This window comes from Haladaptatus caseinilyticus (assembly GCF_026248685.1).
GTDB lineage: Archaea > Halobacteriota > Halobacteria > Halobacteriales > Haladaptataceae > Haladaptatus > Haladaptatus caseinilyticus.
Genome location: NZ_CP111041.1, coordinates 286,233 through 343,903, shown reverse-complemented (window position 1 = coordinate 343,903; position 57,671 = coordinate 286,233). Strand labels below are relative to the sequence as shown.

At 53.9% G+C, this 57,671-nt stretch carries 53 protein-coding genes (1 of these 53 only partly in view); 30 read left to right on the top strand and 23 right to left on the bottom strand.

All coding sequences use genetic code 11. The annotated features are described in order from the left end of the window. Window positions 1-1,186, top strand: partial view of a sodium:solute symporter family protein gene (locus OOF89_RS21670; RefSeq protein WP_266081947.1) — the 3' portion only. It extends 602 nt beyond the left edge of the window; 1,186 of the gene's 1,788 nt are visible here — the last part of the coding sequence; its start codon lies beyond the left edge, outside the window; it ends in the stop codon at window positions 1,184-1,186. A 121-nt stretch (window positions 1,187-1,307) separates the two neighbouring features. Here the strand turns inward: OOF89_RS21670 and OOF89_RS21665 are convergent, their stop codons facing one another. The 6 genes from OOF89_RS21665 to OOF89_RS21650 form a co-directional block, all read right to left on the bottom strand. Continuing rightward, a complete protein-coding gene (locus OOF89_RS21665; protein WP_266081946.1) occupies window positions 1,308-1,469 on the bottom strand; it encodes a DUF1059 domain-containing protein in 162 nt (53 codons plus the stop codon). Window positions 1,470-1,770: 301 nt separating this feature from the next. Beyond that, complete coding sequence (locus tag OOF89_RS24845) at window positions 1,771-2,100, bottom strand: DUF7344 domain-containing protein (protein ID WP_456071298.1); 330 nt, start codon at window positions 2,098-2,100, stop codon at window positions 1,771-1,773. Window positions 2,101-2,211: 111 nt separating this feature from the next. Continuing rightward, window positions 2,212-2,427 (bottom strand): helix-turn-helix domain-containing protein, encoded by a 216-nt coding sequence (locus tag OOF89_RS24695; RefSeq protein WP_407661663.1) that lies wholly within the window; start codon window positions 2,425-2,427, stop codon window positions 2,212-2,214. 567 nt (window positions 2,428-2,994) lie between these two features. Further along, window positions 2,995-3,273 carry a HalOD1 output domain-containing protein gene (locus OOF89_RS21660; protein WP_266081945.1) on the bottom strand — a complete coding sequence of 93 codons (279 nt, stop codon included), beginning with the start codon at window positions 3,271-3,273 and terminating at the stop codon, window positions 2,995-2,997. A gap of 928 nt (window positions 3,274-4,201) precedes the next feature. Continuing rightward, complete coding sequence (locus tag OOF89_RS21655; RefSeq protein ID WP_266082813.1) at window positions 4,202-4,876, bottom strand: class I SAM-dependent methyltransferase; 675 nt, start codon at window positions 4,874-4,876, stop codon at window positions 4,202-4,204. Beyond that, entirely contained in the window at window positions 4,876-5,823 is a 948-nt protein-coding gene (locus OOF89_RS21650; protein WP_266081943.1) for an NAD(P)/FAD-dependent oxidoreductase, read from the bottom strand. The genes OOF89_RS21655 and OOF89_RS21650 overlap by 1 nt, the downstream gene beginning before the upstream one ends. 220 nt (window positions 5,824-6,043) lie before the next feature. Here OOF89_RS21650 and OOF89_RS21645 point away from each other — a divergent pair, with 220 nt between their 5' ends. Together OOF89_RS21645 and OOF89_RS21640 are read left to right on the top strand one after the other, a co-directional pair. Next, window positions 6,044-6,433: a helix-turn-helix domain-containing protein gene (locus OOF89_RS21645; RefSeq protein ID WP_266081941.1), complete on the top strand. Its 390-nt coding sequence runs from the start codon at window positions 6,044-6,046 to the stop codon at window positions 6,431-6,433. Between the two features lie 345 nt (window positions 6,434-6,778). Beyond that, window positions 6,779-9,592, top strand: a complete 2,814-nt coding sequence (locus OOF89_RS21640; RefSeq protein ID WP_266081939.1) for a M14 family zinc carboxypeptidase — start codon at window positions 6,779-6,781, stop codon at window positions 9,590-9,592. A 136-nt stretch (window positions 9,593-9,728) separates the two neighbouring features. Here OOF89_RS21640 and OOF89_RS21635 read toward each other — a convergent pair whose 3' ends face one another. Then, on the bottom strand, window positions 9,729-12,509 hold the full coding sequence (locus OOF89_RS21635) for a PEP/pyruvate-binding domain-containing protein (protein WP_266081937.1): 2,781 nt from the start codon (window positions 12,507-12,509) through the stop codon (window positions 9,729-9,731). 121 nt (window positions 12,510-12,630) lie between these two features. Then, window positions 12,631-12,876 (bottom strand): MoaD/ThiS family protein, encoded by a 246-nt coding sequence (locus tag OOF89_RS21630; RefSeq protein ID WP_266081935.1) that lies wholly within the window; start codon window positions 12,874-12,876, stop codon window positions 12,631-12,633. A gap of 84 nt (window positions 12,877-12,960) precedes the next feature. Here OOF89_RS21630 and OOF89_RS21625 point away from each other — a divergent pair, with 84 nt between their 5' ends. Then, on the top strand, window positions 12,961-13,239 hold the full coding sequence (locus OOF89_RS21625; protein ID WP_266081933.1) for a ubiquitin-like small modifier protein 1: 279 nt from the start codon (window positions 12,961-12,963) through the stop codon (window positions 13,237-13,239). Here the strand turns inward: OOF89_RS21625 and OOF89_RS21620 are convergent, their stop codons facing one another. The 7 genes from OOF89_RS21620 to OOF89_RS21595 all read right to left on the bottom strand — a co-directional run bounded on the left by OOF89_RS21620 (window position 13,240) and on the right by OOF89_RS21595 (window position 18,655). After that, the gene (locus OOF89_RS21620) at window positions 13,240-14,907 is read right to left on the bottom strand and encodes an aldehyde ferredoxin oxidoreductase C-terminal domain-containing protein (RefSeq protein WP_266081931.1); all 1,668 of its coding nucleotides are present in this window, start codon (window positions 14,905-14,907) and stop codon (window positions 13,240-13,242) included. A 387-nt stretch (window positions 14,908-15,294) separates the two neighbouring features. Next, window positions 15,295-15,501 (bottom strand): DUF7563 family protein, encoded by a 207-nt coding sequence (locus tag OOF89_RS24840; protein WP_456071297.1) that lies wholly within the window; start codon window positions 15,499-15,501, stop codon window positions 15,295-15,297. Window positions 15,502-15,517: 16 nt separating this feature from the next. After that, window positions 15,518-15,718, bottom strand: coding sequence for a DUF7835 family putative zinc beta-ribbon protein (locus OOF89_RS21615; RefSeq protein ID WP_266081930.1), 201 nt, complete (start codon window positions 15,716-15,718; stop codon window positions 15,518-15,520). 735 nt (window positions 15,719-16,453) lie between these two features. Continuing rightward, on the bottom strand, window positions 16,454-16,903 hold the full coding sequence (arsN2, locus tag OOF89_RS21610) for an arsenic resistance N-acetyltransferase ArsN2 (RefSeq protein WP_266081929.1): 450 nt from the start codon (window positions 16,901-16,903) through the stop codon (window positions 16,454-16,456). 24 nt (window positions 16,904-16,927) lie between these two features. Continuing rightward, window positions 16,928-17,755 carry an arsenite methyltransferase gene (locus OOF89_RS21605; RefSeq protein WP_266081927.1) on the bottom strand — a complete coding sequence of 276 codons (828 nt, stop codon included), beginning with the start codon at window positions 17,753-17,755 and terminating at the stop codon, window positions 16,928-16,930. Then, window positions 17,748-18,122 (bottom strand): ArsR/SmtB family transcription factor, encoded by a 375-nt coding sequence (locus tag OOF89_RS21600; protein WP_266081925.1) that lies wholly within the window; start codon window positions 18,120-18,122, stop codon window positions 17,748-17,750. The genes OOF89_RS21605 and OOF89_RS21600 overlap by 8 nt, the downstream gene beginning before the upstream one ends. 140 nt (window positions 18,123-18,262) lie before the next feature. Next, entirely contained in the window at window positions 18,263-18,655 is a 393-nt protein-coding gene (locus tag OOF89_RS21595) for an ArsR/SmtB family transcription factor (protein ID WP_266081923.1), read from the bottom strand. A 295-nt stretch (window positions 18,656-18,950) separates the two neighbouring features. Between OOF89_RS21595 and OOF89_RS21590 the strand changes: the two genes are divergently transcribed. The 3 genes from OOF89_RS21590 to OOF89_RS21585 all read left to right on the top strand — a co-directional run bounded on the left by OOF89_RS21590 (window position 18,951) and on the right by OOF89_RS21585 (window position 20,694). Continuing rightward, window positions 18,951-19,391: a low molecular weight phosphatase family protein gene (locus tag OOF89_RS21590; RefSeq protein WP_266081921.1), complete on the top strand. Its 441-nt coding sequence runs from the start codon at window positions 18,951-18,953 to the stop codon at window positions 19,389-19,391. 67 nt (window positions 19,392-19,458) lie between these two features. Then, on the top strand, window positions 19,459-19,680 hold the full coding sequence (locus OOF89_RS24690; protein WP_407661662.1) for a winged helix-turn-helix transcriptional regulator: 222 nt from the start codon (window positions 19,459-19,461) through the stop codon (window positions 19,678-19,680). 216 nt (window positions 19,681-19,896) lie between these two features. Continuing rightward, the gene (locus OOF89_RS21585) at window positions 19,897-20,694 is read left to right on the top strand and encodes a hypothetical protein (RefSeq protein ID WP_266081919.1); all 798 of its coding nucleotides are present in this window, start codon (window positions 19,897-19,899) and stop codon (window positions 20,692-20,694) included. Between the two features lie 47 nt (window positions 20,695-20,741). Here OOF89_RS21585 and OOF89_RS21580 read toward each other — a convergent pair whose 3' ends face one another. Then, window positions 20,742-21,959: an MFS transporter gene (locus OOF89_RS21580; protein ID WP_266081917.1), complete on the bottom strand. Its 1,218-nt coding sequence runs from the start codon at window positions 21,957-21,959 to the stop codon at window positions 20,742-20,744. A 146-nt stretch (window positions 21,960-22,105) separates the two neighbouring features. Beyond that, window positions 22,106-23,011 (bottom strand): DUF7351 domain-containing protein, encoded by a 906-nt coding sequence (locus tag OOF89_RS21575; protein ID WP_266081915.1) that lies wholly within the window; start codon window positions 23,009-23,011, stop codon window positions 22,106-22,108. A gap of 464 nt (window positions 23,012-23,475) precedes the next feature. Between OOF89_RS21575 and OOF89_RS21570 the strand changes: the two genes are divergently transcribed. The 4 genes from OOF89_RS21570 (at window position 23,476) to OOF89_RS21555 (ending at window position 29,910) form a co-directional block, all read left to right on the top strand. Further along, window positions 23,476-24,948: a flippase gene (locus tag OOF89_RS21570; protein WP_266081913.1), complete on the top strand. Its 1,473-nt coding sequence runs from the start codon at window positions 23,476-23,478 to the stop codon at window positions 24,946-24,948. Between the two features lie 623 nt (window positions 24,949-25,571). After that, window positions 25,572-26,420, top strand: coding sequence for a hypothetical protein (locus tag OOF89_RS21565; protein ID WP_266081911.1), 849 nt, complete (start codon window positions 25,572-25,574; stop codon window positions 26,418-26,420). After that, on the top strand, window positions 26,417-27,619 hold the full coding sequence (locus OOF89_RS21560; RefSeq protein ID WP_266081909.1) for a polysaccharide deacetylase family protein: 1,203 nt from the start codon (window positions 26,417-26,419) through the stop codon (window positions 27,617-27,619). The genes OOF89_RS21565 and OOF89_RS21560 overlap by 4 nt, the downstream gene beginning before the upstream one ends. Window positions 27,620-29,595: 1,976 nt before the next feature. After that, on the top strand, window positions 29,596-29,910 hold the full coding sequence (locus OOF89_RS21555) for a hypothetical protein (protein WP_266081907.1): 315 nt from the start codon (window positions 29,596-29,598) through the stop codon (window positions 29,908-29,910). Between the two features lie 596 nt (window positions 29,911-30,506). On the opposite strand, the gene OOF89_RS21550 is transcribed toward OOF89_RS21555, so the two are convergent. The 4 genes from OOF89_RS21550 to OOF89_RS21535 form a co-directional block, all read right to left on the bottom strand. Next, the gene (locus OOF89_RS21550; RefSeq protein ID WP_266081905.1) at window positions 30,507-31,025 is read right to left on the bottom strand and encodes a hypothetical protein; all 519 of its coding nucleotides are present in this window, start codon (window positions 31,023-31,025) and stop codon (window positions 30,507-30,509) included. Window positions 31,026-31,033: 8 nt separating this feature from the next. Next, complete coding sequence (locus OOF89_RS21545) at window positions 31,034-32,638, bottom strand: sodium/proline symporter (RefSeq protein WP_266081903.1); 1,605 nt, start codon at window positions 32,636-32,638, stop codon at window positions 31,034-31,036. A 1,507-nt stretch (window positions 32,639-34,145) separates the two neighbouring features. Continuing rightward, window positions 34,146-34,610, bottom strand: coding sequence for a cupredoxin domain-containing protein (locus tag OOF89_RS21540; protein ID WP_266081901.1), 465 nt, complete (start codon window positions 34,608-34,610; stop codon window positions 34,146-34,148). Between the two features lie 174 nt (window positions 34,611-34,784). Beyond that, entirely contained in the window at window positions 34,785-34,967 is a 183-nt protein-coding gene (locus tag OOF89_RS21535; protein WP_266081900.1) for a hypothetical protein, read from the bottom strand. 572 nt (window positions 34,968-35,539) lie between these two features. Between OOF89_RS21535 and OOF89_RS21530 the strand changes: the two genes are divergently transcribed. From OOF89_RS21530 to OOF89_RS21515, 4 genes are all read left to right on the top strand, one after another. Continuing rightward, the gene (locus tag OOF89_RS21530) at window positions 35,540-36,724 is read left to right on the top strand and encodes a LolA family protein (RefSeq protein ID WP_266081898.1); all 1,185 of its coding nucleotides are present in this window, start codon (window positions 35,540-35,542) and stop codon (window positions 36,722-36,724) included. 289 nt (window positions 36,725-37,013) lie between these two features. Beyond that, complete coding sequence (locus OOF89_RS21525) at window positions 37,014-37,382, top strand: ArsR/SmtB family transcription factor (RefSeq protein ID WP_266081896.1); 369 nt, start codon at window positions 37,014-37,016, stop codon at window positions 37,380-37,382. 1 nt (window position 37,383) lies between these two features. After that, entirely contained in the window at window positions 37,384-37,695 is a 312-nt protein-coding gene (locus OOF89_RS21520; protein ID WP_266081894.1) for a DUF7521 family protein, read from the top strand. A gap of 383 nt (window positions 37,696-38,078) precedes the next feature. Beyond that, the gene (locus OOF89_RS21515) at window positions 38,079-39,158 is read left to right on the top strand and encodes a flavin-containing monooxygenase (protein WP_328517211.1); all 1,080 of its coding nucleotides are present in this window, start codon (window positions 38,079-38,081) and stop codon (window positions 39,156-39,158) included. 288 nt (window positions 39,159-39,446) lie between these two features. Here the strand turns inward: OOF89_RS21515 and OOF89_RS21510 are convergent, their stop codons facing one another. Further along, complete coding sequence (locus tag OOF89_RS21510) at window positions 39,447-39,863, bottom strand: VOC family protein (RefSeq protein WP_266081892.1); 417 nt, start codon at window positions 39,861-39,863, stop codon at window positions 39,447-39,449. A gap of 220 nt (window positions 39,864-40,083) precedes the next feature. Between OOF89_RS21510 and OOF89_RS21505 the strand changes: the two genes are divergently transcribed. The 8 genes from OOF89_RS21505 (at window position 40,084) to OOF89_RS21470 (ending at window position 46,965) form a co-directional block, all read left to right on the top strand. Beyond that, window positions 40,084-40,890 (top strand): DUF1801 domain-containing protein, encoded by an 807-nt coding sequence (locus tag OOF89_RS21505; RefSeq protein ID WP_266081890.1) that lies wholly within the window; start codon window positions 40,084-40,086, stop codon window positions 40,888-40,890. Window positions 40,891-41,468: 578 nt separating this feature from the next. Continuing rightward, window positions 41,469-42,092 carry an HAD family hydrolase gene (locus tag OOF89_RS21500; RefSeq protein ID WP_266081888.1) on the top strand — a complete coding sequence of 208 codons (624 nt, stop codon included), beginning with the start codon at window positions 41,469-41,471 and terminating at the stop codon, window positions 42,090-42,092. Next, window positions 42,089-42,991, top strand: coding sequence for an adenosylcobinamide-phosphate synthase CbiB (gene cbiB / locus OOF89_RS21495; protein WP_266081887.1), 903 nt, complete (start codon window positions 42,089-42,091; stop codon window positions 42,989-42,991). The genes OOF89_RS21500 and cbiB overlap by 4 nt, the downstream gene beginning before the upstream one ends. Further along, on the top strand, window positions 42,982-43,722 hold the full coding sequence (gene cobS / locus OOF89_RS21490; RefSeq protein WP_266081885.1) for an adenosylcobinamide-GDP ribazoletransferase: 741 nt from the start codon (window positions 42,982-42,984) through the stop codon (window positions 43,720-43,722). Before cbiB ends, cobS begins: the two co-directional genes overlap by 10 nt. Next, window positions 43,707-44,267 (top strand): NTP transferase domain-containing protein, encoded by a 561-nt coding sequence (locus tag OOF89_RS21485; protein WP_328517206.1) that lies wholly within the window; start codon window positions 43,707-43,709, stop codon window positions 44,265-44,267. The genes cobS and OOF89_RS21485 overlap by 16 nt, the downstream gene beginning before the upstream one ends. Next, complete coding sequence (gene cobT, locus OOF89_RS21480; protein ID WP_266081883.1) at window positions 44,264-45,265, top strand: nicotinate mononucleotide-dependent phosphoribosyltransferase CobT; 1,002 nt, start codon at window positions 44,264-44,266, stop codon at window positions 45,263-45,265. The genes OOF89_RS21485 and cobT overlap by 4 nt, the downstream gene beginning before the upstream one ends. Further along, on the top strand, window positions 45,255-46,265 hold the full coding sequence (locus OOF89_RS21475; protein WP_266081881.1) for a threonine-phosphate decarboxylase: 1,011 nt from the start codon (window positions 45,255-45,257) through the stop codon (window positions 46,263-46,265). Before cobT ends, OOF89_RS21475 begins: the two co-directional genes overlap by 11 nt. Next, complete coding sequence (locus OOF89_RS21470) at window positions 46,258-46,965, top strand: adenosylcobinamide amidohydrolase (RefSeq protein ID WP_266081878.1); 708 nt, start codon at window positions 46,258-46,260, stop codon at window positions 46,963-46,965. Before OOF89_RS21475 ends, OOF89_RS21470 begins: the two co-directional genes overlap by 8 nt. 27 nt (window positions 46,966-46,992) lie before the next feature. Here the strand turns inward: OOF89_RS21470 and OOF89_RS21465 are convergent, their stop codons facing one another. After that, entirely contained in the window at window positions 46,993-48,051 is a 1,059-nt protein-coding gene (locus OOF89_RS21465) for a PGF-CTERM-anchored ABC transporter substrate-binding protein (protein ID WP_266081876.1), read from the bottom strand. 166 nt (window positions 48,052-48,217) lie between these two features. Here OOF89_RS21465 and OOF89_RS21460 point away from each other — a divergent pair, with 166 nt between their 5' ends. From OOF89_RS21460 to OOF89_RS21430, 7 genes are all read left to right on the top strand, one after another. After that, a complete protein-coding gene (locus tag OOF89_RS21460; protein WP_266081874.1) occupies window positions 48,218-49,516 on the top strand; it encodes a cobyrinic acid a,c-diamide synthase in 1,299 nt (432 codons plus the stop codon). Window positions 49,517-49,518: 2 nt separating this feature from the next. After that, a complete protein-coding gene (locus tag OOF89_RS21455) occupies window positions 49,519-50,226 on the top strand; it encodes a cob(I)yrinic acid a,c-diamide adenosyltransferase (RefSeq protein ID WP_266081872.1) in 708 nt (235 codons plus the stop codon). Continuing rightward, window positions 50,226-51,722 (top strand): cobyric acid synthase, encoded by a 1,497-nt coding sequence (locus OOF89_RS21450; RefSeq protein ID WP_266081870.1) that lies wholly within the window; start codon window positions 50,226-50,228, stop codon window positions 51,720-51,722. The genes OOF89_RS21455 and OOF89_RS21450 overlap by 1 nt, the downstream gene beginning before the upstream one ends. Window positions 51,723-52,208: 486 nt before the next feature. Beyond that, window positions 52,209-53,090 carry a halocarboxylic acid dehydrogenase DehI family protein gene (locus OOF89_RS21445; RefSeq protein ID WP_266081868.1) on the top strand — a complete coding sequence of 294 codons (882 nt, stop codon included), beginning with the start codon at window positions 52,209-52,211 and terminating at the stop codon, window positions 53,088-53,090. A 568-nt stretch (window positions 53,091-53,658) separates the two neighbouring features. Continuing rightward, on the top strand, window positions 53,659-54,435 hold the full coding sequence (locus OOF89_RS21440; RefSeq protein WP_266081867.1) for a winged helix-turn-helix transcriptional regulator: 777 nt from the start codon (window positions 53,659-53,661) through the stop codon (window positions 54,433-54,435). Between the two features lie 95 nt (window positions 54,436-54,530). After that, a complete protein-coding gene (locus tag OOF89_RS21435) occupies window positions 54,531-54,923 on the top strand; it encodes a universal stress protein (RefSeq protein WP_328517205.1) in 393 nt (130 codons plus the stop codon). Then, a complete protein-coding gene (locus OOF89_RS21430) occupies window positions 54,920-57,166 on the top strand; it encodes an amino acid permease (protein ID WP_266081865.1) in 2,247 nt (748 codons plus the stop codon). The genes OOF89_RS21435 and OOF89_RS21430 overlap by 4 nt, the downstream gene beginning before the upstream one ends. The last annotated feature ends 505 nt before the right edge of the window (window positions 57,167-57,671 follow it).

Here is a 57,671-nt window from a genome sequence, read left to right as displayed (position 1 = left end):
CTTCGCGCTCTCGATGATGCTCATCGTAATCGGGCTGCTGGGCGGTTTTACTGCGCAGATGAACACCGTATGGCAAGCGGCACCTGATAAACTAACGTTACCGTCTACGTCGACGATGACGAGCTGGTACAGTACGATCGTGCTGATATTGTTAGGACTCCCGACGTATATTCACATTCAGCAATTCTATCTCGGCGTACGTGATGCGGAAGATCTCCGTCGAACGTTTCGACTGCAGGCACCGATTTTCCTCTTCGCAGCGCTGACCCTGTGGTTGATCGGCATGTTCGGGAGCGGGGCACTTCCAAATCTCACAGAATCGCAATCCGAACAACTCGTTCCGTATCTATTGGGATCGTTCGTCCAATCTCACGGTGGAACACTTCTTCCATCGTTGATTTCACTAGGTGTAATCATGGCCACGCTCTCGACGGCAGGAGCCGCTGTGATGGTGCTTTCGATGGTGCTCTCTAAAGACCTCTATCGCCGGTATGTGAACCCGGAGGCATCGGACAGCCGTGTCATTAATGCGAGCAGGGTCGTTTTGGCGCTATTTTTGTTGTTGGCACTCGGCGTCGCCTTCTCACCATCGCTTACGATATGGGGCTGGACGGAGCTCAAGTTCGAGTTTCTCCTCCAAGCGACGCCGGTGTTCATTTTCGGGCTCTACTCCCATCGAATCAAGAACAATCCTGCAATTGCAGGGATGATCATTGGGTGTGTTGTCGCAGTCGGTCTATATCTGACGGGGAATCCGGATCTATTCGGGATCCACGCAGGAATCGTCGGTTTTCTCATCAATTCGGTGGTGATGATCGGAGGAAGCTACCTCTCCGGAGCGGATGAAGAGACGAAACGAGCAAAGGAGATCCTCCATTTCAACTCACGGGAACCGTCCGAAGAGACAACTTCCGGTACGGTGAAGTATATCCTTCCCGCACAGACGAAATCCTTCTGGATCGGGCTGGGAATCGTGATCGCGATTCTCGTTCCGTGGTATGCGCCCGAAAGTTGGAATGCGAGAGCTGCGTTCGGCCTTCCAATATGGACGTGGGGAACGATCGTCGCGCTCTGTATAGAAACTGCATTCGTCCTCTTTGCGACCTACATTTGGCGGAAAGAGTCGCCGGCGAGTCAACCATCGGCCGTTACAGACGACAAACCATCCGAGGAAGAAATCGTGTGAGGTTCCTCCGATCCTTCACTGGGTCGAATTTAATCCATACCGATGGAATGTTCGACCGACAGTAATGGACAAAATGGATGCTCATAAAAACACAAGAAATGGTGATCGACGGATGATCGATCTATGCTTGCTCGATATTATCTCGAATCATGCTTTCTTCGACATCCGTATCGGGATGTTCAGTATTTGCATGTTCTTGGACCTCCTCAAGCACCTCTTCTTCAGTTACTCCTTCCGCAGTAAAGTCACATCCCTCGACTACACAGCTAAATTGTCGTGGCATACGGCTTGCTAGTCCAGTCAGTACCATCAAACTACTGGCGGCCAGAAGCTGGTTCAGTATGCGATTCACATGAGAGCAACAGGCTCACTGGAACTCATTTCGCACACAAACTCCCACACAAACGCGGTTGTGGACGTCCCGAATTGACTCAGTTTGGAACGGACTCAGTACGGCTACTCGTAAGTACGGCAGTTGTATCGGCGGCTTTCGGCTACAAACCAGTGGGAGTGGGAGACGTTGTAACCGCCACCGCATTTGTGGTCGGAGAGGAGGGGGACACAGGCAACACGCCAATGAGAATTCACAGTGAGCCGTTACTCGGAGGGAGAATATCGAGAACACTTTCAAGATTCGTGTCATCATGGTAGCGAACGTCCTTATTTTGCCGGTCATATTCGATGACCCCATACTTAGCGAGCTTCGGAAGGTGGATGTGAAGAAGTAAGATTCGCACCTGCTCAGTTGTCGCTTCCTTCTCACTCTTCATATGAATGTATGTGACAAGCTCGTCAAAATCCGCGACGTCAGCATCCCTTGTTTGGAGGTAGGAGAGAAGGTGACGTCGATACGAGCTAGACAATATCTGACACGCCTTACTCGGTGAAAGCACGGGACGCTCATGCTTGGTCATATTGTTGGGCGTACCAGGACGAATTGAACAAGTACTGGGGCTGTTCGAACAAGGTATTTTTGTGTAACCGTGTCAGAACGCCTTACTCATGTTGTATCGACTCAGAAGCGTTCAGAAGCACATGCTCAAGTAGTGCTTTATCCCACTTCGAATTAGATCGGAGAGCGACTGCAGGCCAATGTCGAATACCTCCGCCAATTCAGACAGCGTGACTTGCCGAGGTGTCTGAAAGTACCCGTGTTGAAGGGCCGATAACAGTGCATCACGCTGTTTTTCGGTGGGCACACCTCCTAGGAGATAATCACCTGCCTCGGTCAGCGTCTGCATCTGACTGATCGTGTACTGAATATCGTTCTCGCGGCAATGGTTATGGAACGTGGTGAGCTCTTCCGGATTAGGAAAGAGGATCTCGAACCCGCACGTTTCAGTGTCGTAGCATTGGCGCTTCGAACGATCGTCTCGGCGACAGTAAATTCCTCAAAAAATCCGCCATTAGGTACATCCCAATTCAGGAGATACAATCGCCGATCGTCAACCTCTTCGATCACAACAACCTCTTGGACCTGCTCGTGAGCCCAAACACTGTGCTCGAAATCATCTCAATCTGCATTTCTGGCCCAGAATAAGGGAATGGCATTCGTTCCAATGGGGACGATTCGCTCGAATTCGATTTGTGTCTCCGTCTCTGCAGTGAGTAACCGACCGAGGGAAACTCCGCCGCTGGAAGTGAGAGATCAACAAGAGTTGCCATTGATTCGTCTGATGTTCGCTCTGAGCAGTTTAATCCCCGCTGGAAAGCCAACGGAGATGCGTTATGATCGAAGCAATGGACAAATCCCAGTAAACGCTACGAGCAACAGAATGAGAAGTATCACTGCTCACTCCTTCATGCACCTATCGCTTTTCGGGGTCAATCTCAACAGCACCGTCACTCGACACGGTCACCCAGTAACCTGCATATTGAAACGAGATGTTACCAACTGCTCGTGACGACCCATCGACTTGTGGTGCAAAGAGCGCATCAAGGGCGTCTGGATCGATCACCTCGTACAATGGTTCGAAGTCGTCGACTGAGCGGTCATCTACCTCCGTAATTGCATTGAGAATCTGGTTGGCTAGTGAACGAGGTGCACTATCACGTAGTGATCCATTTCCGGTGTCTGTCGCGTTCATTTTCATTGGTTCCTCCTACAAGAACAGCTGCCCTGATATGGCAGGGTGTTATTGTCGCTACTGCCCTTGACGAGTCGGCTGACTGGGGCCACGGTTAAGAAATTAATGGAACTTTTCTGTCTAATAGCATTCATCACTACCCCCACCGGAAGCGGACGCTAGACCTCAACCTGCAATTATTCCAGCGCCGAGTGGTGGCCAATCTCCAGAAGTGCCTCAAGCCGGTCGTTGTTCCGATATTAAATCGCTTCCTCCTTCGAATCATACTCGAGCAGGTTGTGATCAGCCAACTTCGGGAGGTAGTACAAATTCAGCCGAAGACGTTCGCGAGAGACAGCGAGCGAGTGCGTAAGCACATCAACGAGTGCCTGATGGAAAATCGGTGTTCCCTGCGTTGTCGTGAGAGGGGAGAGGTTAGAGCACTGCTGTTGATTAGCAAGGAATGTAAACAGTGTGTCGAACGAGGGCTCCGACGTTGGGAGTGTAGCATCGGTTGGTATCGAAATCACCGATGTGGAAGAGAAATGGATGGCAGTAGCTCCGTCGTGATCTAAGAGACTATCTAGGCGGCGTATACTGGATCCCTCAGGCCTCCACTTCATATAGACGGTTGGCATTTTTCTATTATCTGATTAATACTTACCTCGAATCACGACAAACGGCTGCTAGGCAATGAGCCCTGTTCGATACTACAGCGAATTTCCCGAAGTGCTTCGTCAATGAACCAGCATCTGAATCCCGGAACGGAACAAAGGTAATTCAGTCGTAATGGCTTTCGTGTTCGAGCCGAATCTCCACCTGCTCGAAATTCTCCGTCGCAAGCTTTCCTTCTCTCCATTGAGCGCGACCGATGTACCAGATACGCGCCCTGAATCTAACACGCTGGACCCCTCAACTGCTGGTAAACTCCGCGCAAAAGGACGTTTCTTTACTCGTGTGCGCCCCCGTCAGTCGTGGACTCCGTTGAGACGATATCTCGTTCCCCGTTTTCATCGAGCTGTTCAGCGACAAGGACTCCTACCTGGTCGTGGACACGCTCGACAGTCGTAACGACGGTTCCGAGATCAGTGAGTACGTTCACGAGCATCCCGACGCTAGCTGCATCGACCCCGTGGCCGAATAGCGGTTCATCAGGGTCGGGTGAGCCGAAGAACATCGCGTCCCCGAGAACGAACCGACGTGGGCCGAGATCGACGATGGCCTCAATAGCCTCGCGCTTTTTTTCATCGGAGAGGTGGTGTAGGGCGAAGTTCGAGACGACGATATCTACTTCTCCGTCGTAGTGCGGGTTGCGGAACTCACCGTAGCCGAACTCCACGTTCTCGAGACGGCTGTCGGAGGCCTTCGACCGCGCCTGTTCTATCATCGTGTCACTGATATCGCGACCGACGACGTGACAAGCCTCATCAGCCAACGCGAGTGCAATAAGGCCCGTCCCCGTTCCGAGATCGAGGACGACATCGTCGGGGCGAGGGTCTGCGAGTTCGATGACGAGTGAGGCACACGCATTGTAGATCGGCTTCTCTTGGCTGCCGTGCTTGTCGTCGTAATGATCGGCGATTTGTGAGAAGCGATCGGCGAGGTCCGCAAGAGGCTCGTCCATCATTCCCACCTCCCGTCGAAGTCTTCCTTGGACAGTTCCATGTTCACGGTCGCGCCGACCGTGTGTCCATCGGCGACGGCGGACGGGATCGAGGCAGGAGACCCGCTCGCGGCGTCGCCCGCAACGAAAAGTCCCTCAACTGATGTGAATCCGATACCATCTTGGGATTGCATCGTTTCGACGAGCCCCTCCTGGTTGACTTCGAGACCGAGTCGTTCCGCAAGCGCACTATGCTGGCGTATCGGTGGGCCGTAGAAGAGGGCGTGGCGAGTGACCTCATTCCCATCCGCGAGTACGATGTGTTCAAGACCACCATCCGAGCCAGTGAGTGCGACGATCGGTTCGTCTTCGATCTCGATTCCTCTGTCGATGAACATCGATCGCGCTTCTTCATCGAAGACGTCCCGGCCATCGGTGAATACGACGAGGTCGTCACTCAGATTGTAGATGAGCGTCGCGTACTCGATCATGTGTTGGTCCGTAACCACCACACCAAGCGGGTCACCTCGAACTTCGTAGCCGTGACAGTAGGGACAATGATGTACGCCCTTTCCCCAGAACTCCTCGAATCCATCGGTGTCGGGAAGGCCGTCCTTGACACCAGTCCCTAATACGACCTTCCGGCTCGTGACGGTCTCGCCGGAATCCAGAGTACTGGTGAATCCGTTGGTGTCTCTACTCACATCCGTTACTTTCGTGTCTCGGAACTCGCCTCCGTATCTCACAACTTCCTCACGACCGAGCTGATGGAGCTCCTCCGGTGGGATACCATCTCTCGTCAGATACCCATGGGATTCAGCTGCGGAGCTATTACGTGGTTCACCGTTGTCACAGATCAAGACACTGCGGAGCGAGCGCCCTAACTGGAGGGCGGCACTCAACCCCGCAGGTCCACCGCCGATGATGAGAACGTCGTATTCAAAATCACGGGTATCAGTTGTTTGCATAGAATCTGCAATGAGGGCGGCAGTCATAAGGTTGTCGTTGCCGGAGGCGAGAGTCGTTGAACAAACCGAATCGCAACCCTATGGCTCTTTAACGGCATGATACTACAGTGAATTTGGTGTCAGGTGAGCCTGGCCGATTGCTCGGGAGATATCTACTTCTGAAAACTATTGCACTTTTTGTGCAAACTTTATGTGAGGGGAGTACTAATTCTCGACAACAATGCCAGAAGCCGTAGAAAAACAACTCCAGAATGAGCGGGAGTGGGAAGGTCTTCTTGACAGTATGCTCGGGTTGAACAAGCTCGACAGAGGTGTCTTTAGACTGTTAGCGGAATCTTCTGAGCCGCTTACTGTGGATCACGTTGCGGAGTTTATCAATAAAGAGCGGACGACCGCGTACCGCTCGGTCAAACGGCTCGAGGAGGCAGGAGTTGCTGTGCAGGAACAAGAAAGCTGTCCAAAGGGAGGCTATCACCACGTGTATCGAGTCTCCGACCCGGACGAGATAGCGGACGAACTCCAACGAATGCTCAACCAGTGGTATGCTGAAACTGGACAGCTTATACAGGAGTTCCGTGATACGTATCTCGAAGATCATTCTTCAAAATAGTCAATCGTTTCCCAGTCATGGGATTTGGAAGCAGGGTAAATCGATGGAAGAACGTGGCCGCCGATTAGCTGACACATTTATCTCTGCTATTGAACTCCGTAAGCACCTCCGAAAGATCGAGTCGACAGTACTTCACTTCATAGGCACCGTCGGTGACCCTCACGACATAAGCAAGACCAATTATTTCCTCTATTCCCGCAAACCGCTTTTCCAACCGTTCATATTATTATAGAATGATTATAAACATTCGTTTCTCGGACAAGTTGCACGGATTTGTTCGGTATTAAGCGAATACAGATATATAATCAATCTTGTGTGGGATTTAATTCCACACAATTATTGACTATGAGCAACGACCGACAGCACAAACTACCTGAATCTCACGACGAAACGGATCGATACACTGTCGATGATGCAGTGGAACTCGAGAAGACCGCGTTCGACGACTGCTCGATCGGCCGTCGTACGTTTCTGAGCGTCGCGGCTGCGACCGGTGCCGCGCTCACCGTGCCGAGTGCGGTATCGGCTGAGGTCACCGACGGCGCGATGACTGACCTCGCAGAGTTTGCCATTAACGCCGCACCCGATGGCCACCAAGTAACGCTGGTCATCGAGTTCGAGGATACGGATTCCCTCAATGCGTTCTACGACGAGTATGGTGAGCCGAACTGGGACATCGAGGAAGACGAATTGCCCCCGAAAGTTGTGACTCGCGAGAAGCCAACACCTGCAGCCCACGCCTATCTCACCACCGCCGAGCTCACGGATGCTCTCGAACTCGGCGGCATCGAGTATGTCGACTTCTCACCGGGATCAAACCCATTTTGGAAGCTCGGCGATGCCTACAATGACCGTGTTTTCCCAAAGGTAGAGGATGCACGCGATTTCGTTTCCCACAGCGAACTGGACCAAGGACTCCATTATTTGGCTACGGAGTACTCGGATCGGCTCCGAGTGCACGCTATCGGCCACAGTCCGGGGTGGGAGAACCTGTACACGAACGAAGATTCCGACCCGAAAGACGTCTACGTTGCGGAAGTGACAAAAGATATTCAAGACGAGGCGTCATTTGCCGAGAAAGACAAGGTCGTCTTCTCACTTAGCATCCACGGCGACGAACCTGCAGGTCGCGTGGCCGGCACACGTATTATCGAGGAAGCTACGAAGGGCGTCGCTGACGACTTCGAGGACGTTCTCGACGACATCGTCATCGTATTCGTCTTTATCAACCCGGACGGCTGGGTCGCCCGGAAGCCACAGTACGAATTTGAGACGTGGTGGGGCGGCACGGAGCGGTTCCGATATGATCGGGGTAACGCAGCCGTCGGGGACACCAACCGGCAGTACCCGACAATGGGATGGGTGTATCCTGGATACTGGCCCGCCGAGCCCGAAAATACTCCCGAAGTCCGTCCTGACGACCCGCAAGGTCGGGGATACGAGGACATGGTTCCGGATGCGTTGGCGGTCGTCGAACACTTGCGGGGATACGACAACGTCGAGTACCTTTGTGACTATCACATGATGGATCTGTCGGATTCTATGGTATTGAACCTCGAGTCCAATGCGCCCTACGACCACAACGGGACCCACAACTTGGATGAGGTCAATATCCGAATTGGTGACGGAATGACGGATCACTGGGAGAGCCCTGAGTCAATCGCTAACGACACGTCTCGCGCCAGTGAAGCTATCCACGGCATCGAGGGATATGTCCCGGAACGATTGTTGGACTATGGGACGATCTACGATTCGCTGAGTTACCAGATCACCGGCGGGTTGCTTGGCTGGGCAGGACAGCCCGAGGAGTTCGGTGGCCTCGGTGCCGTGACGGTTGCACCCGAGCTGGTGCTCCGAGACGGCTATGATTTCAAGCCGTTCATCGAACGCCGCCTCGAAATGGCCTACCGTATCTCGATGCGCGAGTACGCCGAGATGACTGCCGCGGAGACCAACGCAACCGTAGCGACTGGTGGACAAAACACCGCCTACGTCGGCTCTGATGTCCTGACACGTCGATCGGCAGATCTCCCATATACTGACGAGACCCCCGGCAAGGGCAACGGCAACGGTAAGAGCAATCCCCGTGCTACCCGGGTTCAACGCCGTCATGAGACCGTTCACCCGGGTCCGGGCGGGAGTGCGAGTGCATCGTCGGATCGCAGTACGCACTCACTAGCGGTACAGTTCGATGCCCACGGCATCGACGAAGGTGTCGTCAAGCTGGTCAACCCCGGCGGTCAAACTGTCCGTGAAATCGATCTTGCCGGCCCGATTGCTGATGGTCTGAGTCACTTCTATGTCCCTGATCCGGATAACGGCGACTGGTCGATCGAGTATGATGGTGATGCCGACATCGACGTCGAGATGGTTCTCCTCGAGACGGAGGACGAATATCCAAACCCCGAAGAGGTTCTCGGCTACTCTCAGCGCGAATACGTCGTCAACCCGATGCAGTTCTTCGAGGATCTCGAGCCATTTCTCGAAGAGGGGACGATCAAAGGCCTGCGCGTCCACGACGTGCGGATTGGCCGCTTAATGCGAGGCAACTCCGGCAAGCGCCGGTACGACAACCTCGTCATCGCTCACGATGACGGCGTCGACGATCAACGGTATGTCTCGGCTATCGAGGACTTTGTCGAAGCCGGCGGTAACCTCGTACTCACCGACGCTGGGATGAACCTTCTCGGGCGTCTCGATGTCGGCCAAGCCGCGGCGATCGAGTCTGACGACATCGAACACGGGACGACGAACTTCCCAAACCTCACGAATCGAGATCTCGACCACCCGCTACTGACGGACGTCAGACCAATCCAGCAGGAAATCTGGAAAATATCTCAGCTCGGATATACGACGGGTGATGATTCGCCAGTCTGGACCGTCGACAGTGATGCCTTCACAGACGCCGGCGGCACTGTCGCTGGCATCCTCGGGGAAGACGGTGACGTCGGCGCCGGTATGTTGTCTGCCGGCGATGCAGAAATCAACGTGATTGGTTCTGTCTTGCCGCCGGCAAACCAGCGGGAACTCCATCCTTTTGGCATGGCCGATTACACTCTGTCGTTCATGGGACACTCCCTCATTTGCAACGCGCTTGGCTTCGAGCAGCGCCGGTATGTAAACGGCGAACTCGTCGGTACCTGGGGCGAGCTCCGATAAGACAGCCGGTGGGTACCATTCAACTTGTTTTATTCGAAGATAGCATGACGGCTGTCATGAGTAAGTGATGGAGTGTCAAGAGCTTTGGACGCAAGATTGAAACTAGTCGAGGGTCCTCGAATCGGAGGTGGGCTGTTCAATAGACTCCCCCATCGTCGATTGTCGGCTGTGCATCGAGTAGTTCGACAGTACCCTGTGTGCCATCAATACGAATATATTGACCAGTTTGAATCTTCTTCGTCGCTTCAAGCACGGAAACGACTGCTGGCAAGCCGTATTCACGAGCGACAAGCGCTCCATGGCTGACCGAGCCACCAACTTCAGAAACCAGCCCGGCGGCGTTCAAAAAGAGGGGCGTCCACCCGGGGTCGGTCGATGGGGCAACAAGTATCTCGCCGTGTTCAACCGTCGCAACCTTTGGATCACGAATAACGCGGGCGACTCCCTCAACGATGCCTGCCGAGACACCTGTCCCGACGAGTGTTCCATCGGAGACCGTCTTCTTTTCCGCCTGCCCACGAACGGATTCACCTTCACTTGTCAAAACGGGGGGAGCATCCAAGTTGACATTGTGCTCGTGTTCTCGTCGGCGAGTGACGATATCGACCTCGATTGGCTTGCCATCAAGTGCATCGAACAATTCGTCCCGGTAGAGATACCAGACATCGTCCGGGCGATCAAGATGGTTCGTAGCGACGAGCAGTTTCCCAGCGTCCAGTAGCGCCATTCGCCACGCGGTGAACGCCCGGGCAGCCTCCTGTTTGGGATATTCTCGGAGATAAACTGTATCACGGTAAGTGCGGATGAGCCAGCGAACGTAGCGGCGGCGAAATGGCCCGGACAAACCGTGATCTGCATGTGCCTCGAGACGCCCTGCGGCCGTCTCGGCGTTATCTACAAGGCGCCGGATACGTTTGCGATGGTCGCCTGCAGATTCATCCGCGAGGTTTGCCCGGATGACTGCAAGGAGCATGGACGGGTTCTCTCGCCAACGAGGCCTACTGAGGTCGATTTCCCCGGTTCCGCGGTGACCAAATTCATCGAGGAAGGCATCAAACGCGTCACAAAAGGTCTTGCTTCCCGTTACGTCCTCGAGTTCTGCGAGGGTGGCACCATCGCGGATAGCATTGGCGACTGGTGGATGGCCCCGTGCAATGTCAGCGAGATCTCCGAGACCGAGATTGATGCGAGTGACGACATCGCGTTCGAAACCTCGACCAATCGCGTTTACGTCGGCTGGCTGGTTAGGGAAGGTTCGTTTGAGCCAGCCACCAAGCGCGAATGCAAGAAACAATGGGCTGATTTGCGGATAGACTTCACGAAGGATCCGCCTGATGTCGATGGTCTCGAACACGGCCCGCGCACGAGCTTCGGGAGACCGAGCGGCTGTGGCCTGTCCAGTGAACAGTTCGCCAATACCAGCCAACGACTCCTCGTCGAGAGGGCCCCCACGGCCAGCTAGCGCACCGAGGATGTTCTGAACGATGCGCGGGATCGCGGGGGTGATCAGCCAAGCCAATCGTCCGGTGGTCACGATGTACCCCGGGAGGGCGCCGACGGTTATGCCACGGGATTCGAATTCTTCAGGCCGTTGTGATACAATATCGTCGAGACTGGCGGAGATTGGTTCGTTTATCGCGGCGATTCGCTCGATCAGCCAAGCGCGCAGGTTGGGACGGCGTAAGAAAGGGGTAACATCGATAAAGACCCGTCCCCCGGCCGTAACCGTCGGGTTACCGAGGGAGTCACCAAGACCCATGGCAGACAGTGCGTTTCCAGTGTAGGTTTGCCAAACGTCTTGGACGAGCGGCGGCATCGCTTCCGGCATTGCTTGCATGTGGCCCATGCTGATGTAGACATGAAGGTTGCCGTCGTCGGGTGCCGGCGATGGTCGTGGGAACAGGGACGTAATGGGGCGGGACTGCAACAGGACGAACTGGCCGTTTACAAGCGCCCATTCAACGTCCTGTGGTGTTCCAAGTAATGATTCTGCCCGCTCCCCTAGCCCGACAAGGGTGCGAAGTTGGTCATCGGTGAGCACACGCATTTCTCGGCGGGCAGATGGAAGTTCGACCCGAACAGTTCCACCCCTCTTGGTGGGGTGTGTCTCGTTGGGTCCATTGTTTTCCGTCTCATCGCCAACAGTGCTGTCTCCTTGTAACTCGACAGCAACCGCTTTCGTGCCAACGGCGTATTCTCGGACCTCGTCGGTGCGGGTGTCCACTAGAGCATGATCGGGCGTGACATCACCGGCGACGATACTCTCTCCAAGACCAAAACTCGCATCGACCGACGAGAGGTGACGATTTCCGGTCGTCGGATCTGCGGTGAAGAGGACGCCTGCGGCTGTCGCATCGACCATCGGTTGGACGACGACGGCCATCTCCGTGTCAGCATGGGTGATGTCATTGCGCGCCCGGTAGGCAACCGCACGGTCAGTAAAGAGACTGGCCATACACTCGCGAACGCGGTCGAGGACAGCATCTGCCTGTACGCCGAGGAACGTCTCATGCTGACCGGCGAACGACGCGCTTGGGAGGTCCTCGGACGTAGCACTCGACCGGACGGCAAAAGAATCAGTATTCTCGAACGTTGCCATCGCATCGGTAAGCGCTGTTTCGGTGGATACACTGAAGCTGCGATTCATAATAGCCGATCGAAGGTCAGACGCAATCGCGGTGAGTGTGTCGGTGGTGGCCGAATCGAGTTCGTCTAGCCGACCGATCGTCTCGCAAATCTGCGGTGAATCGATGAGCTCGCGGTATGCAACAGTCGTAACGATGAAGCCGGGAGGGACAGGAAAGCCCGCCCGTGACAGTGCGGCCAAGTTCGCCCCCTTGCCGCCAGCAACCCCGATATCGTCGGTGTCCAAGTCCTCGAACCATCGCACGACGCTCGCGTTCGAATACTCTGGCATTGTAATTACTATTGAATTGATAGGCATCGAGCGACCATAACGATCTAGACATACGATTACAGCCCACATCGACGGGTTATAATGGGAAAAGCGGAGACGTCCCTGATGGAAACGGAGAGTATTATTCGTCGATCGTATCTGCCAGGACAAGCTGGTCGCCATCTTCAAGCGGTGTTGCCTCGCTGCTTAGCTGTTGGGCATGAATACCATTCTTCATAACAACGAGGTCATTCGGGTCGATATCAGAGTCCTCCGTCAAGTCTGCTAGCACGTCTTCAATGGTTGCTCCGTCGTCAATACATATGGTGAGTTGTTTATCACCCAGTACGAATCGCGCTGTTCCGTATGTACGGACTTCGATCTGCATGACTGGGCTTTGAGTGGAGACCTCATGTTTGTTCGGAAAGCCCATTGGTGGTATACAAGTGCTCGCAAAACTAACCTTGGCCCGATGCATGTACGGTGTCACTTCTTCGGGCCGCTTCGGGAGGTAGTCGGTGAGAAGACCGTCGAATACAATGTTACCCCAGAAACGACCGTTGAAAGTCTTCTCACGACGATCGCTACGGACCATCCTGGTCTCGAAAAATTGCTATTCGAAGACGAGGAGATACGGGACTCGATGACGATCACTCGAAACGGCACGCATGTGACCTACCAAGATGGGCCCGACACGGAACTAGAAGCAAATGACGAAATTCGTGTCACCCCATCGATTCAGGGCGGGTAATCAGTCGTCTGCGGTCACAAAGCCATCAACGTTGCTCTCAGGGACGGTGCCATCGTCGTTCCAACCTCGTAGCTCGTAGTACTCCTGGATCGATTCCTGTAGATCCGGCAATTCGTAGGGAAGACGGTCTTCGTCTGCATCTATGCCGCGTTGATTGTTGAAGTGTCGTTCGAGTTCAATCACCCGCGACCCCACCGTGAGCAACTCCTCATAATCGGCCCGAAGAATGGTCTCCTTTTGTTCTTCAGTGAAGTAGTCACCTGAGAACGCACAAAAAATTCCACTGTCACGAATTGCGTGATGGTTCTCTTGTTCGATGAGGACTTCGGCCTTGCCGGCAGTTCCGTCAGGGTTGATCTCACCATCGTACTCGAGACCGAGCATCGTCGAGTACATATGGTCGGCCCCGCGATTCGCGACAGCGTACGAGAGACCCTGTCCGTGGATTGCACGACCATCGTGGGCTGCAAACTCCATGCCTTTTACGGTGAAGTTTTTCACATCAAGCTCATCGTGGGCCCGATTGACGCCTTCTGCGAGTAAATCTCCTTCATCATTCCGGTAGGCAATCTTTTCGACCAGTTCATGAACACGTTCGGCGTTGCCGAATTCATCGTGTGCCGCGAGGTACGCAGCGACACTATTGCCACACGAGATAGTATCCATCCCGTAGATGTCGCATAGCTTATTGGACTGCATCACGTCGACGATGGCGCCAATACCGCAGTTCGACCCGAACGAGAACACCGTTTCGAATTCTGGGCCCTCGGTTTCGATGTCGCGTTCCTCGTCCCTAGTTGGTAGTTTACAGGCGAAAGCACAAACCGAGCAGGCTTCCTTCGTGAACTTTTTTTCCTCAACAGCATTTCCACCGATCTCCTCGACGTGTTCAAAGGACTGCTCGGAGAAGTACCGCGTCGGCAATGAGAAGTTGTCGTTGATGAACTCCGTTCCTGCGGTCGTTCCCTGTCGCTTCATCATGTCATCGGTGGTTGCGGCCTCTTTGTGAAGCTCCGACTGGACGTCTTCATCGATCTCGACAGGGGGTGTTGAATCGCCTCGGAAAGATACTGTCTTTACGTTTTTCGAACCGAGAACGGCACCGAGACCGCCGCGGCCGAAGGCTCTGGTGTTGTAGGTTATCGGACAGGCGAACCGGACAAGATTCTCACCGGCAGGGCCAATAGTGACAAGATTTTCACTCTCAAGTTCGTGACGCTCGTTCATCGCGTCGGTGACTTCAGGAACGGTCGCTTGTGCGAGATCGGGTACTTCCTCGAACTCAACGCCCTCGTCAGTGATATGAATCGCGAGTAGCTTATCGCTCGCACCGGTTATCTCGACAACACTGTGGCCAGATCCGACAAAATTCCGCGAGAGATAGCCGCCCGCGTTGGTAGACAGTAATCCATCGGTCAGTGGTGACAGTCCAGTCATATTCATCCGACCGGTGAAACTCATCTGCGACTGCTGGAGCGGACCAGCCGAAATGTATGCACGATTTTTCGGTCCAAGCGGCTCAGCGTCAAACGGAATGCGATCGTGAGCGAGTATTGTTGCAACTCCTCGACCGCCCATGAACTGTGCGAGGACATCTTCGATATTGGTTGTCGATGTAGATCGATCGCTTACGTCGATGGTGAGGAGGGATCCTTTCGCATGAAGCATTACGAGTGATAACGAACTTCGATGATAAAAAGTCATGGTTCAGCACCGACTTCAGACAATCGCGATCTCCTCTGCTATCGGGTGGCCCTTCGTACGACCTGTGTGGGAAGAGATATAAAATTTCCTAGCAATTCGTTTGGATCGGTAGATACAGAAATGGGTTAGCAACCTCGGTGCGTATCGTGGTCCGTCGCCCTCTTTATACACCGAATTTGGCGATGCGATTCGCAATCGTGAATACCTCAGCCACGTGCTTAATGCCGACGAGCAATTATGGGACATTCCGTCTAACGATCACTACTGAGGGGGTCAGGCAACGTAGGGTGAGACACAAAAGCGAATGGATCGTCGTCACACCGCGCATGTTTACGAACCGTTTCACGGTCGTTACTTGAGAGACTTATCTGTGGTTTGGGTGCGGGCGTTCCCGTTCCGCACTGCTGTTGCCGACATACAATCGAGACAGCCGAACACCTCGTCGTCGTTGTTCCCGAAAACACGGGTGAATTCCGGCGTTACAAACGAACCACAGCTCCGACATCGACGCTCATTATGACCGGCGTTCCCTTGGATCGCTCGTTGTGGCTGATGCATGGTTGAAAAAACGTTTTCAGGCGTCGTTCATCCGCTGGCGGGTTTTAGCTCCACACCGCGTGCATTCTGTTATTCGGTACGGTTCCCGTGAGAACGCAGCGTTCTCCGTTTTGTTACTTTCTGTGACGAGTTCGACCGACACATTGTGGTGTGTCTTTGCCGCACAATTTTCACACTGTTCAACCATTTCGTCGGTGTTAAACTGTGGTACAGACATTGTAATCGTTCATTCTGGAGGATTTGGATGCTTCAGCGATCTCGGAATACTATCGAAGCGGTTTCCACCCTCTCTACTAGGTGTTAGTTACCGCCGATCAGTCGGTCTGTTCGTTGCATGTGCAAGGTTCTCATCTATGACCGCTACTATCCAACAGAATCCTCGACCAAGCTGTATCAGAACATGTATTATTGATTTTGTTTGATGGTAGTGTTTTGACATGCAACCACGACTGGTTTTGGGAACCACATCTGCACCCACCTACGTTAAACCGGAGTTAGGAGACATCGAATTCTACAGCTTCAGTTGATCCACAGGTGGGGCATAGCTGTTCGGTTGTCTCGAGTGACGCCCCGCAGTGGCGTCACTCGCGAATAACATTTTCATTTATTGAGAGCCACTGCCGTACTATACCTGGGAGTGCCATCTTATCTGTCCTCTCTGACTCAACGCAATAAAAAATACGGCCTATTCTCAATCTTATATTAAATCACACGGTGTGACAGAGTCGAAAGTAGTGCCTTAAGAGATACAGATATCCTGTATCAAACGACTCTCCTGGAGTTTTCGGTCTCCAAGGGATGCGGGGGCGCTCGATAGAAGCGTCCGTATTCGAAAACCGATGGCTTACGAGTACCAATTCTGCAATGTCGTTTGACGAGCACGACACCCGACACGACGAAATGAATGGTGACAGTGGACAAGTACTACCAGACGTGGAAAGCACGGAAGAATTCAGGGAAGCTGTTTCAGCATGCATGTTGCCGCTGTAGGGCAGAGGTCTTGAAATTCGGCCGTTTGCTGAATCGCTGACGGTGTGTCTTCCCGTTGAATTTCGCGAAAGCCAAGATCAGCGAAAAATTCGTCGGCAGTCGTTGTGAGGAGATAGAGTTCGGTTACACTAGAAGTAGCCGCCTGTTCGAACAACTGATGACACAATGAGTGACCATACCCCTCGCCTTGCTTTGACGATTCAATTGCTACGGAGCGAAGCAACGCGACCGACTCATAACATTCGAGACCACCAACACCGACTTGGGTGGAATCAACAGTATATACGAAAAGGGAGTCTTGCTGTGCTTCGATATCGTCTGTGGGTAGATCTTGCTCCTCGAGGAGTCGACGAATGTAGTCCAGTCGGTCTTCAGTCGCCGGGAGTAGTCGCCCACGTTCGTTTTGGCTCATAGTGGTCTTATCGAAATCGTTCGTTCACTGCAGGGGTTTTCGACCTTCAATCGCTGCTGACACGACGTAGTCACTCAAATCGCGACTGTCGTCCCACTCTCGGATGAACTCGTCGCTCTCCTCTTTCAGTTCGATCTGTACCTCTTCGAACCCAGCATCCGCGAGCATCGTTTGCAGCGACTCGATCGTCGCCGCACCCGCGATACAGCCCGTAAGGGATTCGATGTCGTTTCGAGCGACGGCGGGCAACGGTGCGGTCATCACGACGTCGGAAATCGCAAGACGCCCACCGGGACGAAGTGCGCGATAGGCTTCGCGGAAGACCTGCGGTTTGTCCGGTGAGAGGTTGATTACGCAGTTCGAAATGATGACGTCGACGCTCTCGTCCGCTACTGGCAGGTGTTCGATTTCACCGAGACGGAACTCCGCATTGGTCACATCGTTCTTGTCGACGTTCGATCGGGCACGTTCGATCATCTCCGGGGTCATATCGACACCAATCACGAGACCCTCCTCACCGACTTCTTCCGCGGCAAGGAAACAATCGAATCCGCCACCGGAGCCGAGATCGAGGACCGTCTCTCCTGCTTCGAGTGACGCGATAGCGTTAGGATTCCCACAGCCAAGCCCGAGATTGGCGCCGTCAGCGATCGAATCGATGTCGTCGGCCGTGTATCCGAGTTGTTCCGTTCGCCCCTCGAGTTCGGTATCATTACAGCACGAGAGTGAATCACCACAGCAACTAGATTCGTCGGTCGCGATGGTTCCGTATCGTTCTCGCACCGCTTGTCGTTGGGTTTCGGCATCGACGATCGTTGCATCGTCTCGTTCGGAGTTGGTGGTGTCACTCATGGGTATCGTGTCGAATCGCATCGAGTGCGTTCAGAAGCGTTACTGCTGGCTCTGTGGTTTCGTAATATCGCCACCGGCCCTCCTTCCGCCGAGTGACCAGTCCATCCGTGTGCAGGCGCGAAAGTGCATGGCTGACCGCGCTTTGGCTCACCCCGAGTGAGGGTGCGAGTTCGCAGACACAGATCCCATCATCGCTCGCGGCGATAAGTCGGAGGGCTTCGTACCGGGTGTCGTTCGCGGTTGCCGAGAGAAGCGTCACGTCGTCTCGGAGGTCGCTCTCCGAAAGGGGCTGCTCTGTCGCACAACAGTCTCCGTCTATCGGTTGCTGGCTGTTGGACACCGATTGTGTTGATTGTCTGCCTTTCATCTGAACACATTCTCATATGTACGGTTGTTCATATAATCGTTGCGGTGAGCACGCCCAATCGACTATTGAGGAGCAATCTCGAGTAGTTCTCACTCCGTACTACGATTTTGAGCGAAGAAGAGGAAATCCAACGATTGCTGTCAAGCTGTCTTCGTGCCGTCGAGTGCAACGAGAAGGGCGGTTGCACGCCCCGTTGTTCGATACATTCGCCACTTTCCGTCTTTGCGTCTCGTGACCAGCCCCGCTTCCGTCAAATCCGACAGTGCGTGGCTGATGGCACTCTCACTGACGTCGAGTAGCGGTGAGAACTCACAGACACAGAGCTCACCATCGGCCGCGTGCAGTAACCGAACGATCTTGTAGCGTGTCTGATTAGCAAGTGCAGAAAGAACTCGGACGTCGGATTCGAGTGTCGTCTCGTCAGTCTGTGCACCGAGAATTTCGAGTTCGTCGACGCGTTGTTCGACGTCTTCCTCGCAGCACTCGCCCAACTCATCGGTGAGATAGCGTCGAAGTCGGTCGTTGGTCGCCATTACCGTACATTTGAGCAAACGCTTCAATAAGAGTTCTGGAGTCCAGAGTCCGTGGAGAGTCTTTGAATCGAATTCTTGTGTGTTCGTTCCCCTTTTGGTTATTTGCTGTAACATCGGCTCCAGACTACATTGCAAATTTTCCAAGATTGACTCCTTCTCCGTTTGAACTTGCCCTCTCCATATATTGTGAGGTACTGTGGCATTATTATCAGGACTGTCTCCTCAGTTCATATTTGTCCCAAATATAGCCGTAGACTTCGAAACTTTAATAGAAGAGTTGTTCAATTGATCATCGATGAGCCAAACATCTACTCAGACTATCCCGGTTGCGTTTATGTGCGTACAGAATGCCGGCCGAAGCCAAATGTCGACGGCGTTTGCAGAGCGGGAGCGTAAGCAACGTGGACTTGAAAACGCCGTGGAAATCGTGACCGGTGGGACGCATCCTGCAGCTCACGTCCACAAGATTGTTGTCGAAGTCATGGACGAAGAAGGGTTTGACCTCTCGGGTCGGACGCCACAAGCCATCACGACTGATGAACTCGAATCCTGCGACTACGTCGCGACGATGGGATGTTCGACGCTCGAACTCGATACCTCCGCAGATGTCGATGTTCGAGATTGGGCGCTTGCCGACCCCGATGGACAAGACCTCGATCAAGTCCGCGAGATCCGCGACGACATCGAACAACGAGTGGTTGCACTCTTCGATGAGATTGAAGCCGACCTTGAATGAGTAGCGGACGAATCGAGCAGCAATATGTCGCTAGCAAGAACCAAGTGCCAAACTCGTTTATCTGATTTTGCAGCAAGAAGGACGGCTGACTCAGTTAGAACTGCATGAGAAGACGTTGCTCTCTCGAAGCACCGTCCACGCAGGTATCGACAAGCTTCTCTCGTGTGGAGTCATCGAAAAACAGGTGGAGCTTACAAGACGCCCGAGGATGAGCCACAGCGTTGGCTCAAACGGTCCGAAAATTCTGGAAACTAGATTACGAACTAGTTGGAAATATATTTCGGTCTGAAATGGTTGCAGATCGATGAATCAGCCGGAATCGTGCATTTTGGATCATTTATACTGGGTGTAGTTTCATCTTCCACCGCGAACAGAAGTTGAGATTGCTGTTCTCAATGTATAGCGGTCGGTTATATTCGTACTGGTGAAAACTTCGGTTCTAATGTACAATCTCAATTGATTAGTCTGAGGAAATACTAAGGTCGCTTATGCAGTGTATGTAACCATGAGTACGTCGACCCTCCCACGAACCCTCATTCTCGGCGACAATCCTCGGACGAGCGTCCGAGCGTTGGTTGCTGGACTCGTGATCACTGGATTGGCGGTAACCCTGCGATTCGTCTCTCCAACGATATTGCTTGGTCCAGAACTTTCACTTCTCGCTGCAGTTGTTGGGTTCTTCCTCGCGGTCGCTGTCGGCCGTTACAAGGGAGGCGTACTTGTTGGGATTTTCGCAGCTGCCATCCCAGTCTTTGCCCTTAACACTGCATCGACTGCCATCCTCGAACCTATCTCTCTTGACCTAGCAATTCGCGCCGTACGGAGTTCTGCATGGTATACTATTGGAGTGGCAGTGCTGGTTGTCGGGCCACTTGGTTACGCTCTCGGCAGGAGTTCACCGTCCGGTGGCGAATCAGTGCGTTCACACTTTTGTGTCGATCGAAATCAATACGGTCCACTGCTCGTCTGGAGTTTCATCGCGCTAGGGGTTGCTGTACTTTGGACGGTACTCCCGGTGTCCGCAATGCTCTCGTCGGTCGCTTTCTCACCGGTACCTGCCGCTACTGGACTTGTGGTGGCCGCAATACTCGGCTATCGTGCCCGAGGAGCTCCTGCGGCGGCCATCGCTGGTGGTATCGGCGTTAGTGTAGGTATCCGATTGTTTACGCAAGGATTCAGCACGCTTGAGATGGGAATGGAAGCTAGTCCATCGCTTATCGCCATTGGCACGGTCATGTTCATCGGTTTCGTCGATGGGATCCCACTCGGCTTAGTTGGGTATCGTATCGGACGAACGATTTGAGTGGAAGTTGCGCCTGGCGTGCTCAACGCATGGGTTATCAGATTCATTCACTCATCAACAGTAGCCTTTATGACGGAATCTGTGTCATTCTCTTCAAGAGACCGGACTGGCGACGTAACGGCCCAAAGAAGTACCGCGACAGAGACAACAGCGATACCGGCTCGCGGTAGGAACGACAGTGGCCCCATCGCCTCAGATACGGGGCCGAAGACGGCCGCACCAATCCCACTGGTAAGGGTTAGTACCATGGATGCGCCTGACAGTACCGTTGCACGGCCGCCTCCGTCCAGCTGATCATTGAGATACTGGTTCATGATTGGGCTCATTACTCGAGAGAGCACTCGACGAAGATAGATGACTGGGAAAACCATCGCCGGAACGAACGCCAGCAGCCCGTAGACGGTGCCAACCAATGGAGCCAGCATCAGGAAGAACCACCGCGGGCCGAGGTGTTCTTGGATCCATCCCGTCATCGACGTTCCCGCTGTGGAAACGAGCTGGAATGACGCATACAGTGCCCCAAACCAAATCAACGGAACGCCCGCACGCTTCAATGCTGGCTGTTCAAGCCAACGAGTCATTGACAGCAGCAGGTTGAACAGAGAGATATAGACAATCAACCAGCGGACTGTTGGCCGTCCTATTTGAATCCGAAGCGTCTTGACTGCCTTTCGAACCGAAAAATTGGGCTCGAAGTCAGTACGGGTTGCTGGTAGTAGTCCTAAGAGGGGTACTCCAACTACACTAAGGACCGCATTTGCTAGGAACGGAAGTTTGGGGTTGAGCAAATACAATGGAGTTGCCGCTAGTGCGCCGAAGGCAGAGGTCAACAAAGAGGCTGTCTTGCTGCGGCCGCTGTCGCGCGCGAAATCCGCCGTTGATTTCTCCCCGTTCGATCCAGCGAGTAAGTCATAGAGCCACGCCTCTCCGGTTGCTGAGTGGAAGGCATATCCGGCACCCCAAATCGTGAATAGCCCTATGACCTGCCATGCTTTCCCGGCGAAAGCATATAGACCAAATACCACTGTTGCGATCGCGTTCCCGATAGCAAGACTTGTCCGGCGGCCATATCGATCACCGATGTAGCCCGCAGGAATCTCCATCGCGACCATTGTGAAGAGAAATGCTGCATTTGCGAGTCCAAACACCGTTTCGCTATGGCCCTGCTCAAGCAAGTAGATGTAGGCGTATGGCATCCAGAACCCGTTTGATGTCGTTGTTTGATAGACGTAATAGAGGAGGAGCGTTCGTCTTGTATCACGCATTGCATGGGTACTCGAGCATTCAGGACATCAGGTTTCTGAGAAAATAATTTTTGCAATAGAGATTATAAGAAGGAGTCACCAATAATTGGAGTCAAACCTACCGGTGAGTCCGTTGACTCGCTCTCCAAGATCGACTAGATCGCTGATTACGCTCGATTCTCGTTGGATTCAACAGTCAGGTCTACGACGGTCAGGTTGTCATCGAACTCGATGTGGCAGGTGTCACCACTAGCTCGGAAAGTAACGCGGATTCGGACCAGGCTGTCCGTGCAGAGCTGAGTGTATTCATCAGTCATTATCTGTTTAACCGCCCAATACGGACGCTCGGTGAGCGCATCGTTGCGATCGCGGAAGAACTGCTCGATAGCCTCGTGCTGGAACGCTAGCGAACCAACGCTCGTAACGATGCGCCGGTCACAGACAACGCAGTCAAAGACGGCTTGATATTTGGTATCAAAAGTGTCTCGAGTAGCGGTACTAACTCCGGGATCGACTGACCCGCCACACTCTGGGCAGAGTCCGTTGGAAGCTTGTTCAACCTGTGCTCGAGCCCAATATTCGAATGCGTTGACGAATTTACGAGGATCGCGCTTGCGGACAATAGATGGCGGAACGCCGACATTCAACACTCGATTTCCGCAGCCCTGACAGTCAATTCGAAATCGCTCACCGACGTACTCGCCTTTCAGATTGGCAATGCCACACGCATAACACTCACCTCGAACATCGAATTCCTCCAGTTCGGGCGACTCAGTGTAGGCGCCAGCATTGACTGCCCGGGCGACCCGCTTGCCTACCTCTGTGAGCAGATAGCCGTCGTCAGTCTTTCGGATGTAGTGGGGAACGAGGTTGTCTCGGTGGTAATTGAACCGTCCAGTGTCACCCACATCGACCGCTTCATACAGCTCTGAGAACGGAACTGGATTGCTTCGTCCAGCCTCGAAGAGCACACGAATGATGTCCAATCGTAATGGATCGCCAAGAAGTGAGAAGGCCGTGGCTGGGCCAAGTCGTTTGGCTTCGGTTCTGGATGGGACAGACGAATCGTCCATTGACTTTCTCGTTCGTGTTTTGAATGAAAAATATCTATCGTTGTAACTCACAAGACTGAATAGAAGTTGAGACTGACTCTCTCAATGTATCGCGAGACCCAACAATATTGTGTCGATTTTTGCGCATTTGGTTTTGCATATTCTATAATTTCTATTCTTCTGTTGTCGAAATATCGTTGCAACCTGATTCTAGCCAGAGCGTAGGAACCTCATAACAAACTGGAAAGTAATTACAATATTACTCGAGACGATGCAACGAACGAGCGCTCAGCTATCCTTCGATAGCTGGATTCCACATTTTGTTCACTTGGTTACTCCCCCATTCAATACTTGGGCGACACATCCCGGCAGAGGTAAAATTTCGAGCCTCTTCCAGCGGGTTCCGGTACTCACATCTCCGTGCCTTTGCGTCGCAGTCCGTACTGAGATCAGATGCAAGCATCGTCATATCGCCAATTCATAAAATGACGCTCAAAGATCATATCGACACCGGCTTGAAAATGACATTCGCGGCGCGTGTCGTGCGCATCGCCGCCAATGGATTGTTGATGGTTCTATTGACACAGTTCCTTCTGCGACCGGCAGAGTATGGGCTACTCTTTCTTGCACTCGCTATTCTTGGTGTATTTCAATTGTTCTGTGACTTGGGTCTCGCAAAATCAGCTGCCCGCTACGTTACCGAGTTCAAGGAAACGGATCCCACACAAATTCCGCATATTCTCCGAACTGCGCTCAAATATCGACTGCTTCTGTTCACTATCGTTGGTTTCATTTTTCTCTTGGTGCACACCCATATCGCATCGTTTTTCGACACCCCCGCCTTGACACCCTTCCTGCTGCTCGGTATTCTCTACATGGGTTTCCATTCATTTACGGCGTTCAGTAGCGTTCTCTTCCAAGGGTTCGACCGCGTTGTCTGGAGCGCCAGCACACAAACCGTCCAACACGTGTGTCGCGTTATTTTTGCTCTCATCCTTGTTCTTGGTTTTGGACTGGGTGGAATCGGCGTCCTAGTGGGATATATAATCGCTGCGGCCCTTGCTGCGGCTACTGCTTTCTTCATCCTGTATACGCGGTTTTACACCGCATTCGAGAAAGCCGAGTCTCCTGAACCGGGACTTCCCCGAAAAATCCTCGAATACAGCATCCCACTTACAGCGACTCGGAGTGCAAACGTTCTCACATACAAAGTTGACACGCTTCTTATCGGATTTTTCCTCAATCCGGTCGCTGTTGGCTACTACACTTTAGCAAAACAAATTTCGATGACAATGCTTGTTCCTGCGGGATCGCTCGGGTTCTCTATCTCGCCGACGTATGGAAAACAGAAGGCCAACGACCAACTCGAGCAGGCAGCTCGTCTGTATGAAACGACACTTCAACATACCCTCGTCCTGTATGTGCCTGCTGCAACCGGGATCATTCTTGTTGCTGAACCTGCCGTTCGCTTAATTTTCGGCCAGGAGTATCTCGGCGCCGTTCCTGTACTCCAAATCTTCAGTGCGTACATCGTCTTACGCGCCCTCAACAGCATTACGACGGACGCTCTCGACTATCTCGGACAAGCACGTTCACGGGCGATTGCTAAAATGGCCACGGCCATTGCCAACTGTGGGTTGAATGTGCTGCTCATTCCGGAGTTTGGAGTGGCAGGGGCCGCTATAGCCACCGTCGCTACATTCAGTATCTATACGCTGGCGAATCTCTATATTATGCATTGTGAGGTGTCACTTTCCATCGGCCGCCTCCTACAACCGATTAGCACTATCAGCGCGGTTACCGTTGGGATGAGTATCGCTGTCGTAATTGCCACTCAGTACATCTCCGGGATTCCCTCGCTTACAGGGGTTATTTTGCTTGGGATGGCTGTCTGGGGAGGATTGGTAACTGCGAGTGGTCTTCTCGATATCAGGACCGTAGTTTCAGCTATCTCTTGATTCATTCCCACTTATCGGGCGATGTTGGACTACCCTGATATTTATAAATACAATGTGTTCACATTGTATCCATAATTGAAACTTCGGATCGGCATCCGAGAGCTATTCTCAGTGTATCTGCGGACAACCGATACCGTGAAGCGCTAGGGACGCTGTAGAGTTCGTTACCGCCCAACTTAAGATACCGATTTCGAGCAGTCTCGATAGCTGAACTATGGTCGCAGTTCTCTACGATGGGATCGTCTCATTCGATGCGGATCTGAATATTTCCTTATCGGGGGATATTCAGGGAGTATGACGAAATACAATGGCACTTTGATATCGTGCGTGTTTTCGTACAATCGGTGCTCTAGTGACTCGAATTCGGTCTATCGCGCTGAACCTAATTCGGAAGGGAACAGAAACCCTCCACAGTTAGCGGCAGGTTGAATGAATTGACAGAGCGATCGTAGAAATAGATAAATCAGATATTTGACTCCTGAAAGAATAAATTGAGCAAAGAAGACTGCACCTATACAGTTAGTTGCGGCCTCAAGAAATGGCATCTGGTGTGTAGAGAAAACTTAATTCGTTAGTACAGGACACATAACAATTAAGCCATCAATGTATTTTGGAATATATTCATGCAATTAGCCGGCTTCAGCCTACTGGACTATAGGCACCTGTTAGAAACGGCCCTCGAACAGAATTACAACTTCTACACCGTGGCGGAGTACTTCACCGCGGACTCCATCGAATCCCCGTCGATCGTGCTCCGCCACGATGTGGATCGACGCGTCGGGAATGCGGTTGCAATGGCCGAACTCGAAACCGAACTCGGCATCGATGCAACGTACTACTTCCGGACGAGTACGTTCGAACCTTCCATCGCTAGTCGGATGGAAACAGAGGGTCACGAAGTCGGATATCATTACGAAGATTTGGCAAAAGCCCGTGGCAACGTGAACCGATCACACGCCCGGTTCGCGGCCAACCTCGAGTCGTTCCGCCAACACGTTAGTATCGAAACTATCTGTTCACATGGGAGTCCGCTTTCCCCCCATCTGAATACGGATATGTGGAAGGATGCCCGGACGCCAGCCGATTACGACCTTCTTGGGAAAGCGTACGATATCGAGGCCGCTGCCGATGGGTCCGATGATCGGGTGTACTTCTCCGATACTGGCCGAGACTGGAATGCATCCGTTCCTGGTATCGGTGCAATCCATGAAACTGATGACGTAATTCGTGCACTCGAATCCGGTGACTGTTCTGCTGTCTATCTGCTTGCACATCCCAGTCGGTGGTCGACATCTCACTTCCAACGCGTCGAGCGACCGAGCTGGGACCTCGCCGCGGAAACCGGTAAAGCACTGGTGGGCGGTGTTCACGCCATTCAACAGACAGGTGGCCACGTCGCCGAGCAAACGCGTATTGTCCAAGCGCTCCGTACGCTCGCGGGCACCGGCACTCCCCGGAGTGAGCGCGAATGAGCAAAAACACGCCAATGACGACACGTCGTGCAGTTCTCCGGAACGGCATGGCCGTCGCCAGTGCCACACTCGTTGCTGGGTCACCTGCTACGGCCGCCAAAACGAACGGCAAGCTCGTATTCACCTACGACGACGGTCCCATCAAGGACTTCACGCACACGTATCAGAAAGCCCACCGCAAAGAAGGCGTTCCTGGCTGTTCAGCCGTTCCGGCGGCCAGTGTCGGGCAGAACGAGAAGCTCAGTGCCGCTCAGCTCCGAACTCTCGAGGACGCAGGCTGGGAAATCATGTCTCACTCAGCTCGGCACCGTGCCTTGGGGGACATCGAGATTACGCGTGATATCGACCCAGCTGATCAGAAACTCTACGTGAAGACGAATGTTCATGGGAAGATTCCGGACGATACGCTCATCGTCAGCGATGGATCCGAATCAACGACCGTCACGGTTGCAGGGAACGGTTCCGATGATCACGGGGAATTCGTAAAACTCGATTCACCGGTCGGGCAGGCGTTTACCGCCAGCGATGGTGTCACTGAACGCTACACCGACGATATACTACGGTATGCACTTGGCGAGTCGAGACAGCAACTCGAACAACACGGTGTTACGGTCACAAATATCGTCATGCCGTATGGAGGGTACGGGAAACGAACTCAGGAACTCGCCGGAGAGTACTACACCGCGGTTGCGAACGGGGGGCTCGCAATCGGTGGACGAGCCCAAATCCATCAGGCGAACACGATCCAGCTACCCCACCTTTCGAGAGCGATGTTCCGCCAAGGAGAAATGACGGAGGCGGAGCTCGGAACGTTCCTTGACAAAGTAGCTACCGCTGATACACTCGGCATTCTGGGAGGGCACAGTTGGTGGCAAGAACGGCTCCCGCCAAGCCGAATCCGAATGGCGATCCAGATGGCAAAAGACCGAAACATCGATATCGTCACACTGCGCGATGCACTTACTGACCTTGGACTGACCAACTCTTCGAGAGCGTCAACCACTGATATATCGCAGACGAGCAGTAGTGGAGGTGGCATCAATAAGACACAACCAGACGATAGTTTCGCGTCTGGCGAAGACGATGGGTCGACCGCTCAAGCTACAACGACGGAAACGAATCAACCTGGGTTCGAAGGGATTGCAGCACTTGTCGGTATTGGGAGTGCAGCTGCGCTTAGACGACGCCTGAACGAATAAGCACCAGAGAGACCCTTCGGAGCTCCCAATCCTTCTGATGACCACATTCAGTAGTGCTATCTTCCCTCTGACATGAACACGACATCTACTCAACAAGGGGTCGGAGAGCCGAAAGCAGATCGGACACATGACGGAGTTAATCAACGCTCTGGGCCTTGATTCATTGTCGCCCGGTGAGTGGCTGATTGATTTCCCCGCCGACCTTGACGACATTTAGGACCCTCTGACGCTTTGGCCCTCCCTCTGTTTCTCATTCTCCGTTTTTCGAACCGTACAGGAACTCGTGGAGGTTAGTAGATGATACTACCTTGGATGTATCCCCGTTCAATCTAGCTGGCAATTCTTCACGGTGGGTTCTCGCGAAGTATCTGGTATGCTCCGTGAGACGGTTCTCTTCGATGCGCTCTAGAGCGTGGTTGCTATCGTGGTTGAAACACAAGACGAGAGTGATGCAGGGTCTTGCGACGCGAATGTCCAAAAATGAGTCCTCACTGGAATCACCACCGAATATGCAGGGCTGTAATATTTGAATAGATTGTTACTCACCACACGTTTTGTCTTCATCTGGTGCCAGGAACTCTAATTCAACAATTGCTCGAGACGGAGCAGTACCATCGCCTCTCTTCCATTGTTCGAACCCGCCAACCAGCGACGGACTTTTTAGCGCCTTTTGCGTCGGCCACTGTTTCACTGGTAGCTGAAAGACGAATTGATCACCGTCAACGCTTGAGGTGGGGTACCAACTAGTGTTCGTGGTTGGCGAAACCAGCTGCGTATCGGCGATCAGTGTCGCGATGAAATGCGTTGAATAGTCGGTTGTCCGAAGCAGATGCCGCGTTGTCTCCGGAAGCGCACTCCAGTTAATTCATTGTTGGACGTCCTGCTTTGCTGTGAACACTGCCGCATGGAGTGACACCGCATCAGTCGAGGAAGACGTATTGGTGAGTGGCTGCTCATCGAGAGACATATGCGAACCGCGGCTGAACGTCGGTCCTTCAGTTGCACCGAGTGAAAGATTCGCACAGCCGCTTAGTGAAGATATTCCGAGCGCTGCTGCTCCAGTGAGAACTGCACGGCGAGATCTATCCGTATATGTCACAATTTTAATTAGATATCAAGTGGCATAAGCTTTGTTCTCAATGGCCTGTTTGATGATTTCATACCTTAGAAACGAAAATACCGACTAGGGACTCTTCGCCAATTGCTGAGGGGTCGAAGGAGCCGATACAGCTGATTGATGGGCTCTTCATCGGTACGTAGGTCACGTTTACTGTCGTTTGAAATTATTAGCAGAAGTGGATCACTCCTGTTACCATCGAATCAACCTGTACGCGGTTCATGATGCGTATTGACCAGCTCTATAACGTTCGATTTCGGCATCCCCTCGATTACGTTTATATTTACAGAAAGTATAGGTCAGGCTATGTTCCGTGGTCTTCTGGCTCGGCTCACTGCCCACATTAAGCAACATAGTGCTGCCGATGACGAAGAGGGGGAAAATAGTCGATTCATCCCCTCTGTCCTTGATTTTTCTGTACGATACTCACATGGAGGAAGCAATCCCGGAGGAGACCGTGAGATAGCCCAAATCCAAGAAGAAGCTCAGAGGCTCTCAGAATACCATCGCAAGAAATGAAGCAGAATTCCTATTGCTACCGGTAAAGTCTCCTTGTCTCGTAGGGTGCGACTGCCAGTAACCACTAGGCCGTTGACGATGTGATCGAAATTGGTCAAATTTGCGCGCTTTACTACAAACATGCAAAACCAACGGCCGAAAACCAGCGAAACTGCCGAGATCAGTCGATTCAAAAACTCGATAGCACTATTCCCGGCTACTATATTTACCCATTGCGTGGGATTCTGTTGACTCCATTCTGAACAGGACGAGGGCAACCAGACAGACCTTGAACGAATGAGTGTCGGTCATTGCCACGTCTGGTCAAAAAAGCTAATTCTCCCCCGACCTAGCTGGCATCATGTCGCTTGAAATTACCTGCTATGTTGACACACCGGGACTACCGGTCGTCCCCACAGCAGTAGCCGTCCCTTCAACGACCGTCGAACTCGACCGGGTCCTCATCGTTGGCGACGACCCGCCAGCCCTCGTGCTCTGGATTGATCGGACGCCGGACGAACTGGCGACTCTGGACCCTGAATCAGTTACTCAACAAACTATACCGCTCGAGCGTGGCCGTTGGTTATTCGTCAGCGTCGTTCAACCGTTTGTGGACCTCCATCATCGAGAGCGTTTTTCCTACCTCCGACTGCTGATCCCCAGTAGCGAAGGATAACACAGTTATTGGTGGTGAGCGCGAGCTACGAATGGAATAGTGTACTCACGTTAGGAGAGCAAACTCCCAATTATCCAGGCGAGTGTAATGAGCACGAACCAGGCGAGTAATTGGAAGAACAGGAATGCTCGCAGTCGGAATTTGGATCGTCTTTGTTCCATGTCAACATACCTAACGCATAACTGGAACTTAGTTATAGAATCTCAGCCCGATCTGCATCGAAAGTAGGGCTGTCCTAATGGGCCATCGTAAGCTCGCAACTATGTGCTCACAGAGGAGTGGTTCATCCCTTTGCTTGCTATCGATTCTGTATCGTCCTGAAATGTATCGTGGATCGTCATCGATGGCAAGACGATTGTCTACGGATGCATCCTTTCGAATGGGTTGGTTGCTGCGCCTACTTTGAGTGGTTTCCGTTTAATAGCACGTTCCACGGATGTGACGCCAAATAGAGTCTGGTTGGACATCCCATAGCATTGTTTTAAAATTTCTTCTCCTGCCGAGCTTCTGGCGATTGTAGGTCAAGCCGCAGTAAACGTCACCAGTGATGATAGCCGAATTGAAATCCGCATCTTTACTCATCGCGTCGGGAGCCGTCAGTGGAGATAGATGCGATGGAAGTCGCCAGTCACACCATCGACGATGTACATAAGAGACGTTTTGTCCGATGTAGTACAGTCGACGAGATGGAAAGGACGATAGATCCGACGGTCCTCAACGGGGTGAAGGTCGGGTGGAGAGCCAACGCGTAACTCTTTCCGTACGAGTTCGAGGAGATAGTATCGTGCGATTCGTTGTGCGTCTTCGATCTCGTCTGTAACCGGCACGATCAGGTCTGCATCGACGACTTTGTCGGTCGTCTTCGGAGCCTCTTCGATGAACACCTCCTTGCCATTGCAGAGATCAACACCACAGTAAACGCGGTCGGTGAACTCATCGAGGAACGCCTCTGCGTGAAGATCGAATCCAAAGACGCGATATGGATAATAGACGAGCCTGTCAGCGGTTGTTTCAGCCATATCTGTATCCGACTTTAGCAGCGACTGCTCTGCCTCTTCTGCGGAGACGGCCGTGTCAAATACCGTAATTGACTGTTGGGTATGCATGCCAGCCATCGTTTTGGTTAGCTGTCTGTCGGTTGGACATCGATCGTCGAGGTGTCTGACGGTCGTGATGTGGACGAATCAGCAGCGAGGTGCTCACCGATAGCACGAGCTTCGGGAGCGAGCGATCGCGCTGACTGTTGGACTGTACCTGATGGTGCGGTGCCGGATCGGCGAACACGCTGCACGATAGCGACTGCGTCCCCTGTCGGTGGCTTTGTCAGCAGCGAGACAGTGACGAGCAGGAATGCCGAGACGATGAGTCCTGCGAAGAACGGATGGATAGCGGTAGTGGTTTGTAGATCTTGGGATGTCCAGACGATGTTCGTGGATGCACCACCGACCATCCCGGCAAGTGCACCCTTCCAATTCGCTCGATCCCAATACACACCAGCGACGTTCGGAATGAGAAATGCAGTTCCCAAGCCACCGAAGGCGAAAATGACGAGTTCGAAGATACCTGGTGGCTGAACGGCAGCGACGATGATTCCGATGATTCCGATTACGAGAACAAGGAGTCGCGACCAGATAAACATCTGATCGTCGGTAAGGTTGTCGTTGCCGAACCGTTGAATGACGTCTCGAGCGAGAATCGACCCCGCCATGATGAGAAGTGAATCGGCAGTGCTCATGACTGCAGCCATGAGTGCAGCCAGAATCACTGCGGCAGCGATTCCTGGGAGGAGTGAAAGTGCAAGGCGAGGAATTGCCATCTCAGGGTCATCGAGATTCGGGAGGAGGACAATGGCAACGAGTCCGAGAATGTACGGTTGGTAGACGAAGAAGGTATTGTAGAAGACGTTCCAGATTGTTGCATTCTTTGCGGTGTCTGGATTATCCATGCTGAGATGGCGGACGACTGCATGCGGAAGCCCCATGTATCCGATCGCATAGATGAGCACAGCACCAGCAACGACGCCCCACTCACCGACGTGTTCAAGGCCTTTCCCCCAGATCGAAAGGTAAGTCGGATCCGTTGTAGCGATCTCAGCGAAGAGAGCACTGATCCCGCCTACTTCGAGTATCGCCGCGACCAGGATGATGTTGATGCCGACGGCCATGACGATTGCCTGGAAGGCGTCCGTCCAGGCGACGGCAAGGTAACCACCAACGAAAGTGTACAAGATAATGATTCCCGCACCAATGAGAAGACCATAGATAAACGGCAGTCCGCTAATGGATTCGATTGCTTTGCCCGCTGCGATAAATTGGGCGAAGACGTATGCAGCGAGGAAAACGATCGAGATAGTCGCGCCAGCGATTCTGATACTGGGGTGGGGATAGCGGTCTTCGAGCCATTCGATTGGTGTGAGTGAGCCGAGTGCTTCGGTAATTCGCCGGAGGTTTCGGCCGAGGACGGCGAGGTTGACAAGGCCACCACCGAAGTCGCCAGCAGCGTACCAGAGCGCCCAAAGTCCTTGTTTGAATGCGAGTGCAGGGCCGCCCATGAACATGAAACCACTCATGGAAGTTGCTTGAAGTGTGAGTGCTGTGACGCCGCTTCCGATCGTGCGGCCGCCGAGTAAATAGTCGCTCAAGTCGTCTAGTTTTTTGCTAGCGAGATAACCGAAGATGAGGAGTCCAAGGAGGTAGACGACAAAGGGGACGATGAGTACCCAATTCATACGCTATCGGCCTCGTTTTGTCGTGCAGTTTGTTCGTCGTTTCGTTTCATGCGGTAGAGTGAAATAAGAGCAACACACCACCAGAAGGGTATCCAGCCAAAGAGAAGGATCGCTGGTTTGAGGCCAAGCCCGGGAATCATTTGATCTCACCTCGGCCTAGATTGTTTCCCCATTTCCTCCGTCTGTGAAGTACATTATTTAAATATGGCGTGTAATTGGTGTACATTTTCCCTATTATGTTAAGTAGTACCATGCCAAATAAGGCTTTGCATCCCTCAAAGTATCATATAAAGCAATACGAAATATAGAATAAAAATTCGATCCTCACTTTCGAGAGAGTGATTGGGGGATATTGGTGACCGCATTGCCCAGATTTACCGGCTTCGTGCAAAGAGTGTGTTCTAGCACAGAATCGTAGTTATGGGGATCTATAGGCTTGTTACGAAAAATCTAGCTGAGGTTATTGCCCAAAATATATGGTTTCGGTGATGGTGACTGATGTGCTACTCATCCTGCTTGGAGGCACTTTTAATTCGTAATCCGATCTCCAAGCAGTCACGAAAGACATTGCAATCGACGAACGGGGGTGGAATCGAACCACCGGGGCCACGAAGTGGCCGCCACCGACATCAAGTCGATGGTGCTTCTACCAACAAGCAACCCGTTCTTGGTAAACGGTGCGTGGTGTATGGTATAACCACGCATGGATGTTGGGCATCAGACACGGCGTTTGTTTTTGACGATGCTCGAGCGTCGCATGACATGGTGACCTGACTAGTGTAGTGCGACGCTCGCAGTTTTTCTAATGCGTGTTTCGGGTATTGTTATGTGGTGCTTGACGATGGAGAAAGGACCACTAGAACAGACCGATCTATGCAGTTGTCTCAACTGTCGGAGCCAATCCTGAACCATCGTGTAGCAGAGAATTACATGCTGAAAACCTTCAATAGCTCTGAACTCGCCTCTTGATCCATGGGAAAGTTAGTAGCGATTACGACAGATAACAAGGAGATAGAGTGTCACAATATAAAAGAAGGGGATAACGGTTTACAGCTGCGTAACGAGGAAAATGAGATTGTCGGATATATCCCCTACGATCGTCTCCGCTACGTAGAAAGGACGTAAGTGAGTCTCTGACCGATCCCCGAAGGACATTCTTGCCGAGGATCTCCCGACAAACTCGAATACTTACGAAAGGTCATCTGTAGTCGCCGAAACTGTACTCTCAGTGTGTGTTTGACGGCCTTTACCTGTTGGTAACGCGCAGGTCGTTTATCCCAGTCCTCACGAACCGCCTACCTATTCTGCGATCTGAATCGTTCGCAGTACCGTTTCGTGTCGAAGGTGTCCGTCTAACGAGCGACCGGTCGAGTTGAATGTACCTATTCGCGCTACTCGCATACGTCCCATGTGAGTGCAAGCGGAATCTCGTTGTTGCAGGGCCGTAGAAAGCGACTATAAAAGGGACGAAAACGGTAGTTTAGGGTTGGTGATCGACAATCGATATTTATTTTTGCTGGAGTTTTATGTCCCCACGCATCGATTGGGGGTGGTATTCGCAGTAGTATTGGGTCATCTTTTTCGAGGCGGTGAAGGTCGTACTCACCGTTTTTCCTTTCTCTTCGGCATCTTCGCTTTTGACGACCGGTTTGTCCTCTTTGTTGACGATGTAGAGTTCGTGTTCTTTGCCGTCCAGATTCTCCCACGTGAGCGTGTACTTCTGCCCGGGTTTGAGCGTCAGCGTCGGGTTTTTCTTGCCTTTGATGGACTTTGGGGCACGGCCTTTCCAACCACTTTGCTCCGCCCCTAAGCGGATCTCCTTTCCTTTTTTCTTATTCTTCGAACCGCCCTCTTGTTTGCCATCATCACTGCCGGGTAAACTGCCAGTACAGCCAGCAAGAGCTGTCGTTGTGAGGGCACTGCCCGTGAGCTTGAGTGCGGTGCGTCGGCTGGTGCGGGGTTGGTCGGTCATGGGTGGAACGAAAGCTACCAGCGGAAGCATTAGATAGGTTTTGGCCACTATATGAAATTGTGAAATAAAATTAACGAACTCGTGTTAGTACAGTCTGCATTTGCACCCAGATAAGCAGGGTGATTGATACATAGAGGTATCGTCGGTCACTGAACCAAGATACAACATCTGTGGCTAGGTGAAATCAAGTCGACAGCAGGTGCCAGTTTCGAGTTCGTTCTCCTCGATGTACCGGGCCAAACACGCATAATTACAGAACTGTCCGACAGTGGTTCGTTCTCCCCCTCGTTCCTCGTCGACAAAAACGGGCTCATGCGCATTCACATCACTCTCACAGTACGTACACGTATCGCCCATATGCTGTAAGAACGGACTACTGAAGGAAAAGCGTAGTCTCGTCGATGATCGCTAAACCGGGGAGTAATCATCAATCGGGTACGGAAAGCCACTGCGGCCGTCGCAGCCGCAGTCGTCCGGTTCTGCATCGTTTTCGGTCTCCGACGAGAAAGAATTGAGTATCCCGTCATCGGTCGTGTTTTGATGCCGGCTATATGCTTGTAGGATGTGTTGTAGTGGACGTGGTTCGGACACGTACTGGCCATCAGTTCGTGGAATTGGCGATACTAACAAAGGCGAACCCTGATTCAGTTCTTTAAAAGGGTCATCGTGTGAAATCCTTTTTCCGTTGTGGAAAGATATCGATCGCCCTCTTTTGAGAGTCTCGGCACGGTTCCTACGCACAGTACAGCAGTCGTTCGAAGAACCTCACGATCCGCTTTATCGGAAAGCGTCCGTCGTTGAATCCAATAGCTGTATCACAATGTTATTGATGATGACGTGGCCATGAGAAACCAGATGCTGAACATCCGGACGTATCTCTCTACCGGTTATCCATACATAATTAAACGTCTACTCACAATACTATAAATATGACACATCCAATATTCCGATTCAACCGACACATACTCGTCGTACTGTTGCTCCTTGGCGTCACGCTTCCAGCAATCTTCTGGGCAACGGGGGGTACGACGGAGGACCCGACCCCCTCGATTGACGCCAATGTGACTGAGCGCTACCGATCCATCAACGCGCTCACCGGAACGCAGACAGTAACGATGCGAACTAATGGTTCCATCGCATCTCGAAACGTCGCTACTGTCATGCTCGTCCCCGGTACTGACCGGAAACGGATCCGCTTTCGGAACACGTCGAATCGACAGTACGACCTGCAAGTTTCGAACGGGTCGACGCTCTGGCTCCACGATACTGACCAAAACGCTGTGACCGAAATCGAGTTGACGGGTCCACCGGCTGATTCCCAAATGGCTGTCAGAATCCAACAGCTCGTCGCGGCCGCAGGGTTGACTGACGACATGGGTCGGCCACAATCTATCGGCGTGTCGCCGTTACCTGTCTTACCTCGACACTCTGGCACTGCCCCTCAAATGGACGCGAACCGTAGTTTCACCGTTGAGTTCGTGGAAACCGATACTGTTGGCAAGCACGACGCGTACGTACTCGATATCACTCCCAAAACCAATCAGAGCGACGCTCACTACCGACAACGGCTGTGGGTTGACACCGAACGATTCTATCCACTGCGTAAGCAGACGGCATGGAACACCGACGGTACCCAGCAATCAGTAACAACGACCTACACGAACGTAACCATCAACCCACAAGTCTCGGCGGACGCGTTTCGCCCCGAGATAGGCACAGATACGTCAGTCAAGCGGCCGGACACGCCAGAAACGGAGTGGTATCGACGCCGAGCCAACCTGAAGGCACAGAGTTCGATCTCGGTGCCCGATCCGACTGTTCCATCCGCGTTTGAACTGGTGTACGCGACACGAACGACCGGCCGTATCAGCGGGGTCGGACTCCGTTACGCCGCTAACGGTCGCGAGCTCACGGTCGCGAAGTTTAACTACACCCTCAACATCGATCCCGACGAGCAAGACGTGACGCTCAACGGCCAACCGGCAACCTTCGACTACGGGCCGACCACCTCACTCTCGTGGAACTGCAATGGCTACGGCTACACCGTCCGGGGAACAGGTGTCAAAACGGATCGTATGATCGAAGTTGGCCAGTCGGTCGGCTGTCCAGCCTGATACCACGCGAATTTCTGGGTCAGAAACTCGCCCTACTTTTATATTATCCACCGGTTCGTCCATCGAAATGCGATGGGATCCAACGATCAAACAACGTGCTCCCACACTGGTAGTATGGTAATGTGGCCTCTGACAGCACGAGACCTCCCATCGCGGTTACCGCTGACGCACGTGCCCTCCCACAGTAGCACGATACCACCCTGCCATACTCGCGAAATCGATCGCCGCGACCTTTCACGTTTAAAATCCATGGGTCTTTTACACCGACAGGCAATCTTTCGACCGAAACGTGAGTGAGGATCCTGCGCTGGGTAAGCTTCTTGACGTCCTCAGTGACGAGTACGCCCGAGATATCCTCGCAGCAACAAGTATCAAACCAATGTCCGCACAACAGCTCGCCGACGAATGTGAGATGTCTCCACCGACGGTCTACCGCCGAGTGGACCGATTACAAGCATTTGGGCTCCTCGAAGAACAGACCAAGATTCGAACCGACAACAACCACTATAGCGTTTATACGGCTACGTTATCGGAGGTCTGTCTCGAGTTGGACACCGGATCTTTCGAGGCAGTTGTGACGCGTACAGACGAATCGTTCCCCGGTGAACGGGAGAGCGACACCGCCGACCGCTTCAAGAAAATGTGGGAGGATCTCTGAAATGGCACCTATGGCCGCCGTTGTTGACTGGATTATCATCGCGCTCGCCATCGGATCGACACTCGTCGGCGGATATGTAGGATATCAAGCCTACCGTGGGTATCGTCGCCACGATAGCCGAACGATGCAAGCGCTCTCCATCGGCCTGTTTTTTCTCACGGCTGTTGCGTTCAGTATCGCCTTTGTCGGCTCATTGCTACTTCGGGAGGGCTACCTCGCTCTGCAGTATCAACAATTGCTCACACTCATCACGCGGCTGTTTCAGTTCCTCGGCGTTTTACTGATCGCCTACTCGTTGCATTCGCGTGGGTAGTTCACCCGCACGTAGTCAAACCCAGACACCGACGGAGATAATACACCCACGGCGACCACGATGGCGAACATTGATGTCCAGAGGACAGTGAACGCCTTCAAGTACGTGTGGCGAAGTTCGCTATCTTCACGGGGTGAAATATTTCACAAGACATTTATATGTTGCTGGTGGGCGTATAGGAATTCGAGGAAACATGACCGTCGATGAACCACGTGTGGCTGTGTGGGCATGCAAACGAGAACGAGCCACCGTAGGGGCCACAGCACTAACTGCGGTTTCCTTTTCCGACGAAATCTACCAACACCGGTCGACAGCGATATCCAAGGAAGTGAAGCCATGACTGAGAGTTATAACACCGTCGTTATTGGTGGGGCCAAGCCGGACTGGTAACCGGATACTATCTGAAGAAGAAGGCGATCGACTTCGTTATCCTCGATGCAGGCACGCGAATTGGAGACGCTTGGCGAAACCGGTGGGACTCACTACGGCTGTTTACCCCCGCCCGCTACAGCGGCCTTCCCGGTATGTCCTTCCCGGGCCCACCGGATGCGTTCCCCACCAAAGACGAGATGGCCGACTATTTAGAAGCGTATGCGAAACGATTTGAGCTGCCGGTCGAGCTGGGCGTCAGAGTTGATCATCTCACGAAAGAAGAGGGCAGATTCGTTGTTGAGGCGGGCGAGCGACACTTCCTTGCCGATAATGTAGTGGTGGCTATGGCGACACACCAGGTTCCCCTGGTGCCAGACTTCGCTAAAGAGTTGAATTCAGACATCATCCAGTTGCATTCCAGTGAATATCGTAACCCCAGCCAGTTGCAAGATGGGGGAGTTCTGGTCGTGGGTGCGGGTAACTCAGGTGCCGAAATCGCCTTAGAGGCGGTGAATGATCACTCCACTTGGCTGTCCGGACGGGACGTTGGACACGTCCCGTTCCACATTGACTCATTCGTGGGACGGCACTTCGGTGTTCCATTTGTGCTGCGGTTCCTCTTCCACCGCGTCTTGACCATGGACACGCCCATCGGCCGGAAGGTACGACCGAAGTTTCTCTCCCAGGGCACCATTCTAGTGCGGACCAAACCCGAAGATTTGGTCGCGGCGGGTATCGAACGTGTCCCGAGAACGGTTGGGGTACGAGACGGCCTGCCTCTGATCGGAGATGACCACGTGTTAGAAGTTGAGAACATCATCTGGTCCACGGGATATCGTCCTGACTTCTCCTGGATTGACCTCTCGATCTTCGAGGGTGACGATCCGATGGAGCCGAACCACTATCGGGGTATCGTGGCGGACGAACCGGGATTGTATTTCGTCGGGCTGTTGTTCCTATACGCTGCATCGTCGGAGATACTTTGTGGGGTCGGCCGAGATGCCAAACACGTAGTCGAGCACCTCTCGTCTCGATCGGACGGCGATTCGGTTGTTGTACAATCAAAATCGGGGATGGCTGGCTCGTCATAGATTGGTTGGAGCAAATGTAGCCAGCTGAATACTGTTTATATACCAATCACATCATCCCTAACAGTAATTGGAAGACTGCGTTCAACCGCTGACTCGTCGGTTCAGAACCAGTCGAAGATTATTCAGCAATACCAGATTGGGCACTCGCCAACAGCTAACGTCCGGTCTCGGAACGAATTCCGTTTCCTTATTGTGAATTCTAGCGGTTACCGAGTCCAGGAATATAGCCGTAGTATTAACGTATAGGGTGTGTCGAGAAGTCGACTGCTTACTCCAAAAATTGTGGTATTATATCGTCTCTGCATCTGAGGGATGTTCGACAAGGACGATCCCATTTCCATAGAGGTCTGTTGCAATAGCTTCGATTCCGTAGGGCTGTTCTGTTGGCTCGGATGTGAATTCGATTCCCTGTTCACGCAGTGTTTCATACGTAGATTGACAATCATCCACAGTAAAGGCGAGTGCTGGTTGCTCCCCGATCATTGCAGAGCGCCGATCAGCTTCTTCACCCTCAAACCAGTCAATTGGTTCGAGAACGATTTCTACAGTGTCGTCCTGTTCGGCTGCGACAGTAACCCAACGCTGGTCGTCGGGGCCAAACGTCTCGTCTGCTTTCTTTATTAAGCCGAGCTTCTCGGTGTAAAAGTTCAGTGCTTCGTCTTGGTCGCTAACAATGCGGGTTGTGAGCCGGAGTTTTTCAATCATTGTTTCCTCGTCTCTATCGAAGCCGTTCAGGAGGAAAAACGCTCGCCTAGAGGACCGAAAGTGAACATCTATACCTTGTCACCAACACTAAACTCCCGAATTCATCGAGTCGATAATGAGCGCTAAGGTACGTATCTCGTACAACGGATCGCTACGGATTGATCGATACCCACATCTTGTGGAAATATTGATAATCCCATACCACATATGGGACGTGATTATGAGCGTGTCCACCCCACTTACGACCCAGCAGGTCTCCGACCTCGTGATGGCGAATAAAGCAATCCGAGCACCCTATTATCAGTCCTCCCACGACGAGGGAGTTCGTTTCACGGATCTCGAGAGGGGGCTCCAATGGGGTGCTGACGTTATTCCGGCCTTGATGGGACTTTTCCGAGTCGAGCAAGACATCCGGGACGATCATCCCGACGGCTGGGTAGGCTTCGCTCGTCACTGGCGAGGAGCGACGTTGCGGGTGGACTTCGACCTGTTTTCAGGACCCAAAGAGTCAGACTCGATCGTAGTCGTGACTGCAATGTCGGGACGTGAGGGAAAGAAAACCATCGTGGACGAGGACTTCGGAAAAATCGTGCTGTCGGAGCAGGTTCCGACACAGGAGGAATGGGAGGGACGGCAAAAACGATATCAGGCGATGCGAAGGAAGGATGATGCTGATGGATCGACAGCGGTGGAGGCCTACATTGCAGCGTTACCGGGGTGGAAGAGGGACGTCGCGACACAATTCGACGAGATTATCCACCGCGAAGTACCCGATGTACGCCCCGCCGTGAAGTATCACCAGCCGTTCTATGGTGTCAAGAATCAGGGATGGTTTGCGTCATTCAGTGCGTTCTCGAAACACGTGAAACTGTCATTTGTGTGTGAAACGCACCTTGAGCCAGCGCCGCTGAGCGGGACGGCTCCGGAACGACAGGCCCTAGATTTGAAGGAAACAGATACGCTAGACGATGAGCAGGTTGCTTCATGGGTTCGGCAAGCCGCCGAGAATCCCGGGATGGGCTGGTGATTTGAACCACCTCTTCATGGTATGAGCTCAAAAACACTCAGCTACCTTCGAAGTGCAAGGGTACTATGCAACTCCTTAGCCGATCTGCAACTTAATCTATTGAATAGTCCGTCGTTGATGGATTGGAACAAGCAATGACCGTTTGCCCATTATCCCCTCCGTGTTCAGCACTCGATTCGTAAATTTATTGATCAAAAGGACAGCTATCCCAGATCATTGTTCAGAACACTTGCCCATCTTTTGCATCTCCTGATGCCGTCGTTCTTGTGAGTGCGAACCAGCGGGCCAGAACTGCCCCGAATCATACCACACAAATCGCTCGTCGTTCTTCGGATCCTTTGAGCCACTGGTGACGGTCTTGACGGCCTTGGACAGCCCACTTTTTCCTTCCTTGTATTGTTCGTTCCTATTCGAGGAGGTCGTCGACCGTCTCGTCTCGGAGTTATCGAGCCCAGATAGCAGAAACTGAGTGAGAAATTCTCATTTGAAAATAGGCGCGGGAGATGACCGATCGAGGTGTTCTCAAAGTCGGGGGAGTTCCTCCGCATTCAAATAGATGGTCTCCATATCGTTCAGTCGTGGCAGTTTCGTTCGACCTCTTCGGTACGCTCGTCGAAGTCGCACCGCCAGATCACCCTGCGGGGGCTGTTGCGACTGCACTCTCCGAGCGAGCTGTTTCCGTCCCGTCTGACTGGGAGCATGTCTATACAACCCCTCATCTCGATGTTCCCCCGGGTGCAGAACTCTCGCTTGTCGACCACGTGAAAACGGGACTAGAGAGTCGCGACAGAGACGTCTCACGCCCCGTCGTTCGAGCGGCACTCCTCGATGCGTTCGACACCCCGATTCGGACTCGGGAGGGGGCACACACTGCTGTTACCGTCGCTGAACGGTGTGGACCGATCGGGATTCTCTCGAATTGTAGTGTCCCGGGACTCGTACAACGTACCCTTTCCCAGTCGGGGCTTGATCCGGATGCCTTCGATGCAGTCGTCAGTAGTGTCGAGTGTGGATGGAGGAAACCGGATGTGCGTGCGTTTCGCGAAATCTCTGATCGACTCGGCGTTCCACTTTCGGAACTCACGCACATCGGTGACGATCCAGAAACGGATGGTGGGGCAACCGACGCGGGGGCCACCGCGATTCTACTCGATGATAGTACGCTGAGCGACGTTTCGAGGGAAATGGAGTGCTCCGAATGACTTTCTATGGCGTTCTTTCGGTTGCGATCGCGTTCTTGTTAGATTGGTTCTTCAAGGAACCACCGACGCGGGTGCATCCTGTCGTCTGGTTTGGGAAAATGATCGCTGTGACTGACCGCGAATGGTCGGCCCCTCGACAGACTGGCCTGCTAATCGCGTTAGGTTTGCCTGCGATAGCTGCTATCGGTATCGGTATCGTGGTTCAGATAGCCCTTACAGTGCACCCCCTCGTTGCTTCCGTTTTCGCTGGCATCGTACTGTTCACGACGACGAGCCTACGAATGCTTCTCGAAACTGCGACGGACGTGACGGAATTGACCGAGACGAATATCGTGACCGCTCGGAAGGAGGTACGAGCGCTTGCGGGTCGCGACGCATCATCACTCTCGCCGGGAGAAATTCGAAGCGCAGTCGCTGAAAGCCTTTCCGAGAATTTGGCCGATGGCCTCGTTGCACCTCTGTTTGCCTTCGCCATCTGTGCACCCATTTCGCTTCCGTTGGCCGCCGCTGCGGCAACGTGGGTCAAGGCAATCAACACGCTCGACTCCATGTTGGGCTATCGGTCGAAACCTGTCGGGTGGGCGAGCGCAAGACTCGACGATGCGGTGATGTGGATTCCAGCACGAATCAGTGCCGTACTCATCGCGGTCGTCAGTCTCGGAACGGGTTACCTTTCAGATGCCCGTTCGTGGGCCCACGAACCCCCCTCGCCGAACTCCGGCTGGCCGATGGCGACCCTCGCTGCGGCACTCGACACCCGTTTCGAAAAGTCGGGCGTTTACACGCTCAATCCCCGGGCACAGCTCCCGGCCACTGCTGATGTGGGAAAAGGAGTGCGTATCGTTCGACGGGCGAGCTTTCTCGCGTACATCCTCACGGCGGTGATTGCATGGTTCTAACGGCGGTTCGCGGTGCGCTCGGATTTTTGAGCCGGCTTCCGGTAGGACACGACGAAAGTGCATGGGAGGCGTTTCGACGCAGTTCGATTGCATTTCCCTTGGCGGGATATGTTATCGGGGTGTTCCTTGCCGTTCCGCTCTTGCTCCCCCTTCCCGCGTCCATCAATGCCACATTGTTCCTCGCGACCGTGTATGGGGTTACAGGCATCAATCACGTCGACGGACTGGCCGACCTCGGTGACGCAGCCGCAGTACACGGTGCGGAGAAACGCCATGCGGTGATGAAAGATACGGATGTCGGTGTCGGTGCCCTACTCGCCGTCGCCCTCCTCATCGCTGGACTTTCGCTTGCCGCGGTCGGGTTAGTCGGGCTTCCACTCGAAGCCATCGTCGTCATCGTGGTCACCGCGGAAGTGAGCGCGAAACTGGGGATGGCGGGATTGGCCGCGTTCGGATCGCCCGCACACGAGGGACTGGGGTCACAACTACTGGACCAGACTCCACGGGGATTTGTTATCGCGGTCATCGTCTCGGTTCCAGCGCTAGCTTTTTCGGGGTCCCCACTGGTGGGTATCGTAATGATGAGTGCCAGTCTGCTCACTACTGCCGTCGTCGGTCAGTGGGCGCGGTCGTGGCTCGGCGGTGTCAGCGGTGACGTATTCGGGGCTACAAACGAACTCTCCCGACTGATCGCACTTCAGATGGGGGTGGTCACGTGGACGCTCTTTTGATGTGTGGTGGCAAAGGAACGCGACTCGCCGCATCAGTCGAGAAGCCCCTGTTCGAAATCGACGGTTCCCCGATGGGAGACCACGTCTGCGCCGCTCTCGCCGAGAGCCGAATTGATACTGTTCATGCAGTCGTCTCTCCACATACTCCGGCAACCAGGCGTCATCTCGACTCCCGTGCGCTCTCCATTATCGACGCACCCGGTGACGGATACGTCGAAGACCTCTCGTACGCACTCGAACGAGTCGAATTACCGGTTCTCACCGTTGTGTCGGACCTCCCGCTCCTTGATGGGGTATGTATCGATCGCATCCTTTCCGAACACGACCGTGGTTCGCTCACGGTCTGTGCACCCGTCGCCCTCAAGCAGCAGTTGGGAGTGGGAACCGACACGACGTTCGAGCACGAAGGACGGGAACTTGCTCCGACAGGCCTCAACGTCGTGGGCAACGGCGATGCCGAAACCACGTATATTACTTACGATGCACGTCTCGCTGTCAACGTGAACCGACAGACCGACGCGGCCGTGGCGGAGGCATTCATATGAGGTTCGTCCTCGCTGCGGGGGCGACACGTACTGCCGAAATCGACGGGATTAGTGCTGCCGGTGCAGCTCCGGATCTGATGGCACACACGCCCAGTGCGGACGTCGAAATCGTCGAATACGGACGACCGGTTCGGGCACCGATCGTGCCAGTCAGTCCAAGCGGTTGTCCGACACCCGCAGTCATCACGCGTGCCGTCCGGGAACGGATCGATTTCGATCTAACCGTTATCGATGCCGGGTTGATACGCCCGACGAGGACCCCGACGGTTTCGGTCGGTGCACAGCGAGGTGAAGACGTTCGAGAGACGGAGCCGGTTCCATGTGCACAGGAGGTCTATGAAGAAACTCGACGATTTGGCGCGGCACTCCCCGACGACTCAGTCATGATCGGCGAGACGATACCCGGCGGGACAACAACTGCTTTGGGGGTTCTCACGGCATTAGATGAAGATATCACCGTTTCGTCATCACTCCCGGACAACCCACTTCGCCTCAAACGAACCGTCGTCTCGGAGGCACTATCCGCAAGCGATATCGACCGGGGAGACGCAGCCGGTGACCCTGTCTTCGCGGTGAACAGCATGGGTGATCCCGTTCTCGCGACAGTGGCGGGATTCACAGTCGGTGCTCTCGAATCCGGAATCGACGTAACCCTCGCCGGTGGGACTCAAATGCTTGCAGCAGCGGCGCTCGTTCGCCATGCCGGAATCGACGGTCCGCTTGGATTGGCGACGACATCGTTCGTCGCCGACGACGAGACGGTCGCGCTCGACCGAGCATGCGATAGGCACGATCTCGACCTCGAAGTCACCGACCCGGGATTCGACGAGGGCGACCACGTCTCGATGCAGCGATACATCGAAGGGGAAGGCAAAGAGGGGGTTGGAATGGGTGGTGCGCTCGCGCTCGCTGATCGAGCAGCTGTCGATATGGATTCGATCCGAGACAGCGTCATCGAAGTGTATAACCGACTCAACGGTGACGTAAATGGACCGTGACGCCATAGACACGGTCGAGCGCGTTCCCCACGGAAGTTCCGACGATCCAGAAATGCTTGATTTTAGTGCCAACATCAACCCGCGAACACCCAACGGCGTAGAAGCCGTGTATCGTGATGCACTGGGACGATCCGGAACGTATCCAGCGGACGATTATCCCGAGTATCGTGAGGCAGCGGCGGATTATGTCGGCTGTACACCTGAGGAAGTAGTTCCGACGCCGGGTGGTCTCGCCGCAATTCGCCTGACCATCGAAACGACAGTTTCGACGGGTGATTCGGTACTCGTTCCGTTCCCCAGTTTTGGCGAGTATCATCGTGAAGTACGCCTCCAAGGTGCGACCCCGAAACTCGTTCCTCACGACCGCATCCTCGAAACGGATCCAACCGACCACGCTCTCGTCATTATCTGCAATCCGAACAACCCGACTGGCGACACATACGATGCCGATGAAATCCGTCACTTTGCGGAGCGGTGTCGGGATGTCGGTACACCACTGCTCGTCGATGAAGCGTTTCTCGGCTTCACCGAACTGGAGTCGATGGCAGGTCGGTCGGGTGTGGTCGTCGCTCGCTCGTTGACGAAGCTATTCGGCTTGCCGGGGTTGCGTGCTGGATTCGCGGTCGCGACAGACTCATTCAGGGACCGACTCGAAACTGTCCGTCGTCCGTGGACGGTTGGCACTCCCGCTACTGCCGTTGGGACGTACAGTATGGGCTGTACCGAGTTTATCGCCGAGTCCCGTGAACGGGTCCGGCAGGAGCGCAGCAGGATGATCGAAGCACTCGCGGATTCGTTCGATGTCTATCCCTCGGAGGCTCCGTTCCTGTTGTTGAACGTCGGTGAGCGGGAACCCGATAAGATCGTTCAGACCGCTCACAAGCAAAGCGTCGCCGTCCGCGATGCAACGACGTTCCGAAGCCTCGATTCACATATACGAGTGGCAGTGCGCTTGCCGGACGAAAATGACCGACTCTTGGACGTGCTTGACGATGTTTGAGCCGACTGTCCGGAATGACGTACTTCGACTCGCTCGCCCCGATACCAGATGGCTCAGTAGCGGATGGAACGGCGGATTCACCGATGCGAACGCCGCTTACAATATCTCGGTTCCGGAGGGGTTCGAGCGAACGGATTTGGATACCTACATCGACGAACGCCGGGCAGTGGCGGGATTCGACCATTCCGGTCCGACACTTCTGACCGGCGTCGACCTTTGCCACGCTTACGGGGCACGATGTGAGTCGGTCGAAGCTGTCGTTACTGCCGGTATCTCGAATCCTGCGGCGCTTCCTATCGACCCAAACGACGGAACGGAGTTGCTCACTGATGCATCGAATGAGCTGTCCGACTTCGGGACCGTGAACATCATTTTGGGAACGACCCAGTCCCTCGACGACGGAAGCCTCGCCACCCTGCTAGCTGTTGCCGTCGAAGCGAAAACTGCGACTCTGCTCGCCGAAACGGGGTTTCCGGGCACGACGACGGACGCGGTTATCGCTGCGTGCGACCCGACCGGAGATGAGACGACCTTCGCTGGAAGCGGAACGCCGATTGGGGCAGCAGCGAGGGCGTGCGTCCGTGACGCTGTCCAAGCAAGCCTGCGCTCGCGCTATGCGACACGAACGATTCCGTCGTCAGTCGATGAAGCGGAGTATGGCGTCACAACGACGGTGCAACCGGAAACGTTTCGCCTTTAAAAACCGACCACCGGTATTGGTTTTCCCTTACTGCCACCGACGGACGATGAGTAGTGCGCCGAGCATCCCGATGACGACACTGGTCACACCGAATCCCGGCTGTCCGTTCGATTCCGTTGTCGTTGTTTCTTCGCTATCGGTAGTGGTTTCAGCCGTAGCGTCTGTGATGGTCGCGTTCGCCGCCGCATATGCATCCGGATGGAAATGTTTCGTGAAATTCGTGATGGCATAGACAACTCGCGGTGCGGGTTGGTTCATGTATTCGATTGGGACTACGATGGTCCGGTCGTTCCGCACAGCGGTAAGATTCTGATATCCAGTTTCGTCCGGGACGGTTGGGTCTTGGTCGTTGAGGATGATCCAATCGGGGTTCTGCTTTACAACGACTTCCTTGTTGATCTGCTTATAGTCGGTGATCCCTACTTTGGTCGCGACGTTGTTTCCACCTGCGGTTTGAATAATACTGTCAACGAACGTCCCTTTTCCGGACGTATATCCATAGAAAAGGTAGAGTGCGTCCGGGCGTTGCTCTCCTTTTATTGCTTCTCGGACGGTTCCGATACGGTCTTTCATCCACGAGACGGTTTTCTTTGCACCACCACATTCACCGACGAGGGTCCCGGTGACGCTCGTGTCACGGTATACGTCCTCAACCGAAGTCGCCTGTCGATAGTAGTACACAGTCAAACCAGTATCGCGGAGCTTTCTGACCGTCTTTTTCGAGACGGAGTTCGGAGCGAGAACGAGATCCGGTTCGAGCGAAACTACCGTTTCGATGTTTGCGAACGACTCCCCTGTACTGGAGACGTTCGCCTTTTTATCCGCATCTTTGAGGTAACTTGCGTACTGGGTCACACCGACAACCTTGTCCTTCGCACCGATCTCCCACATGATCTGTGCAGCACTCGGCGAGAGCGTGACGACCCGTTGTGGTTCTTCATCGAGCGTTACGCTCGTCCCGGTCGCATCCACTTTTGAAACTGGAAACGAACAGCTCGACTGTTGGGTTGCTGTTGCGGTCGCTGTCGGTGGAACCGCAAACGTTGCTACCAGGAGTAGACTGATGAGGAGTATCCTCTGTCGCATGTAACTGCCTTTGGACGTATACAATAAATATTTACCTAACACAACCTTACTTTCATATGTCGAGTATATCGCTAGTCCATTTGAGATGCACAACCGACTCGAATGACGAGGTTTCACTCATCGTTCGATTCACAACGGCAGTCCCCCCACACCATCCCCTCGAAAAATGAACGGATTCGTCATCGCTGGAACGGCATCGGGTGTCGGCAAAACCGTCGTAACACTCGCGGTTATTCGCGCTCTCGAAGCGATGGGTCAAACAGTCCAACCCGCAAAAGCAGGCCCGGATTTCATCGACCCGAGTCATCACGCCGCTATTGCGGGGCGACCCTCTCGCACACTCGATACGTGGCTTGAGGGGGAAGAAGGAGTGCGACGAAATTACGACCGTGGAAACGGTGACGTTTGCGTCGTCGAAGGCGTGATGGGACTCTACGATGGAGACCAGTCGAGCACTGCACGGGTCGCCGATGTCCTTGACCTTCCGGTCGTGCTCGTCGTTGATGCCAGCGCCGGAATGGAGAGCGTCGCGGCGACCGCACTCGGGTTCCGAGAGTACGCCGAACGGACGGGTCGAGATATCGATGTCGCCGGGATCATCGCCCAACGCGCCCACGGCGGGCGTCATGAGCGAGGTATCCGCGAAGCGCTCCCGGATGAGTTGGCATACTTCGGTCGAATTCCACCGATATCCGGTCTCGAAATCCCGGACCGTCACCTCGGACTACAGATGGGTGACGAACACCCAGTAGAAACGGATGCACTCGATGAGGCTGCGACACATCTCCGTGAAAACCAACTGCTGGATATCGCACGTGAGCCTCCTCGCCTACCGACGCGGGAACCAAATTCCGCTCGGAATCGTCGTATCGCAGTCGCTCAGGACGCAGCCTTCCGCTTCGTCTATCCCGCAGTCATGGAACGACTTCGAGCCCGCGCAGAAGTGGTGACGTTCGCGCCAACGGCAGGTGACGACCTTCCAGACTGCGACGGCGTCTATCTCCCTGGCGGCTATCCGGAACTGCATACAGAACGACTCGCCGACAGTCCATCGCTTTCGACGCTTTCGAAGCGAGCGAGCGATGGACTACCGGTTTTCGGTGAATGTGGTGGTCTAATGGTATTAGCTGAATCACTTACCACGACGGACGAGCAAACGTATTCGATGGCAGGAGTACTACCTGCTGACGTCCGAATGCACGAACGATACCAAGCACTCGACCACGTCGAACTCCGTGCCCGCTCGAAGCCGTTCGATTTCGATAGTGGAACGACGATTCGGGGACACGAATTTCATTATTCGAGCGCGGATGTCGCACGCGATGCCACTTTCGCCTTCGATGTGAGGCGAGGAACCGGCATCGACGGGGAGCATGACGGATTGACGGAGTTCGAGACGATCGGCACGTACTGTCACGTGCACGCCGCGAGTGGCGCGTTCGACGCCTTTATCGATTCATTGTGACAATGTCAGAAAACGACTCCAATCCCACCGAGACGAACCGTACCGAACAGCTGAAGCAAACCCCCGGCAAGGGACGGACACCGACGGCCCGACCCATCGAACCCGATGCTCCCGACGAATTTGGCCTCGTTCAAGTTTGGTGGGGCGATGGGAAAGGAAAGACCACCGCTTCGTTAGGGATGGGATTTCGCGCCGCAGGACATGGGTATCGCGTTCACATGCTTCAGTTCATGAAGGGGGGCGCGTCGAGCGTCGAAGACGTCCGTGGGGAGTACAACGCCATCGAGCACGTTCCCGGATTTACGTACGAAAACACTGGGAACTACGGTTGGCATGGATTCCTCGACGGGTCGGACGACGACGAACACGTTGCCAAGGCGAAGGCCGGGTTTTCTCGGGCCAAAGAACTCGTCCACGCAGCGGACGAGGCATCGCTCGATGAACCGCTTCCGTTCGACGGACCTCCCGAGGACGGAGTCCACATGCTGATTCTAGACGAAATCATCTATGCGGTGAATCGAGAGTTGGTCGATCCGGAATCGCTCATTACTCTCATCGAATCCAAGCCGGATAATCTGGAGTTGGTCCTGACGGGCGGCCATCGGAAACCGGAGTACCTCTACGACCATGCGAACCTCGTCACCAACGTCCGAAAGGAAGAACACCCCATCGACGATGGGCAGCGTGCCCGCAAAGGAACCGAGTACTGATGACGGAGACGGTGCTCATCGCGGGGACCGAAAGTCACGTCGGAAAGAGCACCGTTGCTGCGGGACTGTGCCGACTTCTTGCCCGACGTGGCGTGTCGGTCGCACCGTTCAAAGCACAAAACATGAGCAACAACGCTCGGGTAGCCGTTGCTCCAGACGGAGAATGGGGCGAAATCGGCGTTTCACAGCACACACAGGCACGAGCAGCTCGAATCCCGGCGACGACGGATATGAACCCCGTTCTGCTCAAACCACGTGGAGATGGTGAAAGCCAACTTATAATCCAAGGGACGGCCGTCGAAAACGTTGCCGCTGGAGCGTATTACGAGTCACAGTGGGAGCGGGCCAAACGCGCTGCATTCGAATCCTACGAACGACTGGCAACGAACCACGATGTCATCGTCGCTGAAGGAGCCGGTAGCATCGCTGAAATCAATCTTCACCACCGGGACCTCTCGAATGTGGAGACCGCACGGTTTGCGGACGCATCGATCCTCTTACTCGTCGATATCGAACGGGGCGGTGCGTTCGCCAGTTTGTACGGAGCGCTGGAACTCATGCCCGATGATGTCCGTGACCGTGTTCAGGGGGCAGTCATCACGAAATTCCGTGGGGACGAGACGTTGTTGACCCCCGGTATCAAATTGATCGAAGATCGAACGGGCGTCCCGATTCTCGGCATATTACCGTATGACGATCCCGGTCTCCCGGAGGAGGACAGTGTTTCACTGCCACAACAAGAGAAGCTGGAGATTATCGGTGACGATGACGGTATTCCGGACTCTCGTGCCGTCACGATCGGTGTTCCACGGGTACCACGCATCTCGAATTTCACCGATCTCGAACCGCTAACGAACGAGCCGGGTGTCCGTGTCGCGTACCTTCCTCTCCAGTCGTCCCTTGCCCACGTCGATGCTGTTGTGCTCCCCGGATCGAAAAACACCGTCGACGATCTGCTCGCTCTGCGGAACACGGGATTCGGCGAGCAGTTAGCGAACTTCTCTGGACCTATTGTCGGGCTTTGTGGTGGCTATCAGATGCTTGGTGAACGAATCACGAACGCCGCACTCGAAAGTACTGACGACCACAACGTCGTGCGTGGTTTCGGTTTACTTCCCGTCGAAACGCGCTTTACCACCGAGAAACACGTTGAGCGAGTCACTCGGACGATAAACTCGGTTGGATTACTGGCTGGGACGAGCGGTACGGTTCGGGGGTACGAAATTCACATGGGCCAAACGACCGCAATTCAGTCAGTCGAGAGACCGCTTGGTGAAGGGAGCGCCGCGGTGAATTCCATCCTTGGTACGTACCTCCACGGTCTCTTTGAAAACGAAAATGTTCGAACAGCGTTCGTGAAGGCAGTGTTCCAATCAGCAGGAAAGCCGTACCTCGATGAGGGGGATTCGTTTCAGTCTCCCTACGATGCTGCTGCTGATCTCCTTGAGCGGAACGTACCCCATCTATTTCGGGAATTTCCCGATATCGATCTGTAATTGATTTCCTCCCAGTCTTCATTCGGATCCGACCACGCTACTGGGGACATCGACGTTGGCAGAAGAGGGCGCTTCGCTTTCGTTCGAGTCAGAGATTACGATGTGGACGGAAGACGAATTGCCGGTGCGGCTTCGATCACAGTAATCCCTTGGTGCTTCTTTATCATGTCTGTACGTTGAGATCCGGTATTCGTTTGAGGTGCGTGCTGTTCCGGGTAAGGACTGGTTCGTTCTCTTGGGAGCAGTTCCACCGATAACACGGCCGATTCGTTGCATATCGCTACTGAGTTCTCCACTGAATTCCCTGCCTGTGTCATGATGCGGTGGTCGGCAAGAGTGACGTGCTTCGAGCCCGAGATATTCCCCACTTTGCGGTTTGCGTATTCTATTTTGATCGATTTTTCTATAATGTAGATACGCAGAGATTCGTATAACAGGTCCCACGTCGAGATGACCAATTAAGACTCCAGGGAGTGATGACCCCGCATGAACACGAGCGAACAACTCTACGAGATGGAGGCAACAGGGTGGAAGCGGGGCATCTACGATGACATTCGAGCGACATTCCGTGCACCCATCGTCAACTGGATCTGGCGAACAACGATGGCAAATTATCCCGAGTTCTGTCGGTACCTATGGTCGCAGGTCAAGCCACTCTTTGAGACGCGAGGGTTTGCGCGGTTCTCGGTTCGCTACCGTGATGTCGTCCTTTCAACCGTCGAGGATAATGCCACGATACCTACGTATAGTCGAACGAACCTCGACGTCGCACCCGCCGAATACACCGAACTGCGGGAACAACTCGCCACATTCGACATCGTCGCACCTCGACTCGCGGTTCTTTTTCGAGTAACGAATCGCGCTCTGCACGACGGCTCTGTAGGCACTGAACCGGGAGCCAATCGCGAAACGACAGCCCCATTTCCGGATTGGCTCGATGCGGATCGTGGCCACACCCCGTCGATGGTCCCCTTCGACGAATTCGCCGCAGATATCGCCGAGACAGCCGCCGCATTCCAGCAGTTCCACGGCTTCGAAGACGGGTTGCCGAGTATTTACCGGTGTATCGCACAGTGGCCTAAGCTGTTCAATTCGCTTTGGGAAGACTTGGGACCAGTGTTGGAGAGCGAGACGTTCATGACCGTATGTGACCGTGCCGACGAGTGTACCGACACGTTCGTGGATGCGACCCCTTACTCACCACGCCTCGAGCCCGACTCGCTCAGAATTCGGGGGTTCGACGACGACCTAATAACGGACGTTCAAGAGCTGTTTCGAGAGTTTGACGAGGGTGCGGTCGACGATGTCCTCCCCGGGCTGCATCTCTGGGCAGCGACCGTCGACGAAGTCGGTGAGCGCGACTGGTAGGCCAAAATCGCACGGCTATTCACGCAACTGGACGTGCACTACTGGCCCTTTTTCGACGATATGATCCCGAAATTCTTGGACGCCTACAGTTGGAGCAACTAACGAATCACTTCCTCTCTCCATGTCCGCCACAGAACGGCTGCTCGAGGCAGCACAGTTGTTCATCGAGCGATATTCATGTGTCAAAACTCGGTCCCTAACCGACACTAGTCTCCTCTGGAAGCGTGAGGATCGTGTTCGCCGTCACAATGGGTAACTGCTCGTACCCGCTCGTCATCTTGATGTGGACGAGCGAGTCGACTGTACGCCGGATCGAATACAAATCATTCGAATACGATGTAGAAGTCTCGCAGGACAGAGTTTTTCGAGGTCCTAACAACAATGAGTCGCTTGATACCCCTATCGGCGCTTTCGATCTCCCAGTGATGAGCATACTCGCTGGGATACTACTCTCCTGGATTTTCCAATACTATTTGTCCTTCCAAAGCTAGAGGGTGTATATGAACCGGGAACGGCAAAGTAAGCGGAAAATATTTCGATTTCCGAAACCAATCAGGAAACAAGACCGATGACGATGGATGAGAAGGGATACCGGCTTGATGACCTCGATCGGCGCATCATTTACGCTCTCATGCGAGAAGGCCGGGCCACAGCTACCTCGATTGCCGAGAACACTAACGTTTCAGGAGCAACGGTGCGTAATCGAATCGATAAACTCGAAGATCTCGGTATCATAACGGGCTATCAGGCACACATCGACTTCGAGACGGCCGGGGGAAAACTCAGAAATCTCTACCTGTGTAACGTTTCCGTCCCGGAGCGTGAGGCACTCGCTCACGAGGCTCGGGCCATCCCTGGTGTAATTAACGTTCGATCGTTGATGACAGGACGTCGGAATCTCCACGTACTGGCTATCGGTGAGAGCACGAAAGATCTGCAGCGAATTTCTCGAAGTCTCTCCAAACTTGGTATCGAGATCGAAGACGAAGACTTGCTCGAAGACGAACTGTTCGATCCCTACGAGCCATTCAACCCCGATGACAGGCCGCGAACGCCGGCATTGAACGACTTCATCGATCTCACAGGGAACGCGAAAATACTCACGGTGAACATCGCCGCCAAAGCTCCGATTACGGGTATGTCACTGGAAGAGGCCAACCGGACGGGAATTCTCGACGAGGATACCCTAGTCATTGCCATCGAACGGGACAACCAGGAGATTATGCCACACGGCGACACTGTCATCCAGTCCGATGACATTGTAACACTGCTCTCACGCCATCGCACCGACGCTCGTGCATTCGAGGCGTTTCAGGTCCCTCCCCCAGAGGAGACAACATCGTGAGATGAACCGAAATGGTTTCACTCGTCCAGCGAACCCGACACAGGTTTGCCGAAGAGCCGGTTTGTACGGACGCCGAAACTGTGGAGGAACGCTCGATGAGCAACCAGACACCTGCTCGGGTTGCGGATCCGACGACATCGTCCACCCCAATCTTGAGTAACACATATATGACCAGTCACTTGACCCAACACGCCATCGTCCCCGTCGCCAATCAGAAGGATGCACGGATAACAGCACAGATTCTCGAATCCTACGAATTCGAGTGGATTACTGTTCTCCACGTCGTTGAGAAGGGAGAGGGAGTTCCCGACAAGATACCCGTCGAGCAATCAGAAGAGGTCGCAGACGAGATCGGTGCGAGTGCCGTTGTCTTCAGGCCACGTAGAGCCACACGCCCCATCAAGTGGCTCGCTGGTGATCGCTCACTCCAGCTACTCATCGAGGCAGACCGACCGGTTATCTCGATATCGGAGCGAGGAAATAAATGAGCACCAGCGACACGGAACTCGCAAAGGATCTCGGGCTGCTCTCGGCACTGACCATCGGAATCGGCACGATGATCGGGGCGGGTATCTTCGTCCTGCCAGGTATTGCCGCTAGTACCGCTGGCCCTATCGTCGTCGTGTCATTCGTGATTGGCGGACTGATCGCGATGGTGAACGCGCTGTCGGTCTCTGAACTGGGAACGGCGATGCCCAAAGCAGGCGGCGGTTACTACTACGTCAACCGCGCTCTTGGCCCACTATTCGGGTCCATCGCTGGCCTTGGCGACTGGATGGGTCTCGCATTCGCCTCGGCCTTCTACTGTATCGGCTTCGGACAATATCTCACCACGTTGCTACCGATTCCAAGCATCCTCTTTCTCACTGATATACAGATTGGAGCGCTTGTAGCAGGCATCGTCTTCGTCGGAGTAAACTACATCGGTGCCAAGGAGACTGGGGGTGTCCAGACAGTCATCGTGATAATCCTGTTGTTGATTCTCGCTCTCTTCGCAATCCAGGGCTGGCTATCGTTCGACATTAGCACGCTACTAAGTGAGGGTGGTCTTGTGCCGCTAGGCTACGGTGCGATTCTCCCCGGGACAGCACTGATATTCGTCTCCTTTTTAGGCTACGCAAAGATTGCGACCGTCGCCGAGGAATTGAAAAATCCCGGCCGGAACCTGCCTATTGCGATTATCGGTAGCGTTGCCATCGTAACGGTGGTCTACGCAATCCTCGTGAGCGTCATGCTCGGCGTGGTTCCCTGGACCGAGCTGAGTCAGACGGCGCCACTAATCCAGGTCACACAGATCGCTTTCCCCGGTGGATTCGTCGGTGTAGCCGTCACTATCGTGACCCTCGGTGCATTGCTCGCGACGGCATCGAGCGCAAACGCATCGATTCTGGCGTCGGCGCGAATCAACTTCGCGATGGGCAGAGACCGGATTGTCACTAACTGGCTCAACGAGATTCATCCCGCCTATGCAACCCCTTTCCGGTCGATCGTCCTCACGGGTGGAATGATAGTCGTGTTCATCGTGCTCTTGGGGCAGGATATCGAGGTGCTGGCTAAAGCGGCGAGCGTTCTCCATCTCGTCGTCTACGCGCTGATGAACGCCGCACTCATCGTGTTCCGAGAGACAGACCCCGACTACAATCCGGCGTTTCGGGTACCGCTGTATCCCCTCACACCTCTCCTTGGGATGGTTCTCTCGATTGGATTGCTGGCATTCGTTGGGCAGCAAGAACTGCTCCTATCGGCAGTTTTCGTCATCGCGGCCGTACTGTGGTATTTCGCATACGCACGCAGTCGGGTCAACGGACAGGGACTCCTTAGCCGGCGCATTCTGGATCGCGGGGCAGACCTGCCTTCACCCGTCGTCGACGCAACAGCAACTGTCGCTCCGGATGACGTTAGCAGAGATGCTCCAACGACGATGGTGGCGCTCTCGAACCCCCGGACCGAACACTCACTTGTCGCACTAGCGGCAGCCCTCGCGAAGCACGACAGCGGACAGCTCCTCGCGACCCATGTCATTCAGGTGCCAGACCAGACGTCGTTGGTGGCTGCGGCCAATCAACACGAGCGATTATCCGAGACCTCGGAACAACTTCTGGCCGACGCTCAGGTCGACGCCGAACGGCTCGGAGTACCTATCGAGACGCGAACGATCCTCTCACACGAGACCCTCGATGAGGTGTTCGATGCGGCTCGAACCCACAACGTTGACAGGCTCATCATGGGTCACAGAGGGACGCAACTCGCCGGGAGCCGTGCCGAAGGAACACTTGATGAGCTGATCCACGACCTGCCGTGTGACGTACTCGTCCTCGACGAGGGAGGGTTCGACCCGAGCGAGATTCTACTGCCGATTGCGGGTGGCCACTCCTCGGACTTGTCTGCGGAGGTCGCACGGGCACTACAGGAGATGGTCGACGCACACGTCTCTGTCCTCCACGTAGCCGACGATCCGACGGTTGGCCGGGAGTTCATCGAGGAATGGATCGCTGATCATGGGCTAGGCGAGACCGAACTACTGGTGGAGACAGGCGACGTAGAAACGGCAATCGGGAATGCGGCGACTGGCCGGACATTGGTCATCGTCGGGGCGACAGAGCGCGGGGTGCTTTCGCGAATCGCCGGCGGATCGCTGACGCTGTCCGTACTTGACAACCTCGACACGACCGTACTCCTTGCCGAGCGGCCCCATACCCGGTCACTCTGGGAACGACTATTGGGTCGATAGACTCTCGCAAATCTCAGTTCATGTTTAGAGTTTGGTAGCTGCACCTGAATATGAATTGCCACGCGTCGATCCCAACACTCCGAGCACTGCCAGTAGGCCGATTCCGTAAGCGGCGAACCGTTGTCGATTCGTCCGGCGCCCCATCCACCCAAACTTGTAATGAGAACACCGAAGAGGGCTGGAATGAGTGCAGTGATGCTCGCGAGGTCAGAGAATATGTAGACTCCGACACCCATGGACTACGAGTACGATTCCGAGCATGATACCCAGTATGAATGCGGCGGGACTGGAATTCGCCATGTATGAAACCCTGTGTGGAACAAGCGTATAGGTCTCTATTTTGACTGTGCTGGATAATTCCTCAGGGATTGTATGTGCATGTTGGGTCAATCTTTCCGCTACGACGTTGTCTTCTGGGATGCATCCGATTAGGTAGGAGAATATTCGCGTTCAACGATCCTGTTCACTCGATTGCAGGAGTCGAGTCAGTATAGATTCCTCCGCT

Coding starts and splice junctions, on each gene's coding strand:
- OOF89_RS21665 (WP_266081946.1), bottom strand. CDS start 1,469: ATGCCACGACAATTTAGCTGTGTAGTCGAGGGATGTGACTTTACTGCG.
- OOF89_RS24845 (WP_456071298.1), bottom strand. CDS start 2,100: ATGACCAAGCATGAGCGTCCCGTGCTTTCACCGAGTAAGGCGTGTCAG.
- OOF89_RS24695 (WP_407661663.1), bottom strand. CDS start 2,427: ATGCAGACGCTGACCGAGGCAGGTGATTATCTCCTAGGAGGTGTGCCC.
- OOF89_RS21660 (WP_266081945.1), bottom strand. CDS start 3,273: ATGAACGCGACAGACACCGGAAATGGATCACTACGTGATAGTGCACCT.
- OOF89_RS21655 (WP_266082813.1), bottom strand. CDS start 4,876: ATGGACGAGCCTCTTGCGGACCTCGCCGATCGCTTCTCACAAATCGCC.
- OOF89_RS21650 (WP_266081943.1), bottom strand. CDS start 5,823: ATGCAAACAACTGATACCCGTGATTTTGAATACGACGTTCTCATCATC.
- OOF89_RS21645 (WP_266081941.1), top strand. CDS start 6,044: ATGCCAGAAGCCGTAGAAAAACAACTCCAGAATGAGCGGGAGTGGGAA.
- OOF89_RS21640 (WP_266081939.1), top strand. CDS start 6,779: ATGAGCAACGACCGACAGCACAAACTACCTGAATCTCACGACGAAACG.
- OOF89_RS21635 (WP_266081937.1), bottom strand. CDS start 12,509: ATGCCAGAGTATTCGAACGCGAGCGTCGTGCGATGGTTCGAGGACTTG.
- OOF89_RS21630 (WP_266081935.1), bottom strand. CDS start 12,876: ATGCAGATCGAAGTCCGTACATACGGAACAGCGCGATTCGTACTGGGT.
- OOF89_RS21625 (WP_266081933.1), top strand. CDS start 12,961: ATGCATGTACGGTGTCACTTCTTCGGGCCGCTTCGGGAGGTAGTCGGT.
- OOF89_RS21620 (WP_266081931.1), bottom strand. CDS start 14,907: ATGCTTCATGCGAAAGGATCCCTCCTCACCATCGACGTAAGCGATCGA.
- OOF89_RS24840 (WP_456071297.1), bottom strand. CDS start 15,501: ATGCATCAGCCACAACGAGCGATCCAAGGGAACGCCGGTCATAATGAG.
- OOF89_RS21615 (WP_266081930.1), bottom strand. CDS start 15,718: ATGTCTGTACCACAGTTTAACACCGACGAAATGGTTGAACAGTGTGAA.
- arsN2 (WP_266081929.1), bottom strand. CDS start 16,903: ATGAGCCAAAACGAACGTGGGCGACTACTCCCGGCGACTGAAGACCGA.
- OOF89_RS21605 (WP_266081927.1), bottom strand. CDS start 17,755: ATGAGTGACACCACCAACTCCGAACGAGACGATGCAACGATCGTCGAT.
- OOF89_RS21600 (WP_266081925.1), bottom strand. CDS start 18,122: ATGAAAGGCAGACAATCAACACAATCGGTGTCCAACAGCCAGCAACCG.
- OOF89_RS21595 (WP_266081923.1), bottom strand. CDS start 18,655: ATGGCGACCAACGACCGACTTCGACGCTATCTCACCGATGAGTTGGGC.
- OOF89_RS21590 (WP_266081921.1), top strand. CDS start 18,951: ATGAGCCAAACATCTACTCAGACTATCCCGGTTGCGTTTATGTGCGTA.
- OOF89_RS21585 (WP_266081919.1), top strand. CDS start 19,897: ATGAGTACGTCGACCCTCCCACGAACCCTCATTCTCGGCGACAATCCT.
- OOF89_RS21580 (WP_266081917.1), bottom strand. CDS start 21,959: ATGCGTGATACAAGACGAACGCTCCTCCTCTATTACGTCTATCAAACA.
- OOF89_RS21575 (WP_266081915.1), bottom strand. CDS start 23,011: ATGGACGATTCGTCTGTCCCATCCAGAACCGAAGCCAAACGACTTGGC.
- OOF89_RS21570 (WP_266081913.1), top strand. CDS start 23,476: ATGACGCTCAAAGATCATATCGACACCGGCTTGAAAATGACATTCGCG.
- OOF89_RS21565 (WP_266081911.1), top strand. CDS start 25,572: ATGCAATTAGCCGGCTTCAGCCTACTGGACTATAGGCACCTGTTAGAA.
- OOF89_RS21560 (WP_266081909.1), top strand. CDS start 26,417: ATGAGCAAAAACACGCCAATGACGACACGTCGTGCAGTTCTCCGGAAC.
- OOF89_RS21555 (WP_266081907.1), top strand. CDS start 29,596: ATGTCGCTTGAAATTACCTGCTATGTTGACACACCGGGACTACCGGTC.
- OOF89_RS21550 (WP_266081905.1), bottom strand. CDS start 31,025: ATGGCTGGCATGCATACCCAACAGTCAATTACGGTATTTGACACGGCC.
- OOF89_RS21545 (WP_266081903.1), bottom strand. CDS start 32,638: ATGAATTGGGTACTCATCGTCCCCTTTGTCGTCTACCTCCTTGGACTC.
- OOF89_RS21540 (WP_266081901.1), bottom strand. CDS start 34,610: ATGACCGACCAACCCCGCACCAGCCGACGCACCGCACTCAAGCTCACG.
- OOF89_RS21535 (WP_266081900.1), bottom strand. CDS start 34,967: ATGGGCGATACGTGTACGTACTGTGAGAGTGATGTGAATGCGCATGAG.
- OOF89_RS21530 (WP_266081898.1), top strand. CDS start 35,540: ATGACACATCCAATATTCCGATTCAACCGACACATACTCGTCGTACTG.
- OOF89_RS21520 (WP_266081894.1), top strand. CDS start 37,384: ATGGCACCTATGGCCGCCGTTGTTGACTGGATTATCATCGCGCTCGCC.
- OOF89_RS21510 (WP_266081892.1), bottom strand. CDS start 39,863: ATGATTGAAAAACTCCGGCTCACAACCCGCATTGTTAGCGACCAAGAC.
- OOF89_RS21505 (WP_266081890.1), top strand. CDS start 40,084: ATGAGCGTGTCCACCCCACTTACGACCCAGCAGGTCTCCGACCTCGTG.
- cbiB (WP_266081887.1), top strand. CDS start 42,089: ATGACTTTCTATGGCGTTCTTTCGGTTGCGATCGCGTTCTTGTTAGAT.
- cobS (WP_266081885.1), top strand. CDS start 42,982: ATGGTTCTAACGGCGGTTCGCGGTGCGCTCGGATTTTTGAGCCGGCTT.
- cobT (WP_266081883.1), top strand. CDS start 44,264: ATGAGGTTCGTCCTCGCTGCGGGGGCGACACGTACTGCCGAAATCGAC.
- OOF89_RS21475 (WP_266081881.1), top strand. CDS start 45,255: ATGGACCGTGACGCCATAGACACGGTCGAGCGCGTTCCCCACGGAAGT.
- OOF89_RS21470 (WP_266081878.1), top strand. CDS start 46,258: ATGTTTGAGCCGACTGTCCGGAATGACGTACTTCGACTCGCTCGCCCC.
- OOF89_RS21465 (WP_266081876.1), bottom strand. CDS start 48,051: ATGCGACAGAGGATACTCCTCATCAGTCTACTCCTGGTAGCAACGTTT.
- OOF89_RS21460 (WP_266081874.1), top strand. CDS start 48,218: ATGAACGGATTCGTCATCGCTGGAACGGCATCGGGTGTCGGCAAAACC.
- OOF89_RS21455 (WP_266081872.1), top strand. CDS start 49,519: ATGTCAGAAAACGACTCCAATCCCACCGAGACGAACCGTACCGAACAG.
- OOF89_RS21450 (WP_266081870.1), top strand. CDS start 50,226: ATGACGGAGACGGTGCTCATCGCGGGGACCGAAAGTCACGTCGGAAAG.
- OOF89_RS21445 (WP_266081868.1), top strand. CDS start 52,209: ATGAACACGAGCGAACAACTCTACGAGATGGAGGCAACAGGGTGGAAG.
- OOF89_RS21440 (WP_266081867.1), top strand. CDS start 53,659: ATGACGATGGATGAGAAGGGATACCGGCTTGATGACCTCGATCGGCGC.
- OOF89_RS21435 (WP_328517205.1), top strand. CDS start 54,531: ATGAGCAACCAGACACCTGCTCGGGTTGCGGATCCGACGACATCGTCC.
- OOF89_RS21430 (WP_266081865.1), top strand. CDS start 54,920: ATGAGCACCAGCGACACGGAACTCGCAAAGGATCTCGGGCTGCTCTCG.